The organism is Paenibacillus sp. BAC0078 (genome assembly GCF_054483875.1).
Window position 1 is genome coordinate 173,015 of sequence record NZ_JBTLRW010000004.1, and the last position, 55,083, is coordinate 228,097.

The 55,083-nt window shown below is 51.3% G+C and carries 66 protein-coding genes (2 of these 66 only partly in view); 54 read left to right on the plus strand and 12 right to left on the minus strand.

Annotated elements, in window-relative coordinates; translation table 11 throughout:
* Positions 1–327: the final stretch of a patatin-like phospholipase family protein gene (locus ACX1DY_RS10110; RefSeq protein ID WP_458964070.1), read on the plus strand. 621 nt of this gene lie to the left of the window's left edge; 327 of the gene's 948 nt are visible here — the last part of the coding sequence; the start codon falls outside the window, past its left edge; its stop codon occupies positions 325–327.
* Between the two features lie 83 nt (positions 328–410).
* On the opposite strand, the gene ACX1DY_RS10115 is transcribed toward ACX1DY_RS10110, so the two are convergent.
* Positions 411–749, minus strand: a complete 339-nt coding sequence (locus ACX1DY_RS10115; protein WP_458964071.1) for a hypothetical protein — start codon at positions 747–749, stop codon at positions 411–413.
* Between the two features lie 7 nt (positions 750–756).
* Entirely contained in the window at positions 757–1,704 is a 948-nt protein-coding gene (locus ACX1DY_RS10120; protein ID WP_458964308.1) for a DUF1385 domain-containing protein, read from the minus strand.
* Between the two features lie 207 nt (positions 1,705–1,911).
* Here ACX1DY_RS10120 and ACX1DY_RS10125 point away from each other — a divergent pair, with 207 nt between their 5' ends.
* From ACX1DY_RS10125 to ACX1DY_RS10150, 6 genes are all read left to right on the plus strand, one after another.
* Positions 1,912–2,403 carry a YqhR family membrane protein gene (locus ACX1DY_RS10125; protein ID WP_458964072.1) on the plus strand — a complete coding sequence of 164 codons (492 nt, stop codon included), beginning with the start codon at positions 1,912–1,914 and terminating at the stop codon, positions 2,401–2,403.
* 75 nt (positions 2,404–2,478) lie between these two features.
* Entirely contained in the window at positions 2,479–3,546 is a 1,068-nt protein-coding gene (locus ACX1DY_RS10130) for a M24 family metallopeptidase (protein ID WP_458964073.1), read from the plus strand.
* 45 nt (positions 3,547–3,591) lie between these two features.
* Positions 3,592–4,149: an elongation factor P gene (efp, locus tag ACX1DY_RS10135; RefSeq protein ID WP_458964074.1), complete on the plus strand. Its 558-nt coding sequence runs from the start codon at positions 3,592–3,594 to the stop codon at positions 4,147–4,149.
* Between the two features lie 377 nt (positions 4,150–4,526).
* A complete protein-coding gene (locus tag ACX1DY_RS10140; protein WP_458964075.1) occupies positions 4,527–5,081 on the plus strand; it encodes an SUKH-4 family immunity protein in 555 nt (184 codons plus the stop codon).
* 173 nt (positions 5,082–5,254) lie between these two features.
* Positions 5,255–5,677, plus strand: a complete 423-nt coding sequence (locus ACX1DY_RS10145; protein ID WP_458964076.1) for an SMI1/KNR4 family protein — start codon at positions 5,255–5,257, stop codon at positions 5,675–5,677.
* A gap of 238 nt (positions 5,678–5,915) precedes the next feature.
* Positions 5,916–7,169: an aspartate kinase gene (locus tag ACX1DY_RS10150; RefSeq protein WP_458964077.1), complete on the plus strand. Its 1,254-nt coding sequence runs from the start codon at positions 5,916–5,918 to the stop codon at positions 7,167–7,169.
* Positions 7,170–7,244: 75 nt separating this feature from the next.
* On the opposite strand, the gene ACX1DY_RS10155 is transcribed toward ACX1DY_RS10150, so the two are convergent.
* The gene (locus ACX1DY_RS10155) at positions 7,245–8,111 is read right to left on the minus strand and encodes a YitT family protein (RefSeq protein ID WP_458964078.1); all 867 of its coding nucleotides are present in this window, start codon (positions 8,109–8,111) and stop codon (positions 7,245–7,247) included.
* A gap of 289 nt (positions 8,112–8,400) precedes the next feature.
* Here ACX1DY_RS10155 and ACX1DY_RS10160 point away from each other — a divergent pair, with 289 nt between their 5' ends.
* From ACX1DY_RS10160 to ACX1DY_RS10295, 28 genes are all read left to right on the plus strand, one after another.
* Positions 8,401–8,664: a YqhV family protein gene (locus ACX1DY_RS10160; RefSeq protein ID WP_458964079.1), complete on the plus strand. Its 264-nt coding sequence runs from the start codon at positions 8,401–8,403 to the stop codon at positions 8,662–8,664.
* An 83-nt stretch (positions 8,665–8,747) separates the two neighbouring features.
* Entirely contained in the window at positions 8,748–9,749 is a 1,002-nt protein-coding gene (gene spoIIIAA, locus ACX1DY_RS10165; RefSeq protein WP_458964080.1) for a stage III sporulation protein AA, read from the plus strand.
* On the plus strand, positions 9,742–10,260 hold the full coding sequence (gene spoIIIAB, locus ACX1DY_RS10170) for a stage III sporulation protein SpoIIIAB (protein ID WP_458964081.1): 519 nt from the start codon (positions 9,742–9,744) through the stop codon (positions 10,258–10,260). Before spoIIIAA ends, spoIIIAB begins: the two co-directional genes overlap by 8 nt.
* A gap of 13 nt (positions 10,261–10,273) precedes the next feature.
* A complete protein-coding gene (gene spoIIIAC / locus ACX1DY_RS10175) occupies positions 10,274–10,477 on the plus strand; it encodes a stage III sporulation protein AC (RefSeq protein ID WP_019909657.1) in 204 nt (67 codons plus the stop codon).
* Positions 10,478–10,486: 9 nt separating this feature from the next.
* Complete coding sequence (spoIIIAD, locus tag ACX1DY_RS10180) at positions 10,487–10,876, plus strand: stage III sporulation protein AD (RefSeq protein WP_028530650.1); 390 nt, start codon at positions 10,487–10,489, stop codon at positions 10,874–10,876.
* A 49-nt stretch (positions 10,877–10,925) separates the two neighbouring features.
* Entirely contained in the window at positions 10,926–12,173 is a 1,248-nt protein-coding gene (gene spoIIIAE, locus ACX1DY_RS10185) for a stage III sporulation protein AE (protein ID WP_458964082.1), read from the plus strand.
* A 64-nt stretch (positions 12,174–12,237) separates the two neighbouring features.
* Positions 12,238–13,032, plus strand: coding sequence for a stage III sporulation protein AF (locus ACX1DY_RS10190; RefSeq protein WP_458964083.1), 795 nt, complete (start codon positions 12,238–12,240; stop codon positions 13,030–13,032).
* Positions 13,033–13,068: 36 nt separating this feature from the next.
* Positions 13,069–13,713 carry a stage III sporulation protein AG gene (gene spoIIIAG, locus ACX1DY_RS10195; RefSeq protein WP_458964084.1) on the plus strand — a complete coding sequence of 215 codons (645 nt, stop codon included), beginning with the start codon at positions 13,069–13,071 and terminating at the stop codon, positions 13,711–13,713.
* A gap of 125 nt (positions 13,714–13,838) precedes the next feature.
* Positions 13,839–14,714 (plus strand): SpoIIIAH-like family protein, encoded by an 876-nt coding sequence (locus ACX1DY_RS10200; protein WP_458964085.1) that lies wholly within the window; start codon positions 13,839–13,841, stop codon positions 14,712–14,714.
* 207 nt (positions 14,715–14,921) lie between these two features.
* A complete protein-coding gene (accB, locus tag ACX1DY_RS10205; protein WP_458964086.1) occupies positions 14,922–15,431 on the plus strand; it encodes an acetyl-CoA carboxylase biotin carboxyl carrier protein in 510 nt (169 codons plus the stop codon).
* Between the two features lie 56 nt (positions 15,432–15,487).
* On the plus strand, positions 15,488–16,831 hold the full coding sequence (gene accC / locus ACX1DY_RS10210; protein WP_458964087.1) for an acetyl-CoA carboxylase biotin carboxylase subunit: 1,344 nt from the start codon (positions 15,488–15,490) through the stop codon (positions 16,829–16,831).
* 117 nt (positions 16,832–16,948) lie between these two features.
* The gene (locus ACX1DY_RS10215; protein WP_458964088.1) at positions 16,949–17,365 is read left to right on the plus strand and encodes an Asp23/Gls24 family envelope stress response protein; all 417 of its coding nucleotides are present in this window, start codon (positions 16,949–16,951) and stop codon (positions 17,363–17,365) included.
* A 72-nt stretch (positions 17,366–17,437) separates the two neighbouring features.
* Positions 17,438–17,977, plus strand: coding sequence for an alkaline shock response membrane anchor protein AmaP (gene amaP, locus ACX1DY_RS10220; protein ID WP_458964089.1), 540 nt, complete (start codon positions 17,438–17,440; stop codon positions 17,975–17,977).
* A gap of 15 nt (positions 17,978–17,992) precedes the next feature.
* Complete coding sequence (locus ACX1DY_RS10225) at positions 17,993–18,226, plus strand: DUF2273 domain-containing protein (protein ID WP_458964090.1); 234 nt, start codon at positions 17,993–17,995, stop codon at positions 18,224–18,226.
* A 463-nt stretch (positions 18,227–18,689) separates the two neighbouring features.
* Entirely contained in the window at positions 18,690–19,139 is a 450-nt protein-coding gene (gene nusB, locus ACX1DY_RS10230) for a transcription antitermination factor NusB (RefSeq protein WP_458964091.1), read from the plus strand.
* A 348-nt stretch (positions 19,140–19,487) separates the two neighbouring features.
* Complete coding sequence (gene folD / locus ACX1DY_RS10235) at positions 19,488–20,351, plus strand: bifunctional methylenetetrahydrofolate dehydrogenase/methenyltetrahydrofolate cyclohydrolase FolD (RefSeq protein WP_458964092.1); 864 nt, start codon at positions 19,488–19,490, stop codon at positions 20,349–20,351.
* A 9-nt stretch (positions 20,352–20,360) separates the two neighbouring features.
* Positions 20,361–21,734, plus strand: coding sequence for an exodeoxyribonuclease VII large subunit (gene xseA / locus ACX1DY_RS10240; RefSeq protein WP_458964093.1), 1,374 nt, complete (start codon positions 20,361–20,363; stop codon positions 21,732–21,734).
* Positions 21,718–21,975 carry an exodeoxyribonuclease VII small subunit gene (gene xseB / locus ACX1DY_RS10245; protein ID WP_458964094.1) on the plus strand — a complete coding sequence of 86 codons (258 nt, stop codon included), beginning with the start codon at positions 21,718–21,720 and terminating at the stop codon, positions 21,973–21,975. Before xseA ends, xseB begins: the two co-directional genes overlap by 17 nt.
* Complete coding sequence (locus tag ACX1DY_RS10250) at positions 21,962–22,903, plus strand: polyprenyl synthetase family protein (RefSeq protein ID WP_458964095.1); 942 nt, start codon at positions 21,962–21,964, stop codon at positions 22,901–22,903. Before xseB ends, ACX1DY_RS10250 begins: the two co-directional genes overlap by 14 nt.
* 99 nt (positions 22,904–23,002) lie before the next feature.
* Positions 23,003–24,907 (plus strand): 1-deoxy-D-xylulose-5-phosphate synthase, encoded by a 1,905-nt coding sequence (gene dxs, locus ACX1DY_RS10255; RefSeq protein WP_458964096.1) that lies wholly within the window; start codon positions 23,003–23,005, stop codon positions 24,905–24,907.
* Positions 24,908–24,954: 47 nt separating this feature from the next.
* Complete coding sequence (locus tag ACX1DY_RS10260; protein ID WP_458964097.1) at positions 24,955–25,845, plus strand: TlyA family RNA methyltransferase; 891 nt, start codon at positions 24,955–24,957, stop codon at positions 25,843–25,845.
* 230 nt (positions 25,846–26,075) lie between these two features.
* Positions 26,076–26,552 (plus strand): hypothetical protein, encoded by a 477-nt coding sequence (locus ACX1DY_RS10265; protein WP_458964098.1) that lies wholly within the window; start codon positions 26,076–26,078, stop codon positions 26,550–26,552.
* A gap of 31 nt (positions 26,553–26,583) precedes the next feature.
* Positions 26,584–27,033 (plus strand): transcriptional regulator AhrC/ArgR, encoded by a 450-nt coding sequence (ahrC, locus tag ACX1DY_RS10270; protein ID WP_458964099.1) that lies wholly within the window; start codon positions 26,584–26,586, stop codon positions 27,031–27,033.
* Between the two features lie 76 nt (positions 27,034–27,109).
* Positions 27,110–28,837 carry a DNA repair protein RecN gene (recN, locus tag ACX1DY_RS10275; RefSeq protein ID WP_458964100.1) on the plus strand — a complete coding sequence of 576 codons (1,728 nt, stop codon included), beginning with the start codon at positions 27,110–27,112 and terminating at the stop codon, positions 28,835–28,837.
* Between the two features lie 114 nt (positions 28,838–28,951).
* Positions 28,952–30,085 carry a SpoIVB peptidase gene (gene spoIVB, locus ACX1DY_RS10280; RefSeq protein WP_458964101.1) on the plus strand — a complete coding sequence of 378 codons (1,134 nt, stop codon included), beginning with the start codon at positions 28,952–28,954 and terminating at the stop codon, positions 30,083–30,085.
* 197 nt (positions 30,086–30,282) lie between these two features.
* Complete coding sequence (gene spo0A, locus ACX1DY_RS10285) at positions 30,283–31,098, plus strand: sporulation transcription factor Spo0A (protein ID WP_458964102.1); 816 nt, start codon at positions 30,283–30,285, stop codon at positions 31,096–31,098.
* 119 nt (positions 31,099–31,217) lie between these two features.
* Positions 31,218–32,012, plus strand: a complete 795-nt coding sequence (locus tag ACX1DY_RS10290) for a hypothetical protein (protein WP_458964103.1) — start codon at positions 31,218–31,220, stop codon at positions 32,010–32,012.
* Positions 32,009–32,299, plus strand: coding sequence for a MazG nucleotide pyrophosphohydrolase domain-containing protein (locus ACX1DY_RS10295; protein WP_458964104.1), 291 nt, complete (start codon positions 32,009–32,011; stop codon positions 32,297–32,299). The genes ACX1DY_RS10290 and ACX1DY_RS10295 overlap by 4 nt, the downstream gene beginning before the upstream one ends.
* Positions 32,300–32,510: 211 nt before the next feature.
* Here ACX1DY_RS10295 and ACX1DY_RS10300 read toward each other — a convergent pair whose 3' ends face one another.
* On the minus strand, positions 32,511–33,335 hold the full coding sequence (locus ACX1DY_RS10300) for a FlxA-like family protein (protein WP_458964105.1): 825 nt from the start codon (positions 33,333–33,335) through the stop codon (positions 32,511–32,513).
* Between the two features lie 228 nt (positions 33,336–33,563).
* On the opposite strand from ACX1DY_RS10300, the gene ACX1DY_RS10305 reads away from it, so the two are divergent.
* Both ACX1DY_RS10305 and ACX1DY_RS10310 read left to right on the plus strand, forming a co-directional pair.
* Entirely contained in the window at positions 33,564–33,872 is a 309-nt protein-coding gene (locus ACX1DY_RS10305; RefSeq protein ID WP_019909691.1) for a hypothetical protein, read from the plus strand.
* Positions 33,873–33,913: 41 nt separating this feature from the next.
* Positions 33,914–35,005, plus strand: a complete 1,092-nt coding sequence (locus ACX1DY_RS10310; protein ID WP_458964106.1) for a hypothetical protein — start codon at positions 33,914–33,916, stop codon at positions 35,003–35,005.
* A gap of 90 nt (positions 35,006–35,095) precedes the next feature.
* Here the strand turns inward: ACX1DY_RS10310 and ACX1DY_RS10315 are convergent, their stop codons facing one another.
* From ACX1DY_RS10315 to ACX1DY_RS10330, 4 genes are all read right to left on the minus strand, one after another.
* Entirely contained in the window at positions 35,096–35,275 is a 180-nt protein-coding gene (locus tag ACX1DY_RS10315) for a sporulation histidine kinase inhibitor Sda (RefSeq protein WP_019909694.1), read from the minus strand.
* A gap of 238 nt (positions 35,276–35,513) precedes the next feature.
* Positions 35,514–35,858, minus strand: a complete 345-nt coding sequence (locus ACX1DY_RS10320; protein ID WP_458964107.1) for a LytTR family transcriptional regulator DNA-binding domain-containing protein — start codon at positions 35,856–35,858, stop codon at positions 35,514–35,516.
* A gap of 137 nt (positions 35,859–35,995) precedes the next feature.
* On the minus strand, positions 35,996–36,523 hold the full coding sequence (locus ACX1DY_RS10325; RefSeq protein WP_458964108.1) for an accessory gene regulator ArgB-like protein: 528 nt from the start codon (positions 36,521–36,523) through the stop codon (positions 35,996–35,998).
* Complete coding sequence (locus tag ACX1DY_RS10330; protein WP_458964109.1) at positions 36,501–37,169, minus strand: hypothetical protein; 669 nt, start codon at positions 37,167–37,169, stop codon at positions 36,501–36,503. The genes ACX1DY_RS10325 and ACX1DY_RS10330 overlap by 23 nt, the downstream gene beginning before the upstream one ends.
* 137 nt (positions 37,170–37,306) lie before the next feature.
* Between ACX1DY_RS10330 and ACX1DY_RS10335 the strand changes: the two genes are divergently transcribed.
* Positions 37,307–37,825 carry a DinB family protein gene (locus ACX1DY_RS10335; protein WP_458964110.1) on the plus strand — a complete coding sequence of 173 codons (519 nt, stop codon included), beginning with the start codon at positions 37,307–37,309 and terminating at the stop codon, positions 37,823–37,825.
* Between the two features lie 46 nt (positions 37,826–37,871).
* Positions 37,872–38,126: a putative signal transducing protein gene (locus ACX1DY_RS10340; protein WP_458964111.1), complete on the plus strand. Its 255-nt coding sequence runs from the start codon at positions 37,872–37,874 to the stop codon at positions 38,124–38,126.
* A gap of 70 nt (positions 38,127–38,196) precedes the next feature.
* On the opposite strand, the gene ACX1DY_RS10345 is transcribed toward ACX1DY_RS10340, so the two are convergent.
* Positions 38,197–38,766 carry a thymidine kinase gene (locus tag ACX1DY_RS10345; RefSeq protein ID WP_458964112.1) on the minus strand — a complete coding sequence of 190 codons (570 nt, stop codon included), beginning with the start codon at positions 38,764–38,766 and terminating at the stop codon, positions 38,197–38,199.
* 195 nt (positions 38,767–38,961) lie between these two features.
* Here ACX1DY_RS10345 and ACX1DY_RS10350 point away from each other — a divergent pair, with 195 nt between their 5' ends.
* The 3 genes from ACX1DY_RS10350 to ACX1DY_RS10360 are packed head-to-tail and all read left to right on the plus strand — an operon-like array spanning position 38,962 to position 42,748.
* A complete protein-coding gene (locus ACX1DY_RS10350; protein ID WP_458964113.1) occupies positions 38,962–39,156 on the plus strand; it encodes a hypothetical protein in 195 nt (64 codons plus the stop codon).
* Between the two features lie 18 nt (positions 39,157–39,174).
* Entirely contained in the window at positions 39,175–40,920 is a 1,746-nt protein-coding gene (locus ACX1DY_RS10355; protein WP_458964114.1) for an ABC transporter ATP-binding protein, read from the plus strand.
* The gene (locus tag ACX1DY_RS10360) at positions 40,901–42,748 is read left to right on the plus strand and encodes an ABC transporter ATP-binding protein (protein WP_458964115.1); all 1,848 of its coding nucleotides are present in this window, start codon (positions 40,901–40,903) and stop codon (positions 42,746–42,748) included. Before ACX1DY_RS10355 ends, ACX1DY_RS10360 begins: the two co-directional genes overlap by 20 nt.
* A 92-nt stretch (positions 42,749–42,840) precedes the next feature.
* On the opposite strand, the gene ACX1DY_RS10365 is transcribed toward ACX1DY_RS10360, so the two are convergent.
* Positions 42,841–43,146 carry a DUF2627 domain-containing protein gene (locus ACX1DY_RS10365; RefSeq protein ID WP_458964116.1) on the minus strand — a complete coding sequence of 102 codons (306 nt, stop codon included), beginning with the start codon at positions 43,144–43,146 and terminating at the stop codon, positions 42,841–42,843.
* Between the two features lie 168 nt (positions 43,147–43,314).
* On the opposite strand from ACX1DY_RS10365, the gene lpdA reads away from it, so the two are divergent.
* The 5 genes from lpdA to lipB all read left to right on the plus strand — a co-directional run bounded on the left by lpdA (position 43,315) and on the right by lipB (position 49,276).
* Positions 43,315–44,736, plus strand: coding sequence for a dihydrolipoyl dehydrogenase (gene lpdA, locus ACX1DY_RS10370; protein ID WP_458964117.1), 1,422 nt, complete (start codon positions 43,315–43,317; stop codon positions 44,734–44,736).
* A gap of 229 nt (positions 44,737–44,965) precedes the next feature.
* Entirely contained in the window at positions 44,966–45,997 is a 1,032-nt protein-coding gene (locus ACX1DY_RS10375; protein ID WP_458964118.1) for a thiamine pyrophosphate-dependent dehydrogenase E1 component subunit alpha, read from the plus strand.
* A gap of 3 nt (positions 45,998–46,000) precedes the next feature.
* Positions 46,001–46,987 carry an alpha-ketoacid dehydrogenase subunit beta gene (locus tag ACX1DY_RS10380; RefSeq protein ID WP_019909710.1) on the plus strand — a complete coding sequence of 329 codons (987 nt, stop codon included), beginning with the start codon at positions 46,001–46,003 and terminating at the stop codon, positions 46,985–46,987.
* 105 nt (positions 46,988–47,092) lie between these two features.
* Positions 47,093–48,523, plus strand: a complete 1,431-nt coding sequence (locus ACX1DY_RS10385; protein ID WP_458964119.1) for a dihydrolipoamide acetyltransferase family protein — start codon at positions 47,093–47,095, stop codon at positions 48,521–48,523.
* Positions 48,524–48,577: 54 nt separating this feature from the next.
* Positions 48,578–49,276, plus strand: a complete 699-nt coding sequence (gene lipB, locus ACX1DY_RS10390) for a lipoyl(octanoyl) transferase LipB (protein WP_458964120.1) — start codon at positions 48,578–48,580, stop codon at positions 49,274–49,276.
* 77 nt (positions 49,277–49,353) lie between these two features.
* Here lipB and prli42 read toward each other — a convergent pair whose 3' ends face one another.
* Positions 49,354–49,455: a stressosome-associated protein Prli42 gene (gene prli42 / locus ACX1DY_RS10395; protein WP_458964121.1), complete on the minus strand. Its 102-nt coding sequence runs from the start codon at positions 49,453–49,455 to the stop codon at positions 49,354–49,356.
* 95 nt (positions 49,456–49,550) lie between these two features.
* Between prli42 and ACX1DY_RS10400 the strand changes: the two genes are divergently transcribed.
* Positions 49,551–50,678, plus strand: a complete 1,128-nt coding sequence (locus tag ACX1DY_RS10400) for a M20/M25/M40 family metallo-hydrolase (protein WP_458964122.1) — start codon at positions 49,551–49,553, stop codon at positions 50,676–50,678.
* Positions 50,679–50,800: 122 nt separating this feature from the next.
* On the opposite strand, the gene ACX1DY_RS10405 is transcribed toward ACX1DY_RS10400, so the two are convergent.
* Positions 50,801–50,974 (minus strand): hypothetical protein, encoded by a 174-nt coding sequence (locus ACX1DY_RS10405; RefSeq protein ID WP_458964123.1) that lies wholly within the window; start codon positions 50,972–50,974, stop codon positions 50,801–50,803.
* A 76-nt stretch (positions 50,975–51,050) separates the two neighbouring features.
* On the opposite strand from ACX1DY_RS10405, the gene ACX1DY_RS10410 reads away from it, so the two are divergent.
* From ACX1DY_RS10410 to ACX1DY_RS10435, 6 genes are all read left to right on the plus strand, one after another.
* A complete protein-coding gene (locus tag ACX1DY_RS10410) occupies positions 51,051–51,623 on the plus strand; it encodes an NUDIX domain-containing protein (RefSeq protein WP_458964124.1) in 573 nt (190 codons plus the stop codon).
* A complete protein-coding gene (locus ACX1DY_RS10415; protein WP_458964125.1) occupies positions 51,614–52,813 on the plus strand; it encodes an endonuclease Q family protein in 1,200 nt (399 codons plus the stop codon). Before ACX1DY_RS10410 ends, ACX1DY_RS10415 begins: the two co-directional genes overlap by 10 nt.
* 235 nt (positions 52,814–53,048) lie before the next feature.
* Positions 53,049–53,261, plus strand: coding sequence for a hypothetical protein (locus tag ACX1DY_RS10420; RefSeq protein WP_458964126.1), 213 nt, complete (start codon positions 53,049–53,051; stop codon positions 53,259–53,261).
* Positions 53,262–53,315: 54 nt separating this feature from the next.
* On the plus strand, positions 53,316–53,948 hold the full coding sequence (gene spoIIM, locus ACX1DY_RS10425) for a stage II sporulation protein M (RefSeq protein WP_458964127.1): 633 nt from the start codon (positions 53,316–53,318) through the stop codon (positions 53,946–53,948).
* 408 nt (positions 53,949–54,356) lie between these two features.
* Positions 54,357–54,824, plus strand: a complete 468-nt coding sequence (gene fur / locus ACX1DY_RS10430; protein WP_458964128.1) for a ferric iron uptake transcriptional regulator — start codon at positions 54,357–54,359, stop codon at positions 54,822–54,824.
* Positions 54,825–55,000: 176 nt separating this feature from the next.
* A protein-coding gene (locus tag ACX1DY_RS10435) for a DUF4227 family protein (protein WP_458964129.1) crosses the window boundary here: on the plus strand, positions 55,001–55,083 show its 5' end (the start). It continues 151 nt past the right edge of the window; 83 of the gene's 234 nt are visible here — the first part of the coding sequence; its start codon is at positions 55,001–55,003; its stop codon lies beyond the right edge, outside the window.

Consider the following 55,083-nt stretch of genomic DNA (forward strand, 5'->3'; position numbering starts at 1 on the left):
CAGGAAGGGGGCTTCAAAAGTCCGGGGCTCAGCACCCCTACGGTGGGCTATCAGCTAATCGGCAAAATGGAGCCGCAGCCGAACCGGATTACCGGACCGTTCAGTATGCTGCAGGCGATGGTGAGCACGATGCTGAACGCCCATGACGAGCGTTACATTGAGAAGGAGAAGTTCGTGCGTACCGTCAAGATTCCTACCCTTGGCATCTCGATGACTGAGTTTCACATTTCACCGGAGCAGAGTGATGAGCTGTACGCGGCGGGATATAAGGCAGGGAAGGAATTCTTTGAAAATTGGCGGCCGCTCCGGAAGCCCAAGATTGTCTAAGTCCGTTCACGGTTAAAAAAGGCATCCCCGCGTCAAGCGGAGATGCCTTTTACTTTGCAACGTTTGCCGGATGGCAAGCGCCGCTAATGATATTTCGGCAGGTGTTCGTCATTTTTGCCCTTGCTGCCTTCGATTACCTGGAACGGATAGGTTTTGCGTTTGCCGGGTGAGGCCTCAGGCTTACGCAGGGCGGCGACTTTGGACATGGTTTTTTGGGAAGGCTTCACTTTCACCCGCGATCTGCCGGCTCCCCGTGCAGTGCCCAAGGGGTTTGCCCTATATGCGTAGAACACAATCCCAAGGAGCAGCAGCGGAATAATTAACGGAGTCAGCGCGCGGAAGCCGATCATCATAAAGTTCGTAACCAAACCCAGTACAGCCAGCGATACGGTTATCCAAAAAATCAAAGCATGCTTGATCATAGATCACTCATCCTTTCGCAGGGTCCAATATTCCGCCTGATACATTTGCTTCAGTATATGTTCCTGCTTCAATTGCGGCATCCAGCTCCCGCATCCGGTTGAACGAGGCGATGGAGACCTCCACCATTTCGTCTTTCGGTTCCTTGGTTGTGAGCAGCTGCAGCCACAGCCCCGGATAGCCCAGGTATTTGAGCCCGGGAATATCTCTTACGGCATTGGTTCCTTTCAGAACCTCAAACGAGATGCCGATCACGACCGGCAGCAGAACAATCCGCTGCACTACGCGTTCCACCAGGCTATCCCAAGGGAACACCGAATAAATAATGACACCGAGGATAATCGTCAGCATCATAAAGCTGCTTCCGCAGCGGTAATGCAGACGGCTATACTTCTGTACGTTCGCTACAGTAAGCTCTTCGCCGGCTTCAAAGGCGCTGATGACCTTGTGCTCGGCTCCATGATACTGGAACAGCCGCTTGATCACCGGGGTCTGCGAGATTGCCCACAAATAGACGAGCAATAGAACCAGCTTGATGCCGCCCTCTACGAGGTTGTGCAGAATGTAGTTATTGAATGCATTCTTGAACAGAAAATCTTCAACAAAGACAGGGACAAGAGTAAAGATCAGCTTACCGACGAGGAAGGATAAAATACCCATGACTGCTACGCCCAAAATCATCCCCAGGCTCCAGCCCTCTTCCTTCTTCTTGGCTTTCTCCTGCTTCTCAGCCGATTCTTCCGGTCCCGTCTCATCTTCGGCATACGATTCCGCCGAATAATTCAGGTGCTTGGAGCCTTTGGCGCTGGAATCTATAATACTGACAAGGCCGCGAAGAAGCGGAATCTTGCGCAGTTTGACGACCCAGGTCTTATCGCTTCTCGGCACCTCCAAAAATGTGATTTCCTGATTCTTCCTTCTTACGGCTGTTACATTGATATGCTTGCCGCCGAACATAACGCCTTCAATGACGGCTTGGCCGCCGTAACTGGGAGTTTCCTGGGACAACCAATTCACCTTCCCGTGTATTAATGTGATTTATATACTACATTGTAACTAATTTATGACGACATTGCTAGTTGGATTGCCTTTTGCTGTACATACTAGGAACAGGGGAGCAGGGAGGCGGCTTGACAGTCTATTTATTGAAAGCGAGGCAGCAAAATGAGCAATTCCAGTAAGCAAAAATCGGAGCATACAAACCCTTGGTTCTTCGCTATGGAGCTGGGCTTTTTCGCCGGACTGATCTGGGGAGGGATACGCTGGCTGATGTATGTGCTGCATTTTACCAAAGTTATACCGGGCTTTTTGGCCGAGCCTTTTTTCAAGCATGAATTTCTGGTGACTGCGGCCGGACAGCTCCTGGGATATTTATTTTTCATCGCCTTCTCGGTGATTGCGTCACTGCTCTATGTGCTGATTTTCCGCAAGCTGAAAGGGCCTTGGCCCGGCATGGTCTACGGAGTCTTATGGTGGTCGGCGGTGTTTCTTGCAGGCTCTTGGTTATTCCTGCAGCAGCGCCCCTTCAGGCTTCCGTGGAATTCGGTAACCAGTGAGTTTTGCCTCTTTTTACTCTGGGGATTGTTCATCGGATATACGGCGGCAAATGAGTACACGGATGAACGAAAACGCGAGCAGCAGACAAACCTTGCCTGAGCGGTCCGAAAAAACTTCTCAAGGGCATGGCCCTATGTTAAAATACAATGTGGCTATTTCGAGAGGAGAATGAAAATGGGCAACAAACGTGTCTCCAAGCTGCGCAAGGTTTTGCAGGAACAGGGATTGGATGCGATGTTAATAACCAGCGGCTTTAACCGCCGCTATTTGAGCGGTTTTACCGGTTCTTCCGGCTATGTTTTTATCACCGGCGATGACAGCTATTTGCTGACTGACTTCAGGTATATGACGCAGGCGGCGGAACAGGTAACAGGCATGAAGGTTATTCAGCATGGTCCGAAGTTCATTGATACTGTTCGCGAGCTGCTGAATGGCGCAAATGTCCGCATTGGCTTCGAGCAGGATGATGTGACCTTCAGCGCCTATACGGCTTATGCGGCTGCCCTGCAACCGGCGGTGCTGGTTCCGGTCTCCAAGGCTGTGGAGAATCTGCGGATGTTCAAGGATGAAGATGAACTGGCGGTAATGCAGCGTGCTGCCGATCTGGCGGATGCCACCTTCAACCACATCGTGAAAGTGATCAAGCCTGGTATGACTGAACGTGATGTAGATCTGGAAATGGAATTCTACATGCGCACCCACGGCGCAACCTCATCATCGTTCGATACGATTGTCGCTTCCGGCGAACGGTCGGCGATGCCGCATGGTGTGGCAAGCAGCAAGGTCATTCAGAACAATGAATTCGTAACCTTCGATTTCGGCGCACTGCTGGACGGTTACTGCTCGGACGTAACGCGTACGATTGCTCTGGGCACTCCGGACCCTAAGCTGAAGGAAATTTACGATGTTGTGCTTGAAGCGCAGCTACATACGCTGGCGAATATCAAGCCGGGCATGACCGGACGGGAATGTGATGCATTGGCCCGTGATATCATCACCCGTTACGGCTATGGTGAATATTTCGGCCACAGCACAGGGCATGGATTGGGTATGGAGGTTCATGAAAACCCGCGTTTGTCCAAGCTGGCGGATGAAATTATGGAGCCGGGCATGGTCGTGACTGTAGAGCCAGGCATTTACTTGTCAGGTCTTGGCGGTGTGCGGATCGAAGATGATATTGTGATTACCGAAAGCGGTATTATGCTGCTGACTCATTCTTCGAAGGATTATTTGGTACTGTAAGGCTGCTTTAATCAGGTAAATTATTGATTCCAGGAGGGATTTTTAGTGATTTCAGTTAACGATTTCAAAACAGGCTTGACAGTAGAAGTAGAGGGGGATATTTTTACCGTCCTCGATTTCCAGCACGTTAAGCCGGGTAAAGGCGCTGCATTCGTGCGCTCCAAGCTTAAGAACCTGCGCAACGGCAACACCGTTGAGCGTACTTTCCGTGCCGGTGAAACAATTGGCCGTGCAATCATCGAAAACCGCGGTGTACAGTACCTGTATGCAAGCGGTTCGGATCATGTATTCATGGACAACGAAACCTATGACCAGTTCGAATTGTCCGCTAAGCAATTGGAGTGGGAGCTTAACTTCCTGAAAGAAAACATGACGGTGAACATCGTCAGCTATCAAGGTGAAATCCTCGGGATTAACCTGCCTACCAGCGTTGAGCTGAAGGTTACGGAAACTGAGCCAGGCGTAAAAGGCAACACGGCTCAAGGCGCAACCAAAGCGGCTACCGTTGAGACAGGGTTGACGGTTCAGGTTCCGCTATTCATCAACGAGGGCGACGTTCTGCTGATCGACACCCGCGAAGGTAAATACATCTCCCGCGCGTAGGGAGTGTTTAGTTTTTAAATTTATACCGGCCTCCCCGCATTTTGCGGTGGGGGTTTTTTGTTGTGTCACGGAAAAAGCGTTTGAAATTATGTCAAAGCATACTATGAGTAATTGTGATGTAACAGAATTATCTGGCATTTAGCTGAAAGGTGTTACCGAGGAGATACTACACTACACTTGGGATGAGAGGCTTACAGAACTTCAATGTATCACCCGGTATCATGTTTTGATGCAGATGCATCAGAATAAAGAGCTGCTGTGCAAAAAAACTATTGAAAAACTCAAAGAAGAATTCCAAGATTATACTATTAATGCTGGGCACAAGAAACTTAAAAGGTGATCAATCACCAAAAAAATAAAAAATAGTGGAGGTATGGATGATTACACCACAAGAGTTTTTAGACAATTGGGATAAGGAAACTTATGGTCTAGTTAAATATGATCATTTATTCATAGACACATTTTCCTTATCTCAAGAATCAAAGCATTTCTTGATTAAGGCGGGTTTACCGGAATCGGCTCCCCCTTTTCTAACTTTTGAATCCTCGGCTAAAGGAGGTGGGGTAAGATTAACTGAGAAATATAACGACGCTGAACCTCTCTATTCGAAATATATATATGTTGGATTCACTGGTAGCGGTCATCCCATATGTATTAATGAGGAGAATGATGAGGTCATATATATTGACTATGACAAGGATAATGAAGAAGTAATTATCAATTCTTCAATAGCACAGTTTGCGGAATCCTTGTTAGTCTATGTGGATTTTATTAAAAAAATTAAAGCTGAAAATGGTAGAAGAGCATTTATTGAAAGAAAAGCAACTAGAGATTTGCTGCAATGGATCACTAACAGACTTGAGGAGATAGATCCTGATTCCCTTACTCAAGGGAGTTTATGGGGAGAGGAGCTAAATAATTTTCAATTCTAAGATTTCGGACTATCATAACGCTTTTCCGTTACATTGAACAGGTCGATTATGGTCAGAAACCGCCATGATTGACTTGTTTTTTGTTATTATCGTTTTAGCTCGCGTTGACCCTAAGGTGACAAAAGGGTGATCGGGGAAACATAAAGAATCTTTGATGGACTTGGAGGCTTTAAATGTTAAATCTGCAATCTTTGTCCGGCTTCAATTTTTATCCTGCAGTTGAGGAGGATGAAATCAACAAGGTGGAGATGGAAATGAGTTTGAATTTCCCTAACGTATTTAGGGAACTTTTAAAATTGGCTAACGGCTTTGAAACAGAAGAAGGCGTCTTAATATTTGGTACTGATATTATTGTTGAAAGAAATCAAACATACGAGGTCTCAGAGTACGCTAAAGGTTATTTAGCTGTAGGGAGTAACGGCGGAGGCAAGTTCTACTTGATGTCAGCAAATGAGGACTCCACTGAAATATTGCAAGTAGATGCAGGAGTTATGAATCCAGAATTTGCTTCCCTAGTCAGTAAGGATTTCATAAATTGGATAAATAATGGGGCAATAAACATTGATTTGTTAGAAGAAGGGGGATATTTAATTTAAGCGCAACTAAATGCGACAGACACAACAAAGCTCCAGCGATACCACAAAACCGGGCACTGCAGCGATTTCCTGCGGTGAAGTATTCTTTTTTGGCTGCCGGAAGACGGGCTGTTTGGAAAATCGGCGGATTTTTTTGTGAAACCATTAACGCATGAGAGGTTTTTCGTATTATACTGATTTAAAGCACGAAACTAAATTAGAGCAACTACATAGACCGAAATAGGGAGTGAATGAGACTTTGTCACTTTATGTCATGAAATTCGGAGGCAGCTCCGTCGGCGACATTGAACGAATGAAACGTGTCGCTAAACGCATCGCAGATAAGCAGGATGAGGGGCACCGCTGCGTTGTGGTTGTATCCGCTATGGGAGATACCACGGATGACTTGATTGATCAGGCCAAGGAGCTGAACGAGCAGCCGCCCGCGCGTGAAATGGATATGCTGATGACTACAGGAGAGCAAATCTCCGTCGCACTTCTCTCCATTGCCCTGCACGGGATTGGGCGTAACGCTGTGTCCTATACGGGCTGGCAGGCCGGTTTCCGGACGGATGAGACGCATGGCCGGGCACGGATTAATGAAATCCTCCCCCAACGCGTTCTGGATTCGCTGGAGCGGGAGCAGATTGTCATTGTTGCCGGTTTTCAAGGGATGACTGTGGATGGCGAGATTACGACTCTGGGCCGTGGCGGTTCGGATACTACAGCGGTAGCGCTGGCTGCAGCGATCAATGCGGATGTCTGCGAAATCTATACCGACGTGGATGGCATTTATTCCACAGATCCGCGTATTGTGAAGACCGCGCGCAAGCTGAAGGAAATCTCTTATGATGAGATGCTGGAGCTGGCCAATCTCGGCGCGGCTGTGCTTCATCCGCGTGCCGTAGAATATGCCAAACGATATCAAGTGAAGCTGGTCGTCAGATCAAGCTTTAATCATAATGAAGGTACTGTTGTGAAGGAGGAAGCAAGCATGGAGCAGGGTGTAGTAGTTAGCGGAATCGCTTATGACAAAAATGTGGCACGGATCAGTATTCTGGGAGTGCCTGATGAGCCGGGTGTGCTCGCTCAGGTATTCGGCAAGCTGGCCCAAGAAGGTGTGGACGTCGATATTATCGTGCAGAGCGGCGTACAGAACGATAAGGCGGACTTCTCCTTCACGGTGGCGCTGAGCGAGCTGGCTCATGCCAAGGAGGTTATCGAGGGGCTGCACCGCGTGCTGCCTTACCGTGAAGTGACCTCTGAGGATAACCTGGTCAAGGTATCCATTGTCGGAGCGGGCATGGTAAGCCATCCCGGCGTAGCCGCGCAAATGTTCGAGGTGATTTCCAAAGAGGGCGTAAGCATCAAGATGGTCAGCACCTCAGAAATCAAGGTATCCTGCGTGATTGATTCCGGAAACCTGCAGCAGATCATCCAGTCGCTTCACACCGCCTACAATCTGGATACGGAAGAGCAGGCTTTTGTCGGAGGTCCTAAGGACCGCCGCTAGGCACAATAAAAACAGTAAAGTCCCATTCTCCACGCATGTGTGGAGAATGGGACTTTTTCTTTTGGAAAGTGATTTCTAGCCCAGCCGCTTGAACCGCCCCAGAATCTCTACCGTTTCCAGTACGTTGACGAACGATTTCGGATCAGTTTCCAGGATCGTTTTTCTGAGCTCGGCCAGCTCGTAGCGGGTGGTTACCGTCATAAGCATGGTGTTGCCTTCATGGCTGTATCCGCCCTCGGCGTTGACAACGGTGACCCCGTGGGGCAGACAGTTCAGACGGCTCAGCATCTTCTCCCGCTCCTTCGTGACGATGAAGCAGGTCAGCTTGATGTGGCGGATATGGATCATATCGACCACACGGCTTTTGACGAAGATACAGAGCATGGCGTACAGGGCGGAGTCCCAGCTTTTGAAGAAGCCCAGGCTCAGGATGACAAGGCCATCCAGCACGAACAGCACCGTACCCATCGGAATATCCCGCTTGCGGGTAATGATGGAGCCCAGAATGTCAAATCCCCCGGAGGACCCCCCCGCGCGAAGCGAGAAGCCGACGCCCCCGGCGATGATAACGCCCCCGAAGATGCTTGCCAGAATCGGGTCCTTGGTCAGCTTGACCAAAGGAATGATGTTCAGAAACCAGGTGGTGGACACGACGGACAGCAGACTATAGCAGATGTATTTTTTCCCTACGGCCACAAAGCCCCAAATCAGGATCGGCAGGTTGATGCCGAAATAATACAGCGAAATGTACTTTGGATTTGTTAAATAACCAATGACCGATGCCGTTCCCGCCACCCCGCCGCTGAGAAGCTGATGCGGAATGAGGAACAGGCGAAGCCCGCTCGCAAGCAGAAAAGCCGAGATAATAATGATGGCGACTTCCTTAACCTGCTTGGCTACCGTCCCTGAAACGAGCGGCACTATGAAATTACGAACCTGCATGACAAAAATCCCCTCTTCTTCCGATGTCTTTATCTACGTTTTGGATGCTGCTTGAAAATATCAGGAGCTCTTAGTTTGTCCAACAGACGGCCCTTATATTTTCCAGATCCACTTTCATAATAAGTGCAAAATTTATTTTATCATACCGATGATATTTTTTTATAGAGGGAATCACTATGATTTCTTTCACAACTTGGTATAATCGCCCATTTCTTCTTGTCTAAAGTGGTCCCGTCCAGCATATTCATGGATTACAGCCGATAGATTTGTGAAAAAGGAGTGAAGCGGATTGGACAAGTATGTGAGCTGGATGGCGGCACTGCGTCTGCTCTCGGGCAGTGTGGAAATAATGGCGGCGCTGCTCATGCTGAAGCTGAACCAGGTGGATAAGGCGCTGGCGGTCAATTCCGGGCTGGCTCTGGTAGGACCTACTATTCTGATTCTGACTACAGCGGTAGGGCTAACGGGGATGGCGCAGGAGCTGTCTTGGGGCAAGCTGGGCTGGATTGGCTGCGGGGTAGCTTTTCTCTTAATCGGAATTCTAAAAAAATGATAGATGATAGTCATAAAGATCACGTACAAGCATAAGTATGGATTAAAGCTAATTAAGTAGAGGACAACTTGGGGGTACTCTGTATGGCAAATGACTGGCTGCTGTTGTTTCCCGAAAAAGTAAGAGCGCTGCTGAGCATCCTCCCGGCTTCCCTGCTGGACAAGGTGGAGGAAATCCGCGTCCGCGAAGGGCGCCCGCTGGAGATTAATTATTCCGGCGGAAAATATCATTTTCTCGGCACGGACAAAAGCCTGACTCTAAGACCCGAAGAAGCGTACAAGCCGGACCGGGAGGATACACACCGGCTCCTTGACCTGATCAGCAATCATTCGCTCTATACGATGGAAGAAGAGCTGCGCAAAGGGTTCATCACGATCCCCGGCGGACACCGGATCGGCCTATCCGGCCGAACCGTGCTGAGCGGCGGAGGCGTGGAGCATCTGCGGGACATCACCGGCTTCAATGTCCGGATTGCCCGCGAGATGCCCGGCATTGCCGACGGTGTGCTGCCCTACCTGTTCGACAGGGGGCGGCAGCGGATGCTGCATACGCTGATCCTCTCGCCGCCGCAGCACGGCAAAACCACGCTGCTGCGCGATCTCGCCCGGCAGATCTCGGCAGGAGGAAGCGGGCGCGAGGGCGTCCGGCCTGGACTGAAGGTCGGCATCGTAGATGAGCGCTCGGAAATCGCGGGCAGCCGCCGCGGGATTCCCGCGTTTGATGTCGGCCCGCGGACGGACATCCTCGACGGCTGTCCCAAAGCCGAAGGCATGATGATGATGATCCGCTCGCTCTCTCCCGATGTGCTCATCGCCGATGAGATCGGCCGTCCTGAAGACGCCGAAGCGGTTACCGAAGCGCTGCATGCCGGCATCTCGGTTGTCGCTTCGGCCCACGGCAAGGAAGTGTCCGAGCTGGCCCGGCGGCCCGCCCTGGGGGGACTGCTGGAGCACCAAATGTTCGAGCGTTATGTCATTCTCCACCGTACGGAGAAGGGGCTGATCTTCCGCATCCTGGACGGGCAGAAGCGCGGGCTGCTGCTGGTCTCGCCCGAGGAACGGCTGGGTGGTGACAGCCATGCTTAAGCTGTTCGGAGCCGTGTTAATTGTACTGGCCGCCACGCTGGCAGGGTTCAAAAGGGCTGCACAATACGCTGACCGGCCCAGGCACATTAGAGGCTTGATCGCTGCCCTGCAGCGGCTGGAGACTGAAATCCAGTACGGCTTCACCCCGCTGCCGGAGGCGCTCCGCCGGATCGGGCAGCAGTCGAAGGAGCCGCTGCAGGCCTTTTTCCTCACAGCCGCCGCTGAGATGAGTCCGCCGCTGGACCGCAGCGCCGAAGAAGCGATTCGCAAGGCGATGGATGCCCATTGGAAGGCGGCCTCCCTGAAAGGAACGGAGAAGGAAATTCTCCGGCAGCTTAGCTGCACGCTGGGCACCAGCGACAGGTCGAATCAGAGCACTCATATTAAGCTGGCTTTGCAGCAGTTGAAGCAGGAGGAGACAGTGGCCAGAGAAGATCAGGGCAAATATGAAAAAATGAGCAAAAGCCTGGGTCTGCTGCTTGGAGCATTGATCGTCATATTGATCTTTTAGCGAGGTGCCAGGAATGAATATTGAAGTCAACGCGATCTTTCAGATTGCCGGCATCGGCATCATCATTGCCATGATCCACACGGTGCTTAAGCAGATGGGAAAAGAGGAAATCGCCCACTGGGTAACGATTGTCGGCTTTATCATCGTGCTCTTTATGGTCATCCGCATGCTGGACGGCCTGCTGCATGAAATCAAATCCATTTTTCTTTTTCAATAGGCCAAGGCTATGGAGATTATTCAAGTGGTGGGAATTGGGCTCTTGTCGACCGTCCTGATCCTTGTACTGAAGGAACAAAAGCCGATGTTCGCCTTCCTGCTGACCACTGCCGCCGGCATTCTGATCTTCCTCTTCCTGATCGGCAAAATCGGAACGGTTCTGGGGACGCTGGAGCGGGTGGCGGAGTCTTCCGGGATGGAAATGATCTATATCAAAACTGTGTTCAAAATCATCGGGATTTCCTATATCGCAGAGTTCGGGGCGCAGATTGTGCGCGATGCCGGGCAGGAGTCGATTGCCTCCAAGATAGAGCTGGCAGGCAAAGTGCTGATCATGGTGCTGGCCGTGCCGATCATCAGCATTATTATCGAAACGGTGATGAAGCTTCTGCCCGCTTGACCCGTGAGACATAAGAAGCTAACCAAATTCGGAGGCGGGAGGAAAAGGTATGCAGGCGCGCTTGGTTTTTCGGCCTCCAAAACTAAAAACGATCCTGCTGCTTCTGCCTTGCCTGCTGCTGCTTTGGTGTTCGGGAACTGCGCTTGCTTCCGGAGCAGCCCCGTCTCCGTCTCCGCAGCCTTCAACTCAGGGAGGCTCCTCCCCGGTTGACCAGTGGGTAAAAGGCCAGGTACAGAACCTGCCCACAGGTGAGGTGGAGTCGTACTGGGATCAACTGATGAAGGACTACGGGGGATTTTTTCCGGAAGGCAAAACGCCTTCGCTCATGGATATGCTGCTGCCGGGCGAAGGCGGCCTGAGCTTCAAAAGCATCCTGTCCGGGCTCACATCCTTCATGTGGCATGAGGTGCTGTACAACGGCAAGCTGCTGGTCACGATTGTAATGATCAGTGTGCTCAGTATGATTCTGGAGACGCTGCAGACCGCTTTTGAACGCAAATCCGTCAGTAAAATCGCCTACATGCTCTGCTACATGGTGGTGCTGGTCATTGCTGTCAACAGCTTCAATATCGCTATCGGCTATGCCAAGGATGCCATCGACCGGATGATCGACTTCATGATGGCGATGATTCCGCTGCTGTTCGCCTTGCTGGCTTCCATGGGGAATATCGTCACGGTATCCGTCACCCATCCGCTGATTGTCTTCATGATCCACACCGTGGGTTCGCTCATTCATACCATAGTTTTTCCGCTGCTGTTCTTCTCGGCGGTGCTGCATCTGGTGAGCGCGATGTCGGACAAATACAAGCTGACCCAGCTTGCCAATCTGCTGCGTAATATCGGAGCCGGACTGCTGGGGGTGCTGCTGACCGTATTCCTCGGCGTGATCTCTGTCAGGGGGATTACCAGCTCGGTGACGGACGGAGTGACCATCCGCGCCGCCAAATATATTTCAGGAAATTTCGTGCCGGTCATCGGCAAAATGTTCGCGGACGCTACCGACACCGTCATTTCGGCGTCGCTCCTGGTGAAGAATGCCATCGGGCTATCGGGCGTCATTATCATTTTGTTCCTGTGTGCTTTTCCGGCCATTAAAATACTGGTGCTCGCCTTGATCTACAACGTGGCAGCCGCCGTGATGCAGCCTTTGGGAGAGACACCGATTGTGTCCTGCCTGCAGACCATCGGCAAAAGCATGATCTACGTCTTTGCGGCGCTGGCCGCCGTATCGCTGATGTTCTTTCTGGCCGTCACGATTATGCTGACCGCGGGCAATGTCACCGTCATGATGAGGTGAGGGGGAAGATTTTTCGAAGCTGAGTCGAGGGTGTACTGCTCAAAACACTTGAAGGAGGTATACGATGACCTGGTTGGGCGGATGGCTGCGGGAGCTTATTCTGGTGGTGCTGATGGCCGCTTTCGTGGAAATGCTGCTGCCGAGCAAATCCATGGAGCGTTACGCCAGGCTGGTGCTCAGCCTGCTGGTGCTGCTGACCATACTGAGCCCAATCGTGTCCATGCTGAAGGGGGACGCCACAGGCGAGCTGAGTCTGGCAATGAAGCAGCAGGAGAAGGATGGCGGATTGCTGTCAGGAGCGGGAAAAGGTGCGGGCTCCCTGGAGAAAATTCTGGCGGACGGCAGGCTGCTGGCAGCGGGTGCGCAAGAGCAAAGCCTGAAGCTTGCTGCCGAAGAGGTGGCAGGACAGATGCGGGATCAGATCGCTTCCAGCACCGGCGTGCAGGGAGCCAAGGTTACGGTGACACTGGGCATGGGAAAATCCCAAAGCGGCCTCAGCGGAGAAATGGTTCCCGTGATTGCCTCGGTGACAGTTGCCCTGCCGGCAGCGGTTCCGGCTGCCGGAGCAGGCAGCGGCAACATGGGAGCTTCGGGCACTGCTACCGGATCAGCGGCTTCAGAGCCGATTGTAATTGCGCCAGTGGCACCGGTGCAGGTTAACGTTGGCGCTGACAAGGAAGCGGATGATGCATCCCGGACAGCTTCTGCGGGTTCGCCGGATAACGGCAGCGGCACTGCGGGGGCCGGTACGGACACAGGCCAAACCGAGTCGATCATCAAGCTGCTGGAGCAGAATTGGAATCTGGACCGGGGAGTGATTGAGGTGAAGAGCAGCCGAACCGGTGCAGCGAAATTATAAGAATTACCTACAGCGTTACTGCAGGAGGGATAAGAGATGGGCAAATGGCTGAAAAAATTGGAGCAATGGGCAGGAGGCGGCGCTTCCGGCAGTTCGAAGCGGAGTAATACATTCCGTTGGCTGATCATTCTCGGGCTGCTCGGTGTAGCGATCATGCTGTTCAACTCCTTCGTGAATGTGAAGAAGCTGGACAGCGAGAATACGGGGCGTGAGCCGCCGCCGGTTGAAAGCTCGCAGTCGGCCCTGCAGCAGGGCGGCGGCACAGCCTCAGATTCTTTTGACAGCATAGAACAGGCAATGGAGGACCGCACAAAGGAAATCCTGGAGAAAATCGTTGGTGTCGGCACAGTGGACATCATGGTCACAGTGGATTCCACAGAGGAAGTCGTTGTGCAGCGGAACATGAACGACTCGCAGCAGCAGAGCGAAGAGACCGATGCCAGCGGCGGCAAGCGGCATACCACCCAGTATACAAGGGATGGTGAAATCGTCACTTACAGCCAGTCAGGCAACGAAACCCCGATCGTTACCAAACGGATCAAACCCCAGGTGCGCGGCGTGCTGGTTGTCGCCAAGGGGGCGGAGAACAAAGTCGTCCGTGGACTCATAGAACAGGCAATCGAAAAAGGCCTGAACGTGCCGGGCTACCGCATTTCCGTAGTTCCGCGCAAGCAGGAGTAGCAAGCCCGCATAAACAGGCAGCAGATAAGCAGGTGCAGTTCGAAACACAAGCATATGCTTCCGAAGCTGATTTTGCGAAGCGGATTCACGAAGCGTACGCTAACAAAACTTTAGGAGGAATAAAAATGAAGGGCAAAAGACAAACAATTTGGTTGGTTTCCATGCTCAGCTTGATGGTGGTGCTCTCCGCCTACTACTTATTCACGGAAGACACAGGAGCCTCCATTCCAAAAGAAACAGCGGGGAGCGTTCAAGTTGACACGTTGAAGGGTGGGGATGGGGCGCAGTCCACCGCTCTTGACAGCGGATTGGTTGTTAACGAAGTGACTACACAAGGCGTCAGCGCCGATGCAGGCAGTACCGAAGCCGGTACAGATGACAGCAAGCAGACGGCTTCCGCTGATGACAAGGCTGCTGCGGCCGATAAAGACAGCTCCACTGCAGATGCCGGAAAAACCGCTGCTAATACCGTTACAGAGGATGCAAGCAAAACGGCGGATGCCGCTAACACATCCAAAGATGATAAAAAAACCGCCGAAGATAGCTCAAAAGAAGCTAAAGATACCGCCGCAGCCAATACTGAGAAGACCCAGGCAAAGGACGATGCTGCAATTTTGGACGAAGTAGCCTCCCAAAGCGTTTCGGCCAGCAGCATGTTCAACAACTATCTCTATGAACGCGAGCAAAAGAATCAGAAGGACTACAATGATCTGCTTGCCGTGATTAACGACATGGATAAGACCCCGGCTGAAAATGCGGTTGCCAAGGAACAGCTCAGCAAGCTGGAGGAAAAAGAATCCAAAATTACTGGAATCGAAGAGAAGCTGCAGCAAAAATACGGTGAAGCGATTGTCAAGGAGGAATCGGGCAACACGTATACCGTTGTGGTCCAAAGCAATAAGCTTGATGTGAAGCAGGCGGTCGGAATCGTTGATCTTGTAATGAAGGAGCTCAGCATTACCCAGGACAAGATCCGGGTCCAATATGTATCCGAGAAGTAATAATGCGATGTACCGCTGGAGAAAATAGAAGAATTTGCCGAAAGGGCTCGGGTTATCCCGGGCTCTTTCCATTTCTAGCGTTTGTGATATAATACATAAAGTTATCTGGGAATGTAAGAAGAATAAGTGTTGTAAGAAGCGGATATCTGAAAGCGATTCAAGTGAAATCGCAAGCTTCGAGAGAAAGCTGAAGGAGTGAACTATTAAATGTTCAAGTTAAGCGAGATTAAGGAATTGATTAAATTACTGGACCAGACCTCCTCCGTACACGAACTGGAGATCGAAAGCGAAGGAATGAAGCTGGCTATCCGCAAACCGGATCGCCCTGAAGCTGATGGAACGGCAATTCAGGCGATTCCTTATGCCCAGCCCTTTACGCCAGCCCCGCAGCCGCAAAGTCCGTTGCATGCAGCACCTCCGGTTGTCACCGAGATTCCGGCAGTACAGCAAGCCCCGGCTTCTTCCGCTGAAGGCGCATTACATAAAATCGTCTCTCCAATGGTGGGGACCTTCTACAGTGCGGCTTCCCCGGAAGCTTCGAACTTCGTGAACGTAGGCGACCGGGTCAGCGAGAAATCAACGGTCTGCATTATTGAAGCTATGAAGCTGATGAATGAGCTGGAAGCAGAAGTAAGAGGCGAAATCGTGTCTGTACTTGCGGAGAACGGCCAGCTTGTGGAATACGGCCAGCCGCTGTTCCTGGTGAGACCGGAATAACTGCCGACAGAATCAAGAGGAGCTTGCAAGCTTCGTTAAACTTTGGGAGGAAACGAATGAACATTCAAAAAGTGTTGATTGCCAATCGCGGAGAAATCGCGGTCCGCATTATCCGGGCCTGCCGTGAAATGGGCATTTCCACCGTCGCTGTCTATTCGGAGCCTGACCGGGATTCGCTGCATGTCCGGCTGGCTGATGAAGCGTACTGTATCGGTCCGATGCCGTCCAAGGACAGCTATCTGAACTTTACCAATATTATGAGCGTGGCCACGCTGACGGAATGCGATGCCGTTCATCCGGGTTACGGATTTTTGGCCGAAAATGCGGATTTCGCAGAGATTTGTGAATCCTGCAACATTACCTTTATCGGTCCTTCGCCAGATGCTATTACCCGTATGGGGGACAAGGCGGTCGCCAAGGAAACCATGAAGCTGGCCGGAGTCCCTATTATTCCGGGCTCTGACGGGCTTGTAGGCGATGTTGAGGAGGCCGTAATGCTGGGCCGGGATATCGGCTATCCAATCATCGTAAAGGCAACCGCAGGCGGCGGAGGCAAGGGTATCCGCATTGCCGAGGATGAGGAATCGCTGGTGAAGCAGATTACCGCTGCCCAGCAGGAAGCCCAGAAGGCCTTCGGCAATGCCGGGGTGTACCTGGAGAAATTCCTCACAGGCATGAAGCATGTGGAGATTCAGATTATTGCCGATAAACATGGCAATGTCGTTCATCTGGGAGAGCGCGACTGCTCCGTTCAGCGCCGCCGCCAGAAGCTCATTGAAGAAGCTCCCTGCTCCGTTCTGACTCCGGAAATCCGCGAAGCCATGGGCCAGGCGGCTGTGCGCGCCGCACAGGCCGTAAATTACTCGGGCGCGGGCACGCTGGAGTTCCTGCTTGGACCGGACGGGCAGTTCTATTTCATGGAAATGAACACCCGGATTCAAGTGGAGCATCCGGTGACCGAGATGGTCACGGGCGTTGACTTAATCAAAGAAATGATTTCCGTGGCGGAAGGCCATCCTTTGTCATTTACTCAGGAAGATATCGTTATCAATGGCTGGTCCATTGAATGCCGCATCAATGCGGAAGATCCGGAGAAGAATTTCATGCCGTCACCAGGCAAGATCAATTTTTACTTGCCGCCAGGAGGCTTGGGTGTACGGGTGGACAGCGCCGCATATCCTGGATATACGATCTCTCCTTTTTATGACTCAATGATCGCCAAGCTGATTGTCTGGGCCCCGACCCGCCAGGAAGCTGTCGCCAAGATGAAGCGTGCGCTCTCGGAATTTGCTGTGGATGGCATACATACCACGATCTCATTCCACCAGAAATTACTGGAGCATCCGGTATTCTTGTCAGGTAATTTTGATATTAAATTCCTGGAGGAATATGAAATTTAGGACGGCTTCGCATTGTTTGTCATAAAGTTCGTCAAATGATATAGTATGTTTAATAAGAGACGTGCTTTGCGCTTGAAATATTGAACAACTTTTTCTTCGAAAGGTGTGAAGTCCATAATGAGTACATTGCCGACAGAATTTGAACGTACGGAAATTGGCGAGATCCAGATTGCTCCTGAGGTAATCGAGGTTATCGCAGGTTTGGCAACCGTAGAGGTTAAAGGCGTGGCAGGCATGAGCGGCGGTTTTGCCGGAGGCATCGTAGAGCTTCTCGGCCGCAAGAACATGTCCAAGGGCGTAAAGGTTGAGGTTGGACAGCGTGAGGCTGCCGTGGATGTGTCCGTTATCATTGAGTACGGCAACCGTCTGCCGGAAGTAGCTGGAGAAATTCAGCGCAACGTGAAACGCTCCATCGAGACCATGACCGGTCTGACCGTTGTTGAAGTGAATGTGCATATCCATGACGTGCAGTTCAAGACCAGCAGCGCTTCTGACAAGAACGAAGAAACGGAAGCGGTTCTCCGCGTGAAATAAGACCAGCGTCTTCCATAAACCCCCGACAGCACCGTCGAGGGTTTACTCTAATTTAAGGAGGTTATGAGACTCGTGGCAAAAATTTTGGACAGGCTTCTGCTGTTCCTCTACAGCTTAAGCATCGGAATATTATCTGTAATTGCCATCCTCCTCTTAAGCGGTGCCATTCCTGACTCCCTTGAGATAAAGGATGGGCCTGCGGCGTACATTACCGCCATCGCCATTGCAGTCATTCTGTTCCTGCTCAGCCTCCGGTTCTTCTACATTTCCTTGCGCCGCGACCGTGCTTCCCTGCCTTCGGTTGACCAGCGTACAGAATACGGGGATATTCAAATCTCCATGGAAACTATTGAGAATCTGAGCCTGAAGGCAGCCGGCAAAGTCAAAGGAATCAGAGATCTGAAGTCGCGCATCCGCGTCTCCCAGGCCGGTCTTGAGATCATGATCCGCGCGGTAGTGGACGGAGAGAACTCTCTGCCGCTGCTGACTACAGAGGTACAGCGCCAGGTGCATGATTTTGTGCAGGAAACGACCGGGATTCCAGTGGCTGATGTCTCGGTATACATTGCTAACCTCACACAGTCTCCAAGCTTCAAAAGTCGAGTGGAATAGAGGTGAGTTTCCCTTATGTTTTGGAAAGCACTATGGGAAAGTCACGGGGGTAGGATTGCCGGAGTCACCTTCGGCGTCGTTCTCGGATTGATTTATTTGATTAGCGGTTTTTGGGATATGCTGTTCTTTGCACTGGTAGTGTTCATCGGATATACGCTCGGCAAAAGAAAGGATACCGCGCAGCCTCCTCTGTTTCAATGGCAGGAGCTGATTGAGCGGTTGTCCGGACGCTGGCGTCCCTTCAAGTGAACCGCGATAGCCTTTTCTCCCGGAGCCTGGAACCCGTTCGTCTAAGTTGCCTGATCTGCCGGAGAAGGGCTGCGCGGTTTTTTTAGTTAGGATTTGCTAGGAAAATGGTGTTTTGTGAATGCCGCTTTCTGCGGGAGAAGGGTTTTGGTGGGAGTTTTTGAAGACGAGATAGTACCTCTGCGGTGTAGTTGCAGTTTGTGCAATTAAAACTCCGTAATTATGCTTCATTTCTGTTTTAACTGTATTTCGCACAATTAAATACGGCCATTAGCGTAAGAAATGGATTTTTTCTGATTTTTAATTGTACGAAATGCAATTAGGGATAGAATCTGCTCCATTAAGCCGAAAATAGTTGCAGGAAATACAATTATTGAAGCTGAACTTACGAAATTAGGCAGCCTGACCCGCGTGAAAGTGGATTTTTTAAATATAAGTTTGCGAAAGAAGATTGTAGGAGGATCAGATGAAGAGACGTTTAGCGAGAGAAATTATTGTCCAAAGCCTGTATCAGATGGAAATGAATGATGTGGAAAGTGCGGAAGCGGTAGAAATGCTGATTGCTGAAGCTTCGGAGGAGAACGAGACCGAGCATGTCATTACAGATGAAATCGAACTGAAGGCTTATGTGGTGGAGCATGTAAATGGCGTGTGGGAGCACAAGCTGGCCATTGACGACATGCTGGAGCATTACCTGAAGGGCTGGCAGATGAGCCGTCTCTCCCGGGTGGACCGCCAGATTTTGCGTTTGGCTACCTTTGAAATGGTATTTGCAAATGATGTTCCGGCCAAGGTTGCCGTCAATGAGGCGATTGATTTGGCCAAGCATTTCGGTACCGAGGATTCCGGTAAATTCGTGAACGGCGTGCTGGGCAAGATGATTCAGGAGCTTGATACACTGAAGACAGAACTGTAGGTTTTGATTGGTCGCCTGCTCACAAGGCGGGACTTACGATAGAATATTACAAGCTATATAAGTTGAACTAAAGAAAATATGAAAAGGGCCGAAGTGACGGAGGGGAAGTTTGGAACTGTAGGAGCGGTAGCGACCGCCTGAGAGCTTTCCGTAGGAAAGCTGGCATCGGAAGCATAGGCTGTATGCGGATTTCTACCGCGAAGAGCGGTTATAATCAAGAAATCTGCAGACGGGCAGCGGCCGGAAGTCCAAACATTCCCCGCAGTTACGACCAGACCCCAATATGAAAGCTATAGTTCAACCTGTATAGGCAAAATCTCAAAAGCAGATCAAAGGGGAGAGAATTACATGACAGCAGCAATCATCAGCGGTAAACAAGTATCTGACGAAATTCGTATCGACATTGCCCGGGAGGTTGCCTTCCTTGCTCAGCAGGGCGTAAAGCCCGGTCTTGCTGTCGTGCTGGTCGGTGAAGATCCGGCTTCTCAGGTCTATGTTCGTAATAAAGAGAAATCGAGCACAGAGCTGGGCTTCCATTCCGAAGTGCACAGACTGGATGCTTCCACTAGCCAGGAAGAGCTGCTGGCGCTCGTCGAAGAGCTGAACAGCCGTGATGAAATTGACGGTATTCTGGTTCAGCTTCCCCTTCCTAAGCATATTGACGAGAAGGCAGTAATTAATGCTATCGCGGTAGAAAAGGATGTTGACGGCTTCCATCCGATCAACGTGGGCAATCTGGTCATCGGGGACGACAGCCTGCTCCCTTGCACCCCTGCCGGCGTGATCGAGCTGATTAAGCGGACCGGCACCGGAATGTCCGGCAAGCATGCGGTCGTTATCGGCCGCAGCAACATCGTCGGCAAACCGGTCTCCCTGCTGCTGCAGCGCGAGAATGCTACGGTAACGATGTGCCACTCGCGTACCGCGAACATCGCCGAGCTTAGCCGCCAAGCGGATATTTTGGTCGTAGCTATCGGCCGCGCCAACTTCATTGACGGTTCTTTTGTGAAACCGGGTGCGGTTGTCATTGATGTTGGAATGAACCGTCTGGACAACGGCAAGCTGGCTGGAGATGTGGATTATGAGAGCGCCAAGGAAGTTGCGGGATACATTACACCTGTGCCGGGCGGCGTTGGACCGATGACGATTACGATGCTGATGAACAATACGCTGATTGCAGCGAAACGCCGCCGCGGCCTGGATAAGGAATAGGCCCGGTTTATGGCGGCAGAGCGGCAGGTCTATTCGATAAAAGAGCTTAACCGTTATATCCGCATGAAGCTGGATTCGGATGTGGTTCTCTCCGATGTGTGGGTTCGCGGAGAAATCTCCAATTTTACGCACCACGGCAGCGGGCATATGTATTTCACGCTTAAGGATGAGAGCAGCCGGATTAAGTCCATTATGTTCGCATCCCATAACCAGCGGCTGCCGTTTGTCCCCAAGGAAGGCGCCAAGGTCATTGCCAGAGGCAATGTGACTGTATATGAGCGGGACGGGCAGTACCAGTTCTATGCAACGCATATGCAGCCCGACGGAATCGGAAGCCTGTACCTGGCCTATGAGCAGCTTAAGAACAAGCTGGAGCTGGAAGGACTGTTCGCAGCGGCGCGCAAGCGGCCGCTGCCGCGGTTTCCGCGCTGTATCGGGGTAGTAACCTCCCCAACGGGCGCGGCTGTGCGGGATATCATTATCACCCTGCAGCGGCGGTTCCCGCAGGTGGCAATTGTGCTCTACCCCGTACTGGTGCAGGGCAAAGGCGCGGGGCCTTCCATTGTGAAGGCCATCCAGAACCTGAACGCCATGGGTGAGGCCGACGTGCTCATCGTCGGCCGTGGCGGCGGCTCCCTGGAGGAGCTGTGGGCCTTCAACGAGGAGGCCGTAGCCCGGGCGATTGCGGCCTCCGGCATTCCGGTCATCTCGGCCGTCGGCCACGAGACCGACTTCACAATCGCCGACTTCGCCGCCGATCTTCGGGCGGCGACCCCTACGGCGGCGGCCGAGCTGGCTGTGCCGCACGCCGCCGAGCTGGCGGCGCAGCTCCGCACAGCGCAGCAGCGCCTGCGGCAAGGGCTGCTGCGCCGCTCGCAGCGCGGCGGCGAGCGCTTGGCTTCGCTGCAGCGCTCGCTGGCGCTGGTCGGCCCGCGCCGCCAGCTGGCCCAGCACGCGCAGCGGCTGGACATGCTGCGCGCGGCCTTGCGCCGCGCAGCAGAGACCCGGCACGGCCGCGCGCGGGAGCGCCAGGCCGTGCTGCATCACAGCCTGCAGCGGTTCCACCCGCTGGGCAGTGTCAATGCGGCCCGGCAGCGCACAGAGAGCATCACCCGCGAGCTTGCGGGTGCGATGCAGGCGCGCCTGCAGGAGAAGCGCTCGCGCTTCGCAGCCGAGCTGCGCCAGCTCGATGCGCTCAGCCCGCTTAAGGTGATGTCGCGGGGCTACAGCCTCGTCTACGACGAGAAGGAAGAGCATTTAATCAAATCGCTGAAGGAAGTAGAGCTTGGCGATGTGGTCAACATAAAGCTGAATGACGGACAGCTAAGCTGTCAGGTATGGGGAATGAAGGAGGATGGCATAACGAATGGCGAAGGAAGCTGAACTGGATTTTGAGGGCGCGATGGAACGGCTGGAAGAAATCGTGCGTGAGCTTGAGCATGGCGACGTTCCCCTGGAGAAGGCAATTGATTTGTTCCAGCAGGGCATGAAGCTGTCGCAGCTTTGCGGAAGCAAGCTGGAGCAGGTGGAGCGCAAGATCGAAATGATCACTGAGATGGACGGGGAGCTGCGCAAGAAACCGTTCGGTGCCCGGCTGGAAGGTGACAGCGATGAGCCGATTTGAGCAGATGCCGGAAGCGGAGAGTGCTGAAAAGCGTCAGCCGTTGAGCGGATATATCGCCGAGATCAGCGCGCTGGTCATGAATGAGCTGGAGAGCACCTTCCCTTTGCAGTGGCAGGTTCCAGGCAAGCTGAAGGATGCAATGAATTACTCGCTGCAGGCCGGTGGCAAGCGCCTGCGCCCGCTGCTTGTCGTTGCCGCCTGTGAAGCGTTAGGAGGCCGCCGCGAGGCGGCGCTGCCGGTAGCTGCGGCAATTGAAATGGTACATACCTACTCGCTGATCCATGATGATCTGCCGGCTATGGATAATGACGATTACCGGCGCGGCAAGCTGACAAACCATAAAGTATTCGGAGAGGCTACCGCTATTCTGGCTGGGGATGCGCTGCTTACCCATGCTTTTTACAGCGTGGTCCAGGCTTCCCGGAGACATGGCGCTTCTGCGGAAAGTGTACTTTCCGTCGTTGAGGACTTGGCTGAAATGTCCGGGCCGCGCGGCATGGTTGGAGGCCAGATCGCCGATATGGAAGGCGAGCAGGGGCTTACCGATCTGCAGCAGCTGCAGTATATCCACCGTCATAAGACGGGGGATCTGATCATTTTCTCCCTGATGGCTGGCGGACGGATTGCAGGTGCGGACAACAGACAGCTCGAAGCGCTGCGTGATTTTGGGACCCACATTGGACTGGCCTTTCAGATTCAGGATGATATTCTTGATCTCGTTGGCGACGAGGGCAAGCTCGGCAAAAAAACAGGCAGCGACATCAAGCAGCAAAAGGTCACTTACCCTTATTTCATCGGGCTGGAAGCCTCCCGCGAAGAGGTGAAGAGACTGACGGAAGCTGCGCGAAATGCAGTGCTGGAAGGCGGCTTTCAGGACAATACGCGTCTGCTGGACATTGCGGAATATCTTATGGCGCGCGATCATTAGCATCAAATTCTGGAGCGGCTGTGTTTCGACGGCCGTTTCATTTGTGTTATAATGGGATTTATATATAATTTACAACATCTAGGAAAGCGGGGAATACTCGTGCTGCTTCCACAAATAAATGATCCGCAGCAACTTAAATCTTTGTCAGTCGAGGAGCTGGCTACCCTTGCGGAGGAGATCCGCCGGTTTCTGATCGAGAAGCTTACGGTAACTGGCGGACACCTCGGATCGAATCTCGGGGTAGTGGAACTCACGCTGGCCCTGCATTACTGTTATAACAGCCCTCGGGACAAAATGATCTATGACGTTGGCCATCAGGCTTATGTGCATAAGATTCTGACCGGACGCCAGGACCGTTTTGACACGCTGCGCAAAAAGGACGGATTATGCGGCTTCGTGAAACGCTCAGAGAGCGAGCATGATGTATGGGAGGCCGGACACAGCAGCACCTCCCTGTCCGCAGCAATAGGGATGGCGATGGCCCGTGACCTGAAAGGCGAGGACAACAAGGTTATCGCTGTAATCGGGGATGGGGCGCTGACCGGCGGGATGGCGTTTGAAGCGCTGAACCATATCGGCCATGAACAGCGTAAGCTGATGGTTATCCTGAATGACAACGAGATGTCCATTGCTCCGAATGTAGGGGCGATGCACAATTATTTGAGCAAAATCCGTTCGGACCGCCATTACTTGAGGGCCAAGGATGAAGTAGAAGGCCTGCTCAAGAAAATTCCTGCCATCGGCGGAAGGCTGGCCAAGACCGCCCAGAATGTGAAGGACAGTCTTAAATATATGATGGTTCCAGGCGTACTGTTCGAGGAGCTTGGCTTTACATATCTTGGACCGGTTGACGGCCATGACGTGGAGAAGCTGATTGATACCTTCCATCAGGCGGATAATGTATCCGGGCCTGTCCTGGTGCACGTTCTGACCACGAAAGGCAAAGGCTACAAACCTGCTGAAACCGATTTCTATAAATCGCATGCCATCTCCCCTTACAAGATTGAATCCGGTCAGTCCCTGAAGGCGGTAGGCACTCCGATGTACACCGAAGTGTTCGGCGAGACGCTGATTGAATTGGGCCGCGAAGACAAGAGGCTCATTGCTGTGACTCCGGCGATGCCGGGCGGCTCCGGTCTGTTCCCGTTCGCCAAGGAGTTTCCCGACCGGATGATTGATGTCGGCATTGCCGAGCAACACGCAGCTACACTCTGCGCGGCGCTGGCGATGGAAGGGCTGAAGCCGATATACGCCGTCTACTCGACCTTTATGCAGCGGGCTTATGATCAGATTGTACATGATATCTGCCGTCATAACGCCAATGTTATGTTCGCCATTGACCGTGCGGGCTTTGTGGGCGCCGACGGCGAGACACACCAGGGCGTATACGACATCGCCTTTATGCGGCACATCCCCAACATGGTAATGATGATGCCGAAGGATGAAAATGAGCTGCGCCATATGATGAAGACGGCGCTTGAGTATAACGACGGGCCGATTGCCTACCGTTATCCGCGCATTAACGGAACAGGGGTCGCGCTGGATGCCGAGCTGAAGGTTCTGCCGATTGGCTCCTGGGAGCGCCTGCGCCCTGGCGATGATTATGCTGTGCTGGCCTGCGGCCCGATGGTTCAGGTGGCCGAGGAAGCAGCGGAGCAGCTTAAGCGTGAGGGCATTCAGGTGGGCGTTGTCAATGCACGGTTCCTGAAGCCGCTTGACAGCTCCATGCTGCTGGATCTGGCTGGGGCCGGAACCGGAATGATCGTGCTGGAAGAAGCCAGCCAGGCGGGAAGCCTGGGCAGTGCAGTGCTTGAATTTTATGCGGAGCATGAAATTTATGATGCGCGGGTTCAATTGATGGGCGTACCGGATGTTTTTGTCGAACATGGCTCCGTTAAGGAACAGCGCCAGGAGACCGGACTTACCGTTGAAGCCGTAATGGGCCGGATTAAGGCGATGAAGGCATTAAGCGCGTATTCCTACAAGACAACTTCAACCTCCTGAAGCAGGAACGTCGAAGCGGTAACATGAAGAACAATCAGGAGATGACCATGGAACACCCAAAAGAACGGATAGATGTATTGTTAGTGGAACAAGGCTTTTACGAGAGCCGCGAGAAGGCCAAGGCCGCCATTATGGCCGGTCTTGTGCTTGCAGATGAAGAGCGGATTGAGAAGGCCGGCATGAAGGTGCCGCGCAGTGCTGCCTTGAGGGTTAAAGGTGCAGTGCACCCTTATGTCAGCCGGGGCGGACTGAAGCTGGAGAAGGCGCTGCGGCAGTTTGGCATTGATCTGAACGGGCGTACCATGCTGGATATCGGCTCTTCTACAGGCGGCTTTACCGATTGTGCCCTCCAGAATGGAGTGAGCCATGTTTACGCTATTGATGTCGGCTATAACCAACTGGACTGGAGCTTGCGCAATGATAAGCGGGTAACTGTAATGGAGCAGACGAATTTCCGCTACATGACGCCTCCTGATCTGCAAGGGCCTGTACCAGATTTTGCTAGCATAGATGTCTCATTTATATCCCTGAAGATTATCCTGCCGCCGCTTAAGGCGCTGCTTAATCGTCCGGCAGATATTGCTGCGCTGATCAAGCCGCAATTCGAGGCCGGACGGGAAAAGGTAGGCAAATCCGGCGTAGTCCGTGAACCGGCTGTCCACAAGGAAGTGCTGATGAATGTGCTGGGCATGGCCGCAGAGCTGGGCTACCGTCTGGAAGGCTTAACCTTTTCTCCGATCACCGGCGGGGAAGGGAATATAGAGTTTTTGGCACACTGGAAGCTGCTTCCCGATACTGTGGAGACTGCAGCAGGGGAGCATGATGCAGCCGGGGGCCGTAAGCCGGAGGATTTCGCAGCGCTCGCCGATACAGTGATCGGGGAAGCCGCGAACACCTTCAAAGTCAGTAACTCTGGAAACTCATCGAAGAAACGATGAGTTTCTTTTGCTTAATCCAGTCTTTTTAAACTGTACTTAAAAAACATAAACAAGGGTAGAAGTACGGAGGGGAAGTTTGGAATTGGAGGAGCGGTAGCGGCCGGAAATCCAAACATTCCCCGCAGTACGACTAGACCCTTGTCCCCCCATCTGCGAATTCTGGGCAAACTAGGCTGTAATAAGCAGGATTTCACCGGCCCTCAAGCGAATTAGTCACCGAGGTGATGGAATTGGCGGGCTCGGATCAGGCCGTGATGGTGTTAATTGGACTGGTGGTCGCAATATTTGTCATTTACCGGTTTTACATATGGCTGCAAAGCTCTCCGCGTTCTTTTATGAAGGACCGGGTGCCGATCAACAAGGACATTTTGCCCTCACCATCCATCGACTTGCTGGAAGCGGCAGGTTATGAAGTGATTGGCGGCAAATTGAAAATCCCCTTGTCCTTCAAGGTGGATGGGACCTCCATGTACAGCAGGCTGTTCATTGATTACGTGGCCAGCAAGGAAGAAGACAGAGACCGCTTCTATTTGGTGATTCTGTCTCGCCCGCGCAAAGCACTGGAGCTTACCGGAAGCGGACTTCGCGACGCCCTGCTGCCCTATCTGCTGATCTATCCTGAATGCAGCGGAGTGCTGTATGTCAACACCGCCACCTCCGTGATCCATGAGATCAAGCTCGGCAAAGACGATGGAGAATCCAATTAAGGCTCAAACTTTTAAAATATGGGAGGCAACAATGAAGGGACACAGGCACATTAAAATACGTGAAATCATTACGCAACAGGAAATTGAGACGCAGGATGATCTGGTTGAGGCGCTGCGCGAGGCCGGCTTCCAGGTAACCCAGGCTACAGTGTCAAGGGATATTAAGGAGCTGCTGCTGATCAAAGTCCCAATGGACGACGGCCGCTACAAATATTCCCTGCCTACAGACCAGCGTTATAACCCGACGCAGAAGCTGAAGCGCGTGCTGGTGGACAATTTTGTGCATATTGATTATTCCGCCAACCTTGTGGTGATGAAATGCCTTCCGGGAACGGCTAACTCTGTTGCAGCGCTGATTGACAATATTGATTGGCCGCAGATTATGGGGACCATTTCCGGCGATGATACCATCCTGATTATTTGTCGCCAGCCGGAGGACAGCAAAAACGTCATTTCACAGATCATGGGGTATATTTCCTAGTACGTTGTTATCAGCAGTACCGCTTACCTTGTTATAACATACATTCTGCATACATCTTTTCGGAGGTGCTGTATTCGTGTTAGAAACGTTGTCGATCCGCAATCTCGCCGTTGTTGAAGCGGTGGATGTGCATTTTTATCCCGGTTTTCATGTGCTTACAGGGGAGACCGGAGCAGGTAAATCCATAATCATTGATGCGCTGGGGCTCGTGGTCGGTGGCCGGGGCTCTGCGGATTCCATCCGTTACGGGACGGAGAAGGCCGAGATGGAGGCGCTGTTCAGTCTGCCTGTCAGCCATCCCGTATGGGAAACGCTGGAGCGTCTGGGCATCACAGCGCAGCCTGAAGAGCACTTGGTTATCCGCCGTGAGATCACCTCCCTTGGCAAAAGCACCTCGCGCGTCAACGGGCAAATGGTGAATCTCAGCATGCTGCGGGAAATTGGCGAGCAGCTTGTGAATATTCACGGGCAGCATGAGCACCAGAATCTGCTGAAGGCGGAGCGCCATCTGGGTCTGCTGGATACATACGGTGAGGCTGTAATCGGACCGCTTAAGGCGGACTATCAAGAGAAATATACCGCTTTTGCCAAGGTGGAAAAAGAGCTCCGCGAGCTGCAGGAATCCAGCCAAAAGGCTTACCAGATGCTTGATTTATACCGTTTTCAGCTGGAGGAAATTTCTTCCGCCAGACTAAAACCGGGTGAGGATGAATTACTTGCCGAAGAAAGGGTCAAACTATCCCACAGCGAGAAAATGATGGATTCCGTCTCTGGCGCATACGAGCTGCTGTATGACCGGCAGGGTCTGGAGTTGATTGGCAATGTGATTTCCAAGCTGGAGGATGCGGTACGTTATGATGAAAAGGGTCTGCGGGCTGTGTTCGATCAGCTTCAGTCCTCATATTACCAGCTAGAGGATGTCGCTTTTCAGCTTCGCGATTACCGGGAGGATATTGAGTTCAACCCGGCGCGTCTGGAGGATATCGAGAACCGTCTGGATCTGATCTCCGGCCTGCGGCGCAAATATGGGGACAGCGTGGAGCAGATTCTGGCCTATTATGAGCAAATTAGCCGGGAGACCGATCTGCTGGAGAACAAGGATGAGTATATCGAGAAGCTGACGGTGAAGCGGGACGGACTTCTGAATACGCTAATGGAGGCGGCCGAAGCATTAAGCGGGGCCCGGCGGCAATGCGCAACTGATCTGGCGGCCCAGGTTGAGGGTGAGCTGAAGGATCTGCAGATGGAACGGACCTCGCTGCAGGTCAAAATGGATACGCTGGAGGACCCGCGGGGCGTTGAATACCAGGACCGCCGCTACCGGCTGACCCGGCAGGGGATCGACAGTGCAGAGTTCATGATCTCCCCGAATCCCGGCGAACCGCTGAGACCTCTGGGCAAGATTGCCTCCGGCGGGGAGCTGTCGCGGATTATGCTGGCGATGAAGAGTATTTTTGCCCGGCATGATGCCATTCCCGTTCTGATTTTTGACGAAGTGGATACCGGGGTCAGCGGACGTGCGGCCCAGTCGATTGCCGATAAGCTGTACAAGCTCTCGTCCACCTGTCAGGTGTTCTCCATTACCCATCTGCCGCAGGTGGCCTGCATGGCCGACCATCAGTATCTGATCCGCAAAAAAGTCGAGGACGGACGCACGATGACCGAAGTCGAATCGCTATCGGATGATGGCCGGGTGATGGAACTGGCCCGGATGCTGGGCGGTGTGGAAATTACCGAAAAAACCTTGCATCACGCACAGGAAATGCTCGGTCTGGCCGAGGCCAGCAAAGCGGCTGCAGGGTAAGCGGGACAATGATTGACAGTAATAAAAGCCTGGGGGCAAGGTTATCTTATAGGTACGCAATTGGCGACCACCTTTTTCGTCAAGCGAAAGAAGCAAAAGGGAGCGTGACAGCCATTGAACCCGAACCTCAGGAAGTTAATACCCGGCCTTTTATTAGCCTTCTTTCTCAGCTTATCGGGCATAACGGGACCTCTTCAGAGCTATGCCGCACCGCTGGATATCCCGCCTGACCGAGCCGTTCAGGGGGAGACCCGGAACCTTAAGGTCATCCCGGGAGGCCAGACCATTGGTGTGAAAGTAAAGTCCGCAGGCGTTTTGGTTGTAGGCCATCATCTGATTGAAGTATCGCATGAATCCAAGCTGTCACCCGGCGAGAACAGCGGGCTGCTGCCCGGTGATCTTATGATCTCCATTGACGGTGTGAAGCTGGACGAGGTATCCAAGGTAGCCAAGCTGGTGGAGCGTGCAGGCAAAGCAAATGAATCGCTCACCATTGTATTCAAGCGTGCCGGGAAAGAGCATACAGCGAAGCTGAAGCCGGCGTATGACCGCAATGACAAAGTGTGGCGGCTCGGTCTGTATATCCGCGATTCTGCAGCAGGTGTAGGCACCTTAACCTTTTATGCTCCTGAGCAGGGAGTGTATGGCGCGCTGGGACATGTCATCACGGATATGAATACCGGAACACCGATTGTTGTCGGCAGTGGACACATTGTTCAATCCAGCGTCACCTCCATTTCCAAAAGCCAGGACGGAGATCCCGGAGAGAAGCGGGCCCAATTCCTGAAGGAGAGCCAGGTTCTAGGAAATGTGGAGAGCAACACTGATTTCGGGATTTTCGGTAAAATGACACGCAACCCGGATCATAGTCTGTACCAGGAGCCTATTCCGGTCGCCATGAGCAATGAGGTCAAAGAAGGACCGGCACAAATTCTTACGGTTGTAGACGGACAGCAGGTTGAGCGCTTCAACGTGGAAATCATTCATGTCGCCCGTCAAGACAGACCTGCCACCAAAGGCATGGTGCTGCGCATTACCGATCCCCGGCTGATTGATAAGACCGGCGGTATAGTTCAAGGCATGAGCGGCAGCCCAATTGTGCAGAATGGCCGTCTGGTTGGTGCAGTGACCCATGTCTTCGTCAATGATCCCAAATCGGGTTATGGCTGCTTCATCGAATGGATGCTTAAGGATTCCGGCGTTGCCCAGCAAGGATATAATCTTCCCTATAATCTTAAGGCGGTTTAGCCTTAAGATTTTTTGTCGAAGGGCAACGAGAAAGATCGAACGATGAAACAAAATATTTAATTATAATCTAATGCCGAAAAAAAATAAAGAAAAATAATTTTCGACAGAAGGATATTCAAATGGCATGTCGAAACAGTAAAGGAGCGAAGATAAATGTTATTTTCGAATAGCAGAGATAATTAAGGAGGAAGCAGCCAGTGCAGAATATTGAAGTGTTGTTGGCAGATGATAACAGGGAGTTTACGAATTTGCTTGCCGAGTACATTACGGAACAAGAAGATATGACTGTAACAGGCATCGCCTATAATGGGGAAGAAGTGCTTCAAATGCTAAGCGAAGCCCGCAAAATCCCCGATGTCCTTATCCTTGATATCATCATGCCGCACCTGGACGGATTAGGTGTTCTGGAGCGCTTGCGCGATATGGATTTGAAGCCGGAGCCGAAGATCATCATGCTGACCGCCTTCGGTCAAGAGAACATTACTCAGCGTGCTGTGCAGCTTGGAGCATCTTATTATATTTTGAAACCGTTCGATATGGAGGTTCTGGCCAACCGCGTGCGTCAGCTTGTCGGCACACAGGGCAGCATGAGCACATCATCCGGCGTGACCAGCTATTCCGGCTCCAGAGCGAGTAATGTAGTACCGCTCTCCAAGGGCAAAAATCTGGATGCGAACATTACCTCGATCATCCATGAAATCGGTGTTCCTGCGCATATCAAAGGCTACCAATACTTACGCGAAGCCATTACAATGGTGTACAACAATATCGAGATCCTTGGTGCCATCACCAAGACCCTGTACCCGGCCATCGCCGAAAAATTCAAAACCACACCGTCACGCGTCGAGCGTGCCATCCGTCACGCCATCGAAGTCGCCTGGACCCGCGGCAACATCGACAGCATCAGCCATCTGTTCGGCTACACCATTAACATCTCCAAATCCAAGCCGACTAACTCGGAGTTTATTGCCATGGTTGCAGACAAGCTGCGGATTGAGCATAAGGTGTCTTGAAAGGGTAAGGATGAGTAAAATAAATAATACCGCTATTTCTTGGATTGAACTAATTCAAGAAAGGCGGTATTTTTTAGAAATTTCTACATAATGCAATGAAGATGGGAAGAACTTTGACATTGAAAAGGAAATATTTTTTGTTTTTTTTAACGATTGTCATATCTCTAATTTCATTAAGTGGATGTGTTACAGAAAAGGACCTGAAAACTCCTGTCCGAATTTATTTACATGAAAAATATGGATTGAATGAAAAATTTGAATTTCTAACATGGGATAATAATTGGTTTGAGGGTATTGAACATCAGACAGCTATTGAAATCCAAAAGCCGTACCATGCTACTGCTTTTATTGCGATAGAACGTGATATTTACAAAATTAAAGAGGAAGAAAGTGACAATGTATTTTTTGAATTATATAAAGGAGCTTATATTGAACAGCATCCGGATGTAATTAAGGTAGCAGAACAACTAATTAACAAGTATGATTTAATGAAGAAGTCGGAGCATGAGTACGATAAAATGAAAGGAAACTTCTATTATTATCTTAATGTTAAGATGAATCCCAAACAGGAGGATGAACTTGTAGAAGTATTTAGACGTACCCAAAACATAGATACCATAAGCTCTTTACCTAAACTGACAAATTCTTTAGAAAAAGAAGGTCATGGTTATCCAGGTGTAATCAATTTAAATTTTGATTTTAATACTTACAAACAAACTAAAGATGTTCCACAAGCCAAGGATATTTTAAGAGACTTTGAAAAAAGTCATGTACTTACTGCTGGTCTTTATTCTATCTCAGTGCAAACTATTGAGGTTCATGATCAGGGTTATTCTCAAGGAATCGATTCTAGGAATAGTATGGTTCTTTTTAGGGTGGATAGGAATGGTATATTTGAAGGAGCAGAGAAATGAACACATCAGAGTTTCAACAGTATGTAAGTGAATACAGTAAGATTAAAGGGTTCGATACGAGCACAATTGAACAAAGGACGCTATATTTGATGACAGAAGTTGGAGAGCTGGCGAAGGAAATTTTAAGTGTCTCTTTCCATCCTGATGCTGAAAAGAAAGAAAACTTGGGGTTCGAGATGTATGATGTTGTATGGAATATATTTGATCTAGCCAACAAGCTAGGCATTGACCTTAATCATGCATTCAAGCGTAAGATGGAGATAAATGAACAGAGAACGTGGAGATAGGAGTTTATCATTGCCTGTTAAGCTTATGGAATACGAGTGCTAGGCCCATTCAGGATGGATGGGAATAATTGATAAAAGAAACTACATGGAATTCATGTTTTCCTTTAAACTCATAATACCCAAACACCCGCTACAGCACCGATCAATAAGATCGCAATACTGCAGCGGGTGTTGTTTTTTACGCAGACTCCTTATGTACTTCTAAATATTGCTACACCCGAATATCAATCGACGGCGAAGCGGGAGCTGCTGGCTCTGTTTTTGAGCTGGATGCTTGAGCCTTATCAGTACCGTCTTTGTCTTTGCTTATGGAGGATTTATTTTTAACATCCTTGTCGTCCTTATCCTCGGTGGGGTGGAGTGAGGCTGGGCCATTTTTTATTGCGGAGGCTTCGTTGTTGTTGTCCTTCAGGTCGGATACTAACTCTCCGATTTTGTTGTTGATGCCGTTTATGCTTGAGTTGATTTCCTGGATATGCTCCCTTTTGGATTGAAGAACAGTCCGTTCCGCATTCTCCAGCATTAGGGGTCTGCCAATATCATTTGTTGGATTATTGGACAGGCGATCCTCTTCCAACTTAATTTCACCTTGTATCGGCTTAATCGAGCTTTCCATCTGCTTGTTGAGCCCAACGAGCTTGCCCAGACGGTCATAGGTGGTGTGGCTCTTTATGATCACATTCATTGACTGGGCAACGGCACTTGTTTCAGGACTTACTTCAGCGTTTGCTTCCGGCTTTTTGGTTTCCTCTTTTTTAGGCTGGGCTTTTTCGATTTTTTCCTGCATTTCCTCGGCTTTGATCTGGGCGATCTGGGCATCAGTTTCCTGTATGGATGTTCTCAGGGCTTGAATACGTTCCTGCTTCAGCTTTTTATCCATCGTTTCATTGGATCTGACCACTTCAATTTGTTCATTTAGCTGGGATTTTCGCTCGATCAGACTTTGAATTTCCTTGTCTCTTGATTTTGGAATGGCTTGAGAGTTGGTGGAGGGGACAGGGGTAGAGTTTTTGGATATGGATGAGATTGATGTCACAAGGATTTCCTCCCAATTTAAAGAATTTATTACCATGTACAAGCTATATCGGCAACTATTCCAAATTGATTAAGGGAATAACTGTTATTATGAAACATGAATTGTTCTGTTGTGTTATGATTAGAAGTGAAGTGACTGTCAGCTTTTGAAAATGAATAATATTGCCCTTTCTTGTAGCCATTTATTCATCTTGATCCACAAACAAACACAGAAGAGGGGGATTCCATAATGAGAATCAACATGAAGTTTACCAGCAAAGGCAAAGCGGCGATAGAGAATTTTAACAACGAAGAGCTGCTGGAGATTTTCGCAAGATACATCAGAACATTAACCAAGAAATATGACATTGAAGTGGATGTGCCGCTTGAAGTGAACCAGAATATCGTGAGTGACGGAATCATCATCGCGATGGCGCAGAATGTGAATTGCGACGCGGACACCTTTTTCAAGGAATTGAGCCGTGACGTTAAGGTTCCGCTGAAAAAAAGATTGGGCGGTAAGCTGGAAAATGTCTTCAAAACGGAGTTCATCGAGTAGTTCTTCATTGTCTTGTTTCAGGGTACAAAAGGAGAAGTTACATGCGTAAACTCACGGCTTTTATTATTTTTATCTCTGCTGTGCTCCTTGCTTCCCCGGTCTCGGCTTCAGGTGCCACCGTTCTCAAGCTTTCCCATAAGGTCTTGACTACTGACGGAACTAGTATTGTAGCTGCGGGCGGGGGAAATGTAGTACTGAATGGTACTCTACTGAATACTAGAACACAACAAACGCTTAATCTAAGCATAGGCGCTGACGAGCCGATCCTCGATGTGAAAACCTTAAGCCATCCGGATAAAATAATTGTCCTAACCCGTTCGAAGGAACGGAAGATTCTGAAATATAGCTTCTCCACAGACGGAAGACTGCTGCAGAAGAGCTTCATCAACATTCCGCTTGGTGAGCAGGGAAGAGCCCAGTGGACTTCCTCAGCAGCAAATACGCCTGAACAGGTGTGGGTGCAAAGGGATAAGCTGTTCTCCGTCTATAAAGCACCTTGGCTCAAGGCTGAAACGTCATTTGACTCTACCTACAAGGATACCGCTTATGAATATTCCAATGTGATAGACTGGAGAGCTTCTTCTTCACCTTATCTTGTACTGGAATATGACGGTGCAGTGATTATGGGCAGCCAGCGGTATTTAACTATTGTGAATATGAAAGATAAGTCGCAGCGTACACTTGAGATTGATCAGAACCCCTTTCTGAATCTCCAGATCACGGGCAGCAAGCTTGCGGTGACTACGAATTGGTGGTATCAAGACCCGTTCCCTGCTAACGTTGAGCACCCCGATTCTGGTAAGGAGCAGCCGCTGCTAAGCTTGATTGATCTGCAGACCGCAGCCTCAACTGTGATGCTGAAAGGTACGTTTGAAGAGAAAGCCGATGCAGTTTCCGGCTGGGAGAGTGAACTCTTCGGCTCGCAGATGTATGTCAAGAATTTGCTGACCAACACCTGGTCACTGTATGATCTGACTGGTCGTAGCGTATTGTCAAATCAGCCTGCACCAGCGGTTGCCGCAAACAGTACGGCTCACTTCATAGGGTATGATGCTGCAGCACAGAAGGCTTTTTTTGCGACATTCTCCTCTTCCAAAACCCAGGTATCCATTACATCCGTTCCTGTAAAATAACAATAAAACAGCCAGTCTACACAATAAAGTGCAGGCTGGCTGTTTTGCGCTTGGAAAGGTGTATATGTGGGAGTGCTGAAATAATAACGATTAAGCATCCAAGTGATCGGTACCGTTCAGTTTTCTTCCAGTGAGAACGGTTTGGATAATCTCAATAAAATCAGGTGAAGCGTTAGCCTCCACCGCTAATTCGTAGATGTTCAACAATTGTTCGTCAGACAATAGCTCCAGGGATGAGGGGCGCGGAGAAGGATGAAAGTAATAATCCATTAGATTCCTCCATCGGTTATTTTAGTAGATTGTAAAAATACTGCAACCTATCCTAAATGGTACCATTTGGAAGACGATCCGTCCCCTGGCATTCGCCCTGCGAATATTTCTTTACAATTCATGGCTATTATGGGATAATATTTGGTTTATTTTAACTTTTATATGTATAAAAGTACTTTGCTGGTCAAAACAACAAGTCCAATACCTGAGCGGTATCGGACTTGTTGTTTTAAAGGCATCATTTTGATGATTCGGATGAATTTTTCTTTCGAGAAGCTAAAAATCGTTTGAGCCGTGGTTCATTAGGTTCCGATACTGTAGCAAATTGTTCTCCCTGTTGAAACGTAACAATCTTTCGTTCGGAGTCATAACAGTCAATTTGGTTGAGACTTACGACATTGCTTCGGTCAAGACGTTCAAAGCCATTGCCCTTATAAGCAGTCAAAAGATCTGAAAGTGTAGTAGGGAGAACAAACTCGCCTTCTTTCGTATGGACGAATATTGCATTCTTATAGCTGGAGAAATACAATATATCTTCTTCCCGGATATCCCGGGAGGCTCCGTCGTTTAGCAAGACCCGCATGTTCTCCCCATCCTTGTATGATTACTTCCGCAGTTCTTTAGGGGCTTCTGGACTGTAAAATGCTGGTTTCATGATTGAAACAAAAAAACGGGCAGATGCTGCAAGAGCAGAAGAGGTATGCTTGGCAATCGTTTTTTTCATTGTAATTCCCTCCTTTTCCATGGAATCACTGTTAAAGATTGAACTAAAAAAGCCAAACCTATAACAGACGAATGAATTAAAAAATTGGAGCTTACCAGAATAATGGAAATTAATTTTAAAGTAGGATATATTTGAAGTGGTATTCTGGCATTCTTGTCAGGGTTGGGTGCAAAGGCAATAATAATTAAAAAACTGATTGAATTTAATATCCAAAGCCAGGGTCCCAAAAAAACGATCAGGTAAGGAGAAAGTGTGCTCAATAAAATTGTAACGATATTGCAGGCTGTAGCGGTTTTTAAATGAAATCCTCCAGAAGCTAGACGGAGTAACGAGAAGCAAAAAAGAAAAGTGAGAGATTCTCCAAAATGTCCTGTAACGCCACCAATAATTGCGGTTGCTATTATAATTAAACAAGTATTTAGGATAATACTTAATGAATATTGCATGACCTCAACGGAGTGCGTATCCTCGGAGTTAGCATTTTTTATTGCAATTGCAATTCTATTTGCTAATAAGTTCATCATCGCTTCGATCCTTTATGTAAGACAGAGATAAGTAACCGTACAACAGAATGCCATATGCAAGAGGCATTAAAAAGAAAAATTGAGAATAATTTTTAGTTAATGATAGCATTAATAAAACGATGAAAATTGAAGGGACACTAAAAGCAAAAATTTTAACTTCACGTGACCTGATTTTTACTTTTTCATTTTGTTTATCAGGGACAAAGTCGAAACCTCTTCTTCCTCTACTGATAAATGAAGCAATTATAAGTGCAGTGACTGCAGAAGCAACCTGTAATATATAAATTCCAACTGAAGTGAAAGGGAAGTTTAAAGAATACAATCCAGTAAATTTCATTATCAAATAACATGTGGATTGAATTAACATGTAGGAGAGATAAGTTAATCCGTTCATAATGGCAGCATAGAAAATATGAATTCTAAATAGCAGCCACATAAAAAAGAAGGTTAATAGATATTGAATTACAACATCTGTTAGAATTAAACCATAGTCATGGCGAAGTACATAAGAAATAAATCCCATAAGCAAGCTGGCAAATATAGTTTCTTTGACATACATGTCAATCTTGAATACTTTAAAAGCAAGATAAAACATGGCGTATGTTTCTAGTACCGAAAACACCATATAAAGCACAAATTCCAGCATGCATACACTCCCAAAGATCAGAGTAACTATTATTTAATCTTGCAAATATTATACATAATGAAATAAAATACAACAACAGTATTTCTTGCTTTTTCGTCAGATATTTTATTAAAAAAATTGATAGAGGGGGCAATTCTATGAACCAGCGTCCAGAACGAAGCGAATACAATGATTATACGGCCCGTTATGTCTCTTTGGTGCCTTCCGAAGGGGATCTGGCAACCATTCTTAGGGTGCAGTCCAATCTGATTTTTGAGCTCTTGGGTGGACTGACCGAGGAGCAGGGAAGCTACCGGTATGCGCCGGACAAATGGAGCATCAAGCAACTGATCGGCCACCTGACCGACAATGACCGCATTATGTCTTATCGTCTGCTTGCTATTGCTAGAGGTGAGCAAGCACCGCTTCCTGGATATGATGAAAATAGCTATGCGGCGGCGGGGGAGTTTGACCGGTTCACGCTGCAAGAAATGGTACAGCATTACAAGCTGGTACGGCAGTCCACACTTGCTCTGCTGGAGAGTCTGCCTGAAGAAGTCTGGACCCGGATGGGAACAGCCAGCAATGCTTCTATTTCCGTCAGAGCGATCGCCTGTGTCATCATCGGGCATGAACTGCATCATATGGGCGTTCTGAAGGAGCGTTACTTGAATTAGAGTTTGGTGCTAAAACGCCAGGGGAACTGCGAGGAGGAGTTTGCCGGTGAGCTTTTTAAAAGCCATACTGCATTTCTTCATACCGAGAGAGCGTACATTGCTATATACTACATTCGATCAGGCGCAATATTTCCGAGCCAAGGGCCGCCTGACTTCTCAAGGCATTCCGCATCGTTCCAAAATAAACGGGGGAATGCAAGCCTTGGGCCAGCGCGCTCTTTATAGCGGAAAAACTTCCGTTCAGCATGATCTCTACGTACGCAAGGAAGATGAGCACCGTGCAGCACAGGCGATACGTTAGAATCCCTCATCCAAAAAAAAACATTCCACCCCAAAGCGGGGCGTAGGAATGCTTTTTGCGTTGCACTATTTTAGAGCGGCGGGTTCTTGTGGCATTTGCGGCATACCGGGTAGTAGGCTTCGTTTCCGCCAATCTGGATTTGCTTGCCGCTGTAGACGGGTTTGCCATTCTCGACGCGCAGCGCCATCGTTGCCTTGCGTTCGCAGAACCAGCAGATCGTCTTCATTTCTTCAATTTTGTCGGCGTAGATCAGCATGTACTTGCTGCCTTCGAACAGATTATTCTGGAAATCATTTTTCAGTCCAAAGGCCATCACCGGAATGTTCAGCTCATCCACAATCCGTACCAGTTGAAGAATGCAGTCTTTGGTCAAAAATTGACATTCATCTATCAATACACAGTGGGGTTTGGGCAGGTTCCTGCTGACAATATCATAGATATCCGTATTCTCGTCGATAGGGATAGCCTGCTTGCGCAGTCCGATGCGGGAGGAGATATACCCGACTTCGTCCCGGTCATCAATGGATGGAGTGAAAATGAGCACCGATTTGCCCTGCTCCTCGTAATTATGCGCAACCTTGAGTATCTCAATGGATTTGCCGCTGTTCATTGCCCCATATTTGAAAAACAACTGTGCCACGTCCATCTATCCTTTCGTTAATCAGCCTGATGTATCATCATCCGAAAAATGCGACTTAAATAGAGTATCATACTCGCCCTAAAAGTAGCCAGCGAAATCATTTCGGGGAATAGGCAAAGGATGCTATAATTAACGCGGGTTATGCATTAGGACAGAGAATGTTCACAGAAAGAAGGCTTACAGGTGACAGAAAACTTGGAAAGTTACAAAGAGAGAATAGCGGCGCTGCAAGAAAATGGGGAACTGACTGCGGATACGTTAAGCCTTTTGACGGAGATGCTGGATGAGCTGGCGGAAATGAACCGCAGCAACAAGGCGCTGCGCCGGGCCATTTTGAAAGGGCAGTCCACATCCATGTCCACACGCCTGCGGGATGCGCTCTACGAATAGACAAATGGGGTAACGCTGATGAACATCATTTTTTCCTATCTCAAGAAATACAGGGTAGCTGCTGCTGCCGCACTGGTGATGATGTTGATCGAGCTGGTGGTGGAGCTGTCTCAGCCTCTCTTGATCTCCAAGATTATTGATGACGGGATCAGGGGAAAAGATATTATGACCGTCTGGTTGTGGGGGGGTGTGCTGGTAATAAGCGCGGTGGTGGCGTTTATTGCAGGCGTGCTCAGCTCTTTTTTTGCGTCTCATGCCAGCCAGGGCTTTGCCTTTGATCTGCGCGGGCAGCTCTATGAGAAGGTGCAGTCCTTCACCTATGCAGTGTTCAGGAAGTTCCCTACTTCTTCTCTGATCACGCGCCTTACAGCGGATGTGTCACAGCTTCAGGATACGATTTTTATGGGTCTGCGCTTTATGACGCGTGTACCGCTTGTTGTAGCGGGAAGTGTCATTATGTCGCTGGTGGTGCATGTGAAGCTAGGGTTGCTGCTGACTGTGACGCTCCCCGTGCTGATCCTGTTTCTGGTCTGGGTAATGAGGAGAGCTTCGGTGCTGTTCCGCAATGTGCAAATGCGGCTGGATGGGGTGAACAGTGTTATTCAGGAGAATCTTACCGGCATCCGGTTAATCCGTGTGTTTGTGCGTATGAGCCATGAGATTAGCCGTTTTGCCGCATTCAGCGGGGAACTGATGAAGTCTACAGTAGCTGCGCTGCGTCTTACGGAAACCTCGGCCCCGCTCATAATGCTGATTGTGAATGCTGGTATTCTGCTGGTGCTGTGGTTTGGACGAATTGAGATTTCCTCCGGGGATGCGACGCTGGGACAGACGGTTGCTGTAATCAACTATTCTCTGCGAACGATTGGGGCGTTGTCGGCGCTGTCCTGGATTATGGCAACCTTTTCCCGGGCACGGGCGTCTTCGCAGCGGGTTCAGGAAGTGATGTCGGCAGATGAACTGGGCTCAATGGATAACGTTGCGGATACGATGATACAGTCGTCACCCATTCGGGGCAAAGTTGAGTTTGAGCAAGTGGGCTTCAAATACCCGGACAGTGACATTGCCATCCTGGAGGAGATTTCCTTTGTGGTGCAGCCGGGAAAGCGGGTGGCGATTATGGGGGCAACCGGCTCGGGCAAATCCTCACTGGTCGGGCTGATTCCCCGTCTGTATGAACAGAATACAGGAATGATCCGGATTGACGGGATACCGAGTACGGAGCTGGATGTCACGAAGCTGCGCGGAGCTATCGGTTATGTGCCGCAGGAGGTACTGCTCTTTAGCGGCTCGGTCCGGGAGAATATTGCCTGGGGCAATCCGCAAGCTACCCAGGAGGAGATTGAACAAGCGGCTGCGGCGGCGCAAATCCATGATACGGTAATAGAATTGCCGCATGGCTATGACACCATGCTGGGGCAGCGGGGAGTCAATCTCTCGGGTGGGCAGAAGCAGCGGCTGACGATAGCCAGAGCACTGGTAAGGAAACCGGCGATTCTGATTCTGGATGACAGCACCAGCGCGCTGGACGCAGTAACCGAGGGGCGGTTGCTTACCGAACTGAAAAGGATGTCCTGCACCACTTTGCTCATTACGCAAAAAATCAGCTCCACGGTGTCTGCCGACCTTATTCTTCTGCTGGATGAAGGCCGTTTAATAGCGCAAGGTACGCATGAGGAGCTACTGACGAAATCCACACTGTACCGGAAAATTTTTGAATCTCAGACCGGAGAGGAGGCTCACCATGTTCAGAGCATTAATTGAGCCTTTCCGACATCCGAAGCTGGGCCTTGGGCTTGGAGACGCCCGGAGCTTCGGTTCACCGGGAGGGCACAAGCCCAAAGCAAAGGCCAAGAACTGGTCGGCCACACTCCGGAGAATCTGGAGCTATTTGGCGAAACGTAAAGCCAAGCTTACGCTAGTGCTGGTTATGGTGCTGCTCAGCTCTGGTCTGGCCCTTCTTGGACCGTATCTGATCAGCAGAGCGGTGGATCATTATTTGGAAGGGAATGGGGGCAGAAGCTGGGGAATATTCCTGGTAACGCTTGCCCTAGTCTATGTGCTAAATTCCCTAACCTCCTGGTTGCAGAATATCTGGATGATCGAGATTGCCCAGGAGACGGTATACCGGATGCGGACCGACCTGTTCGCGCATCTGCACCGGCTGCCGATTTCTTTCTTCAACCGCAGGCAGCAGGGGGAAATTATGAGCCGTCTGACCAATGATATTGAAAATATCAGTTCTACGCTGAACAGCTCGGCCATTCAGATTTTCTCCAGTGTGCTGACGCTGCTGGGGACGGTGGGTGTGATGCTGTGGCTTAGCCCGCTGCTCACGCTGCTAACCTTCATCGTAGTGCCGCTGATGATTCTCGGTATGCGCTGGATTACGCGGCGAACGGGTCCGCTGTTTAAGGAGCGACAGCGCAATATGGGCGAGCTTAATGGATTCATTGAGGAGACGTTGTCCGGGCAGCGGATCATCAAGGCTTTTTCGCAGGAGGAGCATGTCCTTGCCGGCTTCCGCGAGCGCAACACACTTATCATGCTGTCGGGGTACTGGGCACAGGCGATTTCCGGCTTCATTCCGAAGCTGATGAACGGCCTGAATAATCTGAGCTTTGCGATTGTCGCCGGAGTTGGCGGCCTGCTGGCAATCCAGGGTTTGGTTACGGTTGGAGTGATAATCGCTTTCGTGGAATATACGCGCCAGTTCACCCGTCCGCTGAATGATCTGGCGAATCAGTGGAATACGCTGCTGTCGGCGATTGCTGGTGCGGAGCGGGTATTCGAAGTGCTGGATGAAGGGGCCGAGGCGAAGGATGAGGGTGCGGCGGTATCGCTTGCGCATGTAGAAGGCGCGGTGAAGTTCTCCGGCGTATCGTTCTCTTATGACGGTGAGGCAGACACGCTTGCGGATATCAGCTTTGAGACGAAGCCCGGAGAGATGATCGCACTGGTCGGTCCTACAGGGGCAGGCAAAACCACGCTGATCGGCCTGCTGTCCCGCTTCTATGATCCGGACAAAGGAAGCATTACGCTGGATGGCAAAGACCTGTCCTCGATTCGCCGTGAGAGCCTGCGGAGCCACATGGCTTTTGTGCTCCAGGACTCCTTCCTGTTCAGGGGAACGATCCGTGACAACATCCGTTATGGCAGACTGGATGCCACTGACGAGGAGGTGGAGGCGGCGGCTAAGCTGGCTAATGCCCACTCTTTTATTATGAGGCTTAAGGGCGGATATGAGCGGATGCTGTCTGTGGACGGCAGCGGGATCAGCCAGGGGCAGAAGCAGCTTTTGGCTATTGCGCGGGCCATTCTCGCCAATCCTTCCATGCTGATTCTGGATGAAGCAACAAGCAGCATTGATACTGTGACCGAAATCAAGATTCAGGAGGGGCTGCAAGCACTGATGAAAGGCCGGACCAGCTTCGTGATCGCCCATCGTCTGGGCACTATCCGTGCTGCAGACCGCATTTTGGTGCTTCAGGGCGGACGGCTCTTGCAGCAGGGTTCGCATGAAGAGCTGTTGCAGCAGGGCGGGTTGTATAGTGAACTGGTGCGGGGGTCTACGGATTCAGCGACGGGGTAGAATAAAAAAGGCAAGTCCGGGTTTATTCAGAGCTGCCTAAAAAATACACTGTGAAGGTTCCATGTTCTCTTGGTGGAGATTGTGTCTCTTGGTCAAACCGTGGCGTCCGGTGAAGGGGGCTGCTGGGCTTTTTGCTTCTCCTTGAACCGGGGGCCCACATAATTGCGCTTGCGGTCACGAGTCAGAATCCAGCCGCCGAGGAAGCTCATTCCGGCCAGAAACAGCAGCAGTCCGCCGCCGAAATGCAGCCAGGCAAACATCGGCGTGGCGCTGTCGTCGCCGTGCATGGAGATGTAATTGAAGATATCATCCTTCATCATCAGGAAGCCCTTCATTGCGAGCAGGCCGGGAACAACCAGAATCAGAATAGCAATAAAGCGTGAAATGAGCAGTTTCATTAGCGTCCCCCTCATCTTTTGATGCCTCTGAATTCACCCATATGATAACGCTTTAATCAATAAAAGTCCATGTATATATGACGTTTGTAAGTTTTGTTATGGATGTAAAAGAGAGTACAATGGTATAGGCTGTTTAGACTTGTGAGTAAGAACTGGAGGATACATATCATGACTATTTCATGTGACGTGGCCATACTTGGCGGAGGGACCGGAGGATATGTGGCGGCAATCCGTGCAGCACAGCTCGGGAAATCCGTCGTGGTCATCGAAATGGACAAACTGGGCGGAACCTGTCTGCACCGCGGCTGCATTCCCAGCAAATCGCTGCTGCGCAGTGCCGAGGTATACGCTGAGATACAAGAAAGTGAGAGCTACGGCATAGAAACAACCGGAGTGCAGTTGGTGTTCCCGAAGGTGCAGCTCCGCAAGGAGGCTGTGGTGGAGCAGCTGCATCAAGGCGTACAGTTTCTAATGCGTAAAAATAAAATCCAGGTGGTTAAGGGCAAGGGGCGCATTATCGGGCCTTCGATTTTCTCTCCGCGCAGCGGCGCGGTGGCTGTGGAGCTGGAGGATGGCGAGATGGAGACGGTGGTCTCAACCAATCTCATTGTCGCTACAGGCTCCCGTCCGCGCGTGCTGCCGGGGCTGAAGCCGGACGGTAAGGTGATTCTGAGCAGTGAAGAAGCGCTGACGCTGGAGGAACTGCCGTCTTCGATTATCATTGTGGGCGGCGGAGTCATTGGTGTGGAGTGGGCCTCGATGCTGGCGGATTTCGGGGTGCAGGTCACGGTGGTGGAAGCCGCCGGGCAGCTTTTGCCGCTTGAAGATGAAGAGGTTGCCCGTGAGCTGCAACGTCTGCTGAAGAAACGCGGCGTCAAGGTGCTGACCGGAACAACGGTGGATGCTGAGACCTGCACAATTACGGAATCGGGGATCACCATTGAGGCCCGCAAAGGGGAGCAGAGCCAGAGCTTGTCTGCGGAGAAGCTGCTGGTGTCTGTCGGCAGAGTCGCCAATGTAGAGAATATCGGACTTGAGAATACGGATATTCATTTTGACAAGGGTGTCATTGAAGTTAACGACAACATGCAGACGGCAGAGCCGCATATCTATGCCATCGGCGATTGCATCGGCGGACTGCAGCTGGCCCATGCGGCCAGCCACGAGGGCATCCGTGCGGTAGAGCATCTGGCGGGAGAGACGCTCCATCCGTATCATCCGCATTTGGTACCACGCTGTGTGTATACACGGCCTGAGGTAGCAAGCGTCGGATACACGGAGAAAGAGGCCAAGGCGCTTGGGGCTGATGTGGTTACGGGCAAGTTCCCGTTCTCGGCCATCGGCAAAGCCATTGTCTACGGCATGAAGGACGGCTTCGTCAAGGTGGTTGCCGACCGTGCCAGCGGCGATATTCTCGGCGTACAGATGATCGGCCCGCATGTCACCGATCTGATCGGCGAGGCAGCGCTGGCGCAGCTGCTGGATGCCACACCTTGGGAGGTTGGCGAGGCGATTCATGCCCATCCGACGCTCTCCGAGGTTATCGGCGAAGCTATGCTGGCCGTGGATGGAAGAGCAATCGGATTTTAGCAAACGATCAAGGCCTAAGAAGCGAATGCCGGAGGGAGCTTAAGGCGCGTTATGCGTCTAAATAGCTCCATACCGGCTTTTCTTGGCTTTTCTTTTTGACTGGAAAGGGATTATAATGTACTGGAGCGAGATTTAGTACCTGGTTTTAAGATCAGGGCATATACTTCGTTGTAGTGTTGCTTGCCAGCCGGTTTTGCACAAAGTACAAAATTTTTAGGAGGTACCTCTTATGGAATCCCAAGGTACTGTAGAAACCGTTAACAGACATAAGCAGCTTGGACTCAGTGACGGCCAGGTCATCGATATGTACAGATATATGCAGATGGGGCGGAAATACGATGAGCGCAGTCTGCTGCTGCAGCGCGCCGGAAAGATCAACTTCCATGTCTCGGGCATCGGCCAGGAGGCGGCGCAGGTAGCGGCGGCTTTTGCGCTGGACCGGGAGAACGATTATTTTTTACCTTACTACCGTGATTATGCCTTTGTTCTGTCCGTGGGAATGACCACGCGGGAGCTGATGCTGTCCGTATTTGCCAAGGCAGAGGACCCTAACAGCGGCGGACGACAAATGCCGGGTCACTTCGGAAGCAAACGTCTGCGGATTGTGACCGGTTCAAGTCCGGTGACAACCCAGGTGCCGCATGCCGTAGGTTTCGCACTGGCTGCCAAAATGCAGAAGAAGAAGTTTGTTTCCTTCGTCACCTTCGGGGAGGGCTCCAGCAACCAGGGGGATTTCCATGAAGCGTGCAATTTCGCCGGGGTGAATAAGCTGCCGGTAATAATCTTTTGCCAGAACAATCAGTATGCGATCTCCGTTCCAGCTCATAAGCAGCTTGGCGGCAAGGTCAGTGACCGTGCGCTGGGCTATGGCTTCCCTGGCATCCGGGTGGACGGCAATGATCCGCTGGAGGTGTACCGCGTAGTGAAGGAAGCGCGTGAGCGCGCCCTTGCGGGAGAAGGCCCGACGCTGATTGAAGCGATGATGTACCGCCTGTCTCCGCATTCTACTTCGGACAACGATCTGGCTTACCGGACCAAGGAGGAAGTGGATGCCAACTGGAAGAAGGACGGCATCGCTGCCTTCCGCAACTATCTGACCGGCCTTGGATTATGGAACGATGAGAAGGAACGCGATCTTGTTGCCGAATTCAATCTGGAGCTGAAAGCAGCTATTGAATACGCTGAAAATGCGCCGTTTCCGAAACCGGAAGATACGCTGCTGCATGTGTACAGCGAATCTGACTTCAAAGGAGGGGCGTAACCCATGGCGATGATGGAATATATTGATGCCATCCGGCTGGCAATGAAGGAAGAGATGGAGCGCGATGAATCGGTATTCGTGCTTGGGGAAGATGTCGGCGTCAAGGGCGGCGTGTTCACCACCACCAAAGGGCTGCAGGAGCAGTTCGGGGCGGAGCGCGTAATGGATACGCCGCTGGCGGAATCCGCGATTGCCGGTGTGGCGATCGGTGCGGCAATGTACGGCATGAAGCCGATTGCCGAAATGCAGTACTCCGATTTCATGCTGCCGGCAACCAATCAGATTATCAGTGAAGCGGCCAAAATCCGTTACCGCTCCAATAACGACTGGAACTGTCCGGTGGTTATTCGTGCGCCGATCGGCGGGGGGATTTTTGGCGGGCTGTATCATTCCCAATGCCCGGAGTCGATCTTTTTCGGCACGCCGGGACTGAAGATTGTTGCCCCTTATTCGGCTTACGATGCCAAGGGACTGCTGAAGGCGGCTGTGCGTGATCCCGATCCGGTAATTTTCTTCGAGAACAAGAAATGCTACAAGCTGATCAAGGAAGATGTGCCGGAAGGCGACTACACCGTTCCAATTGGCGAAGCGAACCTGCTGCGTGAAGGCAGCGATATTACGGTGATCGGATACAGCCTGCCGCTGCATTTTGCGATGCAGGCGGCGGAGGAGCTGGAGCGTGAGGAAGGTATTACCGCGCATATCCTCGATCTGCGCACCCTGCAGCCGCTGGACCGTGACGCGATCATTGCCGCTGCCCGGCAGACCGGCAAGGTCCTGATTGTCCATGAGGACAACAAGACCGGAGGCATCGGCGGCGAAGTGGCGGCGATTATTGCCGAGCACTGCCTGTTCGAGCTGGACGCGCCGATCTTCCGCCTCTGCGGACCGGACGTGCCGGCGATGCCGATCAGCCCGCCGATGGAGAAGTTCTTCATGCTCAGCAAGGATAAGGTCAAGGCCGAAATGCTGCGTCTGGCGCAGTACTGATCCATCCTGAAATAACGATGTCCGGACAATCATCTGAAGTGCCGCGAAAGAGCGGCATGGGTGTCCATATAGGCAAATGTTTACCAAATTTTAAGGAGTGACAACATGTCTGACAATAGCAAGCTGACCGATGTGATTATGCCGCAGCTCGCGGAGTCGCTGGTGTCGGCAACGATTGGCAAATGGCTGAAGAAGCCGGGCGATGCTATAGAGCAGTATGAACCGCTGTGTGATCTCATTACGGATAAGGTGAATGCAGAGCTTCCTGCCACTGTGGACGGTACTTTAGTGGAACTGCTGGCCGAAGAAGGCCAGACGGTCAGCGTGGGCGAGGTTATCGCCCGCATCGCCGTAGCCGGTTCCGCTGCGCCAAGCGCACCGGCAGCACCGGCTGCTGAAGCGCCTGCGGTGAGCGCTGCGCCTCAGGGTGGGGCAGCGTCCCGCCCGGCTGCACCAAGCCCGGCTCCGGCAGCGGGCAGACCCGCTGTGCCTGCCGCCGATTTTGATGCCAGCGCACCGATGCGCTCGCGTTATTCCCCTGCGGTACAGACCCTTGCCGCAGAGCACGGCATTAACCTTGCGGCTGTGCCGGGAACCGGTCTCGGCGGACGCATCACGCGTAAGGATGTGCTGACGTTCCTGGAGAACGGCGGCGTATCTGCCGCAGGTTCTGCTGCTGCACCGGCAGCTTCTGCCGTACAGCAAGCGCCTACGGCTATACAGCAGCCTATTCAGGGAGATGTGCAGGAGGTGCTTGCGCCAGTCCGCCATTCCGGCCTGCATCTCAGCGAAACGCCGCGTATTCCCACAATCGAAGTGGAAGGCGGGCGGGGCAGCAGCTCGGAGTATCTGATTGATGTAACCCCGATCCGCAACTCCATCGCTACCAAGATGCGCCAGAGTGTCTCGGAGATTCCGCATGCCTGGACGATGATCGAAGTCGATGTGACCAATCTTGTCGTGCTGCGCAATAAACTGAAGGATGAGTTCAAGCGCAAGGAAGGCATCAACCTGACTTATCTTGCTTTTCTGATGAAGGCTGTCGTCAGTGCCCTCAAGGATTACCCGATTATGAATTCGGTCTGGGCCGTTGATAAAATCATCGTCAAACGCGATATCAACATCTCGCTTGCCGTCGGCACGGAGGATTCTGTCATGACGCCGGTCATCAAAAAAGCGGATCAGAAAAATGTCGCCGGGCTTGCCCGCGAAATCGAGGAGCTGGCCTTTAAGACCCGTGAAGGAAAGCTGCGGCTGGAGGATATGCAGGGAGGCACCTTTACCGTCAACAACACCGGATCTTTCGGTTCCATCCTGTCTTACCCGATTATCAACTATCCGCAGGCAGCCATTCTGACCTTTGAATCCATTGTGAAGAAGCCTGTTGTGATCAACGATATGCTTGCCATACGCTCTATGGCCAACATTTGCCTGTCCCTGGACCACCGGATTCTGGACGGAGTCATTTGCGGCCGCTTCCTGCAGCGTGTCAAGGATAATGTGGAAGCCTACACGCCGGATAGCCAGTTGTATTAATACAAGGTTTGGCCCAGCAACAGGAGACTGGAATACAAAGGGGATTTGAAAAGCATGAGCAGCCCGGACATACGCCTACTGGAAGTTTCATATCTGCCCCTGATGGAATACGGTGCGGCCTGGGGGCTGCAAAAGGAAGCTGTTCAGGCCATTGATGCCGGAGCGGCCAGCGAGCGGCTGATTCTTTTGCAGCACCCGCCTACCTATACCATCGGTTCACAGCATCATCCTGAACATCTGCTCCTCAGCGCTGAACAGCTTAAGGAACAAGGCATTACGCTGTTTGAGATCGACCGGGGGGGAGATATTACATATCACGGCCCCGGCCAGCTAGTCGGCTATCCGCTGCTGAGGCTTGGTGAGAACGGCAAGGTGGATCTTCACGGCTACCTGCGGCGGCTGGAGTCCGTTATTATTGACTTTTTGGCCGCCTATGGAATTGTGGGGAGCCGTAAGCCGGAATACACCGGTGTATGGGTCGGCGATGAGAAGATTTGCGCCATCGGGGTCAAGTTCAACAAAAGCAAGCTCCGCAGAGGTTTTATCACCAGCCACGGCTTTGCGTTCAACATCTCAGCAGGGATCGGAGAGCGGGGATTTCAGGGAATTATCCCTTGCGGCATAGCGGAATATGGAGTGACGTCGCTTGAGGAATGCGCTGGCCGTTCTTTTGACCTTGAGCAGGTTGCGGGAGAGCTGGTCCCTTATTTCCTGAAGCATTTTCCATATAGAGAGCTGCTGCGAACGGAATAGCGGAACACTATACATGTATGACAAGTCAAATAGCGTCCGGAGCTTCCGGACGCTATTATTAACGGGCAGCCCAGTCATTAACCGGCCAGGAAAGGTTCTAGGACAACCAGCACAGTAGAGGCGATCATGGCGATCAGCATAACGTAGATAAAGACACGAAACCATTTTTTACGTTGCATGTGTGACTCCTTTGAAATTAGTTTAAGATAAAGCGTACAGATCAATTCAAGCATTATTACTATTGTAACGTATCCGGGAAAGAGAGGAAAGTCCGATGATATCAGAGGAACGTTTGATTCAGGAATTCATGGAGCTTGTCCGTATTGATAGTGAGACAGGAAACGAACGGCAAATCGCCGATGTTCTAAAGGGAAAATTCAGCGCCCTCGGCCTTACCGCTGCTGAAGATGATTCACAGGAACGCACGGGTCATGGAGCAGGTAATCTGCTCGTTACCTGGCCTGCGGTGGACGGAGCCGCCGCACCGAAGCTTTTGTTCACCTGCCATATGGACACCGTGGTTCCCGGGCAAAATATTCAGCCTTCCCTTGGGGAAGACGGCTGGATTACCAGCGACGGCAGCACGATTCTTGGCGCGGACGACAAGGCCGGACTGGCTGCGTTGTTCGAAGCTATCCGCGTAATTCAGGAGCACAAGCTGCCGCATGGACAGCTTCAATTTGTGATCACCGCAGGTGAAGAATCGGGACTTCTGGGTGCACGGTCCATGAACCCGGAGCTGCTCGATGCGGATTTCGGCTTTGCCCTGGACTCCAACGGCGAGGTGGGGGCGATTGCTGTTGCCGCACCGGCCCAGGCGAAAGTGAAGATGCAGATTTTCGGCAAATCGGCTCATGCGGGCGTAAATCCCGAAGATGGCATCAGTGCCATTCAGGTTGCCAGCAAGGCGATCTCAGCGATGAAGCTTGGCCGCATTGACAGTGAAACCACGGCCAATATCGGGAAATTTGCCGGCGGCGGTCCGACTAATGTTGTCTGTGATTATGTACAACTGGATGCGGAAGCGCGCAGCATTGTGCAGGAGAAGGTGGAGCTGCAGGTCGCTTCCATGCGTGAAGCGCTGGAGACTACGGCCCGTGAATACGGTGCGCAAAGCGAATTTAGCAGTGAGATTATTTATCCGGCGTTCAACTTCACTGAGCATGATCCTGTCGTACAACTGGCAGACCGAGCGATCACCTCTCTTGGCCTGACTACACGCCTGTTCCATTCCGGCGGCGGCAGCGATGCCAATGTGTTCAACGGCCATAAGGTTCCAACGGTGAATTTGGCCATCGGCTATGAGCATATTCACACCACCAAGGAGCGGATCAAGGCCGAAGATATTGTCAAAGTGGCTGAGCTTGTTGTAGCGATTGTAAAAGAAAGCGTAAAGGGCTAATTCCGGCAGCGTTCGCGGCTCTGGATAGCATGAAGGAGCTGTCTCCGTGGGTTATCCCCGGGAACAGCTCCTTATGTTTACAAGACTGCTGAATTTGCTGAGACCTTACCGTAAGCGGAATATTATCCGGCCTTGTAAGGGTTGCTTCGGGATTCAGAGTGCAGCAGCAGGATGTAGGCCAGCGGCATATCACGTCCATATTGCTTCATCCACCCGGCCAATTTGGCCCTGATTTCTTCCGGTCTGCCGATCATTGTAACGCCGGAGGAGCTTGTACGGACAAGGAGGTCGTTCATCCTGCATTCCTTCTTTCCTCTTAAGTTTGCTATAATACACCCTATGCAGATCGAAGCCAAAGGAGACCATGAAACTATGAAAAAAGCTGAAATCAACCGCAACCCTTTACTCGATGAGGAAACGCTGTCTACACAGCCGATTTTTGAGGGCAAAATCATTACGCTGCAGGTGGATACGGTCAAGCTGCCTGACGGCAATACCGCAACCCGTGAAGTCGTGAAGCATCCGGGTGCTGTAGCGGTCCTTGCGCTGAACCAGGGGAAAATGCTGGTTGTGGAGCAGTACCGCCAGCCGATGCACCGCACAGAGGTGGAAATTCCCGCAGGCAAGCTGGATAAGGGCGAAGACCCGCTGGTTGCCGCCGGACGCGAGCTTCAGGAGGAGACAGGGTTTCACAGCGGCGACCTGAAGCTGCTGAAGTCGTTCTACACCTCTCCCGGATTTGCCGATGAGATTATCCATTTGTATGTGACGGACAATGCCCAGCCGGGGGAAATGGCGCTGGACGAGGATGAATTTCTGGAGGTATCCGAGCTTTCGCTTGAGGAAGCCTACCAATACATTGCAGACGGTCGTATTGCCGACGCCAAGACGATGATGGCAGTGTACGCCTGGCATCTGTACACGTTGACAGGCCAATGGCACTAGAGTCGAAGCTGTCCAGCTACTACTGCGACCTGCATGTGCATATCGGGCGTACCTCAGAAGGGCAGGCGGTCAAAATCAGCGGTAGCCGCGACCTCACCTTTGCAGGCATCGCCAAAGAAGCGGCGGAGCGCAAGGGAATAGAGCTGATCGGGATTATCGACAGCCATTCCCCGGGTGTGCTGCGGGATATTCGCACGCTGCTTGATTCCGGCGAGATGACCGAAGCGGAGGGCGGCGGAATTGCTTACCGGGGGACGACCATTCTGCTGGGGGCGGAAATCGAAATCCGTGAGCCCGGGCGAAAAGAGTGCCATGTCCTCGCCTTTATGCCGGATCTTGCGGCCATGGAGAATTTCAGCGGCTGGATGGCCAAGCATATGCGGAATGTTAATCTCAGCTCCCAGCGCATGTATGCTCCTGCCCGGGAATTGCAGGATGAGATTTACGGGCGGGGCGGTATTTTGATTCCGGCTCATATTTTTACGCCGCATAAGGGGCTATACGGCTGTGCTGCGGAGCGGATGGCGGAGCTGTTTGACCTGGAGCGCATCGCTGCGGTTGAGCTGGGGCTAAGCGCCGATTCCGGGATGGCCGGATATATTTCCGAGCTAGACCGCTATACGTTTCTGACCAATTCCGATGCCCATTCTCTGGGTAAAATCGGCCGTGAATACAACGTTATCGAGATGGCCAAGCTTTCGTTCAGTGAGCTGCGGCTGGCACTGGAGCGCCGGGAAGGACGGCGGGTCAGCGCCAATTTCGGGCTGAATCCCCGGCTTGGCAAGTACCACCGCACGTACTGCGCGGGCTGCGGCAGCATTATCGACGAGGCTTATGCCACGTCGGAGCGCTGCCCGTATTGCGGCGGACAGAAGCTGGTGCAGGGCGTATTTGACCGGATTCTGGCTATCGCGGACCGGGATCAGCCGTCGATTCCCGCTCACCGGCCAGCCTACCATTACCAGGTGCCGCTTGAGTTCATTCCGGGCCTTGGGAAACGTAAGCTGGAGGCGCTGCTGCAGGCCTTTGGCACGGAGATGAAGATTCTGCACACGGCAAGCGAAGCCGAGCTTGCCGCCGTTATCGGAGCCGAACTGGCCGGACAGATCGTCCTGGCCCGTTCCGGCACGCTTGAGCTATCCTCAGGCGGCGGCGGAACCTATGGCAAGGTGCTGAAAACCAAAGAGTAGCTACAAGCTGCAATGAGCAATAAAGGGTCGTCCCATCAGCAGGGTTACTGCGGGTGGGGCGATTTTTTGTTTTGGCGGCGGGGGTGGAGGCGAGTGGGAGCGGGAGTAACGGCATAATTGCCGTTACTGCTGACGTGAAAGCCTGCGGAGCCCTAATAACGGCATAATTGCCGTTACAGCGAGCCTGAAAGCCCACGAGAGCGCCAACAACGGCATTTTTGCAGTTATTAAGAGCATGAAAGCCCGAGTGATCGCCAACAACGGCATTTCTGCCGTTACAGCGAGCCTGAAAGCCTACGGAAGCCCCAACAACGGCATTTTTGCTGTTACTGCGAGCCTGAAAGCCCGAGTGATCGCCAATAACGGCATTTCTGCCGTTACTGCGAGCCTGAAGGCCTGTGGGGGCGGCGGCATCGGCAAGCTCCTTCTTGCCGAGGACAAGTCATAGAGCGGGAGGTTTCTTCATATGGTGTAACATATGACCGGAAAGGAGAACGTCCCGATGCGCAGCTTGCGGCTGATGGTGAAGGAGCAGACGCCTCTTTATATTTTTGTTGCGGTATTGTTTTTGGTTGGGGTTGTTTTCGGGGCGCTGATTGTGAGCGCGTTGACTCTGGATCAGCAGCAGGAGCTCGGAGATTACTTAGGCAATTTCTTCGTCACGGTCGATCAGCAGGGACTGCCGGCTGCGCCGGATTCCTACTGGGAGATTGCCGTTCTAAATTTGAAGTGGATCGGGCTGATCTGGATTCTCGGATTGTCTGTAATCGGGCTGCCGGGAATACTGATCCTTGATTTTCTTAAAGGAGTCCTGATCGGCTTTACAGTCGGTACTCTCGTCAGCGAGTATTCATGGCACGGCATGCTGTTCGCGCTGGTCTCAGTTGCGCCGCATAATCTCGTGCTGATTCCGGTGCTGCTCGTATGCAGTGCGGCGGCGATTGGCTTTTCTCTGCAGATGATCCGCAGCCGGGTGCTGGGCCAGCGGCGTTCCCTAGTCACCCGTCCATTTGCGATGTACACGATGTTATCTCTCGGGATGGTGGTGCTTGTGCTGGGGGTCTCCGGTTTTGAGGCCTGGGTTACGCCGTCGATGATGCGCTGGGTTACTCCAATGCTTGTTAATAATGCCTGAAAACGGAATTAGACAAACATAATGAAGCATATTGGTTACATAAACACTTTAGAGGTGGATAATGAGACCAAATCTTCATAATCAAGAATTCAAAGTCTACGTTGTAACCAAGGGGGATGTCCTGAGGTTTTTTGTGATTGAGATCATCATTGGTACAATGACTTATTCTATAGCTATGAAGCTGTTCCATAACATTATTTTGGCAAGTGCAGGCGGATGGGCAGGTACTGAAGGGATAAAGCGACTGTATGCTGTGAGTAAAATTATCGGAAAATAGCCCGAGTGCAACTTTTTTTACAACAGAAATGTAAGGTTCTAAAAGCGTTTGACTTCTCAAAGCGACTCCCTCTATAATGGAAGAAGTGATTTCATGCCCGGTGCGGTAATTTTCCAAGGGGGAGGCAGACAATGGAAGCACGGATAGATAAGATTAAACAACAGCTACAATCCCAAGGATACAAGCTTACGCCCCAACGGGAAGCGACGGTAAGAGTTCTGCTCGAGAATGAAGAGGATCATCTGAGCGCAGAAGACGTATTCATGCTGGTGAAGGAAAAAGCTCCGGAGATCGGTCTTGCCACCGTCTATCGTACCCTGGAACTGCTGAGTGAGCTTCATGTCGTGGAGAAGATTAATTTTGGAGACGGCGTTGCCCGTTATGATCTGCGAACAGATACGGCGAAGCATCATCACCATCATCTCATCTGTGTGCAATGCGGCTCGATGGATGAGATTCGTGAGGATTGGCTGGGCCCGCTGGAAGAGCGGCTGGAGCAGGAATTTAATTTTACGGTTCTTGATCATAGACTTGATTTTCACGGAATTTGCCACCGCTGCAAGGATAAGAATAATACGGACGGCAATACTTCCGAATAAGCTTATAGATGAAGATTTGCCACATAAGCTCTCACCGGTGCAACATACCGGAGGGGGCTTTTTAAATGATGTACAAGGGCTTCATACATAACTTCAGTCCCCGGCGCATACATTGAAGGACGAGTCTTGCGAACGCTATTTCAGGCAGGCTTACTGCCGAAAAAGGAGGCATTCATGTGATCGTCTCTGTGCCAAAAACAGTGCGCCGGTTGTATTTTATGACATTACTGGTTGCGCTCAGTTGTTCTGCCTATTATGC

Bases quoted from the DNA above. Each gene is read 5' to 3' on its own strand.
- ACX1DY_RS10115 (WP_458964071.1), bottom strand. From the start codon at position 749: ATGATCAAGCATGCTTTGATTTTTTGGATAACCGTATCGCTGGCTGTA.
- ACX1DY_RS10120 (WP_458964308.1), bottom strand. From the start codon at position 1,704: ATGTTCGGCGGCAAGCATATCAATGTAACAGCCGTAAGAAGGAAGAAT.
- ACX1DY_RS10125 (WP_458964072.1), top strand. From the start codon at position 1,912: ATGAGCAATTCCAGTAAGCAAAAATCGGAGCATACAAACCCTTGGTTC.
- ACX1DY_RS10130 (WP_458964073.1), top strand. From the start codon at position 2,479: ATGGGCAACAAACGTGTCTCCAAGCTGCGCAAGGTTTTGCAGGAACAG.
- ACX1DY_RS10140 (WP_458964075.1), top strand. From the start codon at position 4,527: ATGATTACACCACAAGAGTTTTTAGACAATTGGGATAAGGAAACTTAT.
- ACX1DY_RS10145 (WP_458964076.1), top strand. From the start codon at position 5,255: ATGTTAAATCTGCAATCTTTGTCCGGCTTCAATTTTTATCCTGCAGTT.
- ACX1DY_RS10155 (WP_458964078.1), bottom strand. From the start codon at position 8,111: ATGCAGGTTCGTAATTTCATAGTGCCGCTCGTTTCAGGGACGGTAGCC.
- spoIIIAA (WP_458964080.1), top strand. From the start codon at position 8,748: ATGGCAAATGACTGGCTGCTGTTGTTTCCCGAAAAAGTAAGAGCGCTG.
- spoIIIAB (WP_458964081.1), top strand. From the start codon at position 9,742: ATGCTTAAGCTGTTCGGAGCCGTGTTAATTGTACTGGCCGCCACGCTG.
- spoIIIAC (WP_019909657.1), top strand. From the start codon at position 10,274: ATGAATATTGAAGTCAACGCGATCTTTCAGATTGCCGGCATCGGCATC.
- spoIIIAD (WP_028530650.1), top strand. From the start codon at position 10,487: ATGGAGATTATTCAAGTGGTGGGAATTGGGCTCTTGTCGACCGTCCTG.
- spoIIIAE (WP_458964082.1), top strand. From the start codon at position 10,926: ATGCAGGCGCGCTTGGTTTTTCGGCCTCCAAAACTAAAAACGATCCTG.
- ACX1DY_RS10190 (WP_458964083.1), top strand. From the start codon at position 12,238: ATGACCTGGTTGGGCGGATGGCTGCGGGAGCTTATTCTGGTGGTGCTG.
- spoIIIAG (WP_458964084.1), top strand. From the start codon at position 13,069: ATGGGCAAATGGCTGAAAAAATTGGAGCAATGGGCAGGAGGCGGCGCT.
- ACX1DY_RS10200 (WP_458964085.1), top strand. From the start codon at position 13,839: ATGAAGGGCAAAAGACAAACAATTTGGTTGGTTTCCATGCTCAGCTTG.
- accB (WP_458964086.1), top strand. From the start codon at position 14,922: ATGTTCAAGTTAAGCGAGATTAAGGAATTGATTAAATTACTGGACCAG.
- accC (WP_458964087.1), top strand. From the start codon at position 15,488: ATGAACATTCAAAAAGTGTTGATTGCCAATCGCGGAGAAATCGCGGTC.
- ACX1DY_RS10215 (WP_458964088.1), top strand. From the start codon at position 16,949: ATGAGTACATTGCCGACAGAATTTGAACGTACGGAAATTGGCGAGATC.
- ACX1DY_RS10225 (WP_458964090.1), top strand. From the start codon at position 17,993: ATGTTTTGGAAAGCACTATGGGAAAGTCACGGGGGTAGGATTGCCGGA.
- nusB (WP_458964091.1), top strand. From the start codon at position 18,690: ATGAAGAGACGTTTAGCGAGAGAAATTATTGTCCAAAGCCTGTATCAG.
- folD (WP_458964092.1), top strand. From the start codon at position 19,488: ATGACAGCAGCAATCATCAGCGGTAAACAAGTATCTGACGAAATTCGT.
- xseA (WP_458964093.1), top strand. From the start codon at position 20,361: ATGGCGGCAGAGCGGCAGGTCTATTCGATAAAAGAGCTTAACCGTTAT.
- xseB (WP_458964094.1), top strand. From the start codon at position 21,718: ATGGCGAAGGAAGCTGAACTGGATTTTGAGGGCGCGATGGAACGGCTG.
- ACX1DY_RS10250 (WP_458964095.1), top strand. From the start codon at position 21,962: ATGAGCCGATTTGAGCAGATGCCGGAAGCGGAGAGTGCTGAAAAGCGT.
- ACX1DY_RS10260 (WP_458964097.1), top strand. From the start codon at position 24,955: ATGGAACACCCAAAAGAACGGATAGATGTATTGTTAGTGGAACAAGGC.
- ahrC (WP_458964099.1), top strand. From the start codon at position 26,584: ATGAAGGGACACAGGCACATTAAAATACGTGAAATCATTACGCAACAG.
- ACX1DY_RS10295 (WP_458964104.1), top strand. From the start codon at position 32,009: ATGAACACATCAGAGTTTCAACAGTATGTAAGTGAATACAGTAAGATT.
- ACX1DY_RS10305 (WP_019909691.1), top strand. From the start codon at position 33,564: ATGAGAATCAACATGAAGTTTACCAGCAAAGGCAAAGCGGCGATAGAG.
- ACX1DY_RS10310 (WP_458964106.1), top strand. From the start codon at position 33,914: ATGCGTAAACTCACGGCTTTTATTATTTTTATCTCTGCTGTGCTCCTT.
- ACX1DY_RS10315 (WP_019909694.1), bottom strand. From the start codon at position 35,275: ATGGATTATTACTTTCATCCTTCTCCGCGCCCCTCATCCCTGGAGCTA.
- ACX1DY_RS10320 (WP_458964107.1), bottom strand. From the start codon at position 35,858: ATGCGGGTCTTGCTAAACGACGGAGCCTCCCGGGATATCCGGGAAGAA.
- ACX1DY_RS10325 (WP_458964108.1), bottom strand. From the start codon at position 36,523: ATGATGAACTTATTAGCAAATAGAATTGCAATTGCAATAAAAAATGCT.
- ACX1DY_RS10330 (WP_458964109.1), bottom strand. From the start codon at position 37,169: ATGCTGGAATTTGTGCTTTATATGGTGTTTTCGGTACTAGAAACATAC.
- ACX1DY_RS10335 (WP_458964110.1), top strand. From the start codon at position 37,307: ATGAACCAGCGTCCAGAACGAAGCGAATACAATGATTATACGGCCCGT.
- ACX1DY_RS10355 (WP_458964114.1), top strand. From the start codon at position 39,175: ATGAACATCATTTTTTCCTATCTCAAGAAATACAGGGTAGCTGCTGCT.
- ACX1DY_RS10360 (WP_458964115.1), top strand. From the start codon at position 40,901: ATGTTCAGAGCATTAATTGAGCCTTTCCGACATCCGAAGCTGGGCCTT.
- ACX1DY_RS10365 (WP_458964116.1), bottom strand. From the start codon at position 43,146: ATGAAACTGCTCATTTCACGCTTTATTGCTATTCTGATTCTGGTTGTT.
- lpdA (WP_458964117.1), top strand. From the start codon at position 43,315: ATGACTATTTCATGTGACGTGGCCATACTTGGCGGAGGGACCGGAGGA.
- ACX1DY_RS10375 (WP_458964118.1), top strand. From the start codon at position 44,966: ATGGAATCCCAAGGTACTGTAGAAACCGTTAACAGACATAAGCAGCTT.
- ACX1DY_RS10380 (WP_019909710.1), top strand. From the start codon at position 46,001: ATGGCGATGATGGAATATATTGATGCCATCCGGCTGGCAATGAAGGAA.
- ACX1DY_RS10385 (WP_458964119.1), top strand. From the start codon at position 47,093: ATGTCTGACAATAGCAAGCTGACCGATGTGATTATGCCGCAGCTCGCG.
- lipB (WP_458964120.1), top strand. From the start codon at position 48,578: ATGAGCAGCCCGGACATACGCCTACTGGAAGTTTCATATCTGCCCCTG.
- prli42 (WP_458964121.1), bottom strand. From the start codon at position 49,455: ATGCAACGTAAAAAATGGTTTCGTGTCTTTATCTACGTTATGCTGATC.
- ACX1DY_RS10400 (WP_458964122.1), top strand. From the start codon at position 49,551: ATGATATCAGAGGAACGTTTGATTCAGGAATTCATGGAGCTTGTCCGT.
- ACX1DY_RS10405 (WP_458964123.1), bottom strand. From the start codon at position 50,974: ATGAACGACCTCCTTGTCCGTACAAGCTCCTCCGGCGTTACAATGATC.
- ACX1DY_RS10410 (WP_458964124.1), top strand. From the start codon at position 51,051: ATGAAAAAAGCTGAAATCAACCGCAACCCTTTACTCGATGAGGAAACG.
- ACX1DY_RS10415 (WP_458964125.1), top strand. From the start codon at position 51,614: ATGGCACTAGAGTCGAAGCTGTCCAGCTACTACTGCGACCTGCATGTG.
- ACX1DY_RS10420 (WP_458964126.1), top strand. From the start codon at position 53,049: ATGAAAGCCCGAGTGATCGCCAACAACGGCATTTCTGCCGTTACAGCG.
- spoIIM (WP_458964127.1), top strand. From the start codon at position 53,316: ATGCGCAGCTTGCGGCTGATGGTGAAGGAGCAGACGCCTCTTTATATT.
- fur (WP_458964128.1), top strand. From the start codon at position 54,357: ATGGAAGCACGGATAGATAAGATTAAACAACAGCTACAATCCCAAGGA.